Raw genomic sequence first — 55337 nt, 5'->3', positions numbered from 1 at the left:
GCCGCGGGTCGCCGATCCGTTCGCCGAGGAGAAAGCCCGATGATTCCGGATCTGCACTTCGACGCTCAGGACATCCTCGCGACCCTGCAGCCCTGGGTCCTGTGCGAGAGTCCCACCCACGACGCGGCGGCGGTCAATCGGATGATGAGCGTCGCCGCCCGCGATCTCGCGCTCCTCGGGGCGACCGTCGAGACGATCCCGGGCCGCATGGGCCTGAGCGACTGCGTCCGCGCGCGGTTCCCGCACCGGGACCGCGACCGGCCCGGCATTCTGGTGCTCGGCCATCTCGACACGGTGCATCCGGTCGGCACCCTCGGAAGCCTGCCCTGGCGGATCGACGGCGATCGCGCCTACGGCCCGGGCATCCTCGACATGAAGGGCGGCAACATCATCGCCCTGGCGGCAATCCGCGCCCTGGCTGCGGCCGGGATCGAGACGCCGCTGCCGGTGACCGTCCTGTTCACCGGCGACGAGGAGGTCGGCAGCCCCTCGACCCGCGACCTGATCGAGGCTGAGGCGGCCCGCCACGCCGTCGTGCTGGTGCCCGAACCCGGCCAGCCCGACAACGGCGTGGTCACCGGGCGCTACGCCATCGCCCGCTTCGACCTTGAGGCCCTGGGCCGTCCGAGCCATGCCGGCGCCTCGCCCCACGAGGGGCGCTCGGCGATCCGCGCGATGGCGCGCAAGATCCTCGCGATCGATGGGCTCTCGGACGCCGACTGCACCGTCTCCACCGGGATCGTGTCGGGCGGGCAGTGGGTGAACTGCGTCCCGACCGTCTGCCGCGGGCAGGCGCTCAGCATGGCCAAGCGCCAGGCCGACCTCGACCGCGGCGTCGAGCGGATGCTGGCGCTGTCGGGGGAGGAGGACGGCGTCCGCTTCACCGTGACCCGGGGCGTGACCCGGCCGGTCTGGGAGCCGGATGCGGGCTGCATGGCGCTCTACGAGCAGGCGCGTGCCCTGAGCGAGGCGCTCGGCCAGCCCCTGCCCCATCGCAGTGCCGGCGGCGGCTCGGACGGCAACTTCACCGGCGCCAACGGTATCCCGACCCTCGACGGGCTCGGGCCGCTGGGCCAAGGCTACCACACCCTGGAGGAGCACGTGCTGATCGAGACCCTGCCGCAGCGGGCGCGGCTGTTCGCGGCCCTGCTGGCAAACCTCGGAGCCGCAGGCCGGGCCTGAGCCCGGCCGGCGTGATGTCAGGCGCGGACCCGGCCGAGTGCCGCGATCGCGACGGCACCCCCGGCAGGCCCCCCGCCGTGCCGCCGCGGACGAAGCCCGCCAGGGCGAGGAGCGGACCTGACGGCGCGGTCGGCAGACCGGTCAGGGGCTTCACACGCACCCGCCTGTGGCGATCCGCGACCCGTCGCGACTCCTGCAGCCGATCGTCGGACCGGCAGGCCTGCCACTTTTCGGGTCCGGACAGGGGCGGCCCGGCGTCAGACCGGGTCGACCGGCATCTCCGGCACGCCTCCGGCCTCGATCGCCGCGCCGGCCGCGAGGCATAGGTCTTCCCGGAAGCGGGCGGCGACCAGTTGCACCCCGACAGGGGTCCGTCCGACGAGGCCGGTCGTCACGGTGAGCGCCGGGACCCCGATCGGTGCCAGTCCCACCTGCAGCAGGTTCGCCTCGAAGGCCCGGGCGACGCCGGCATCCCCGGTGCGGTCGAGCCCGTCGGGGAAGGGCAGCTCGCCCGAGACCGGGACCAGAAGCACAGGGTTCTCGGCAAGGAACAGCGACCATTCCCGTGCCAGCGTCGCGCGCCGGGTGAGCGCCCGGGCGATGGCGTCGGGCGCCATCGCCTCGGCCCGCGACCGGAAGCTCTCCAGGAGCCCGATGGCCGCCGGATCCCCTTCCCGCTCCGCCGCAGCCCGGACCGCCGCGTAGCCGTCACCGAGCCAGAGCTGGAGCTGGAGTTCGCTGGCTTCCCGGATCGGCGGGGTGTCGGCGATCTCCGTGACCGTCCATCCGGCCTCGGCCAGGCGGCGCGCGGCCTCGCGCAGGGCGGCTTCGACCTCCGGGGCAGTGGCGAGGCCCCCAGGCCGCACGCACAGGGCGACCTGGCGTGGCACGGACGGCCCTTCCAGCGGCGCCGGCACCCACCATGGATCGCGCGGATCCGGGGCCGCCATGACTTCGAGGCCGAGGCGAAGATCCGCGATGCTGCGGGCGAGCGGCCCCGAGACCGCCATGAGTTGGGGACCGATCCCGCGCTCGGGCGAGGACGGATTCCAGGCGGGGATCCGGCCCAGGCTCGGACGCAGCCCGTGCACGCCGCAGGCATAGGCTGGATAGCGCACCGATCCGGCAATGTCGGTGCCGTGGGCGATCGCGCCGATCCCGGCCGCCACAGCCGCGCCCGCGCCTCCGGACGAGCCGCCGGGCGTCAGAGCCGGATCGCGCGGATTCTTGGTGTCGCCGTGGAGCTGGTTGGTGGTGAACCAGCGCAGCGAGAAGGCGGGCGTGTTGGTCCGACCGAGCAGCACCGCGCCGGCCCGGCGAAAATTGGCGACCACGGGATTGTCGTCCGTCGCCACGAGGTCGCGCTGGAGACGCAGCCCGTTCGTCGTCGCGAAGCCCTGCTGGTCGGCGTTGACCTTGATGGTGACCGGGACACCCGCGAGCGGGCCGGGCGCCTCACCCCGAGCCCGGGCGGCGTCCACCGTGTCGGCCTGCGCCAGCACATCCTCCGGGCGGTGCTCGACCACGGCGTTGATCCGCCCATTGACCGTCTCGAGCCGGTCGAGGGCGTCCCGCGCGACCTCCCGGGCCGAAACTTGGCCGGTGCGGATCAGGGCCGCGAGGTCGGTCGCCGTCAGACGCCAGAGCTGCATGGGGGTTCCTTTCGCGCGCCCGGACGGGCGGGGTCCATCCTACGATTCGCACCGCCCGAGCGGCTCCCGGCCGGCCCGCGGAGCATATTCAATATGCAAGCCGACGGCCGCTTTTTTCCGCTTCCGTGGATCGCCAACGCCGGCAAGGCTTTGCCGCAATGCAGCAGAAAAGACCTAAGCATTCCGACGTAGGCGGCTCTTGCTACCTTTGGAACGACTGATAACCTCCCCCCGTTCGCGCGTTCGACCGGCCAATTCAGCGAGAAGGAACGACTTTCTTAGACGAGGGCAGGCAACCTCCAGCAGAAGGCAGGCTTCCATGGCAGAGGTGATTCGCGTCAGGCCGACACACGACGGCACCTACACTGTGTATCGCGGGACACTCGCGTTGATCTGCGGTCTTACCCGCCTCCAGGCCGAGCGCTACGAAGCGAGCCTCAGCCGACAGCAGCGCACCGACTTGGCAGTCGTCGGCATCTGACCCGCATCCCGATCCCGGGCCGGCGCCCCCCTCACGGGCCGGCCGGCCCGGCTCGTCAGGCGAGGTTTGACGCGTCGAGGTCCGACCCGTCGAGGTCCAGGGCGCCGAGATCGCTGATGGCGCCTGACGCATCGAGGCCCCGTCGCCGGGCCGTGACCGAGACTCTCTGGTCCGACCGGTCGATCTCGAACAGCAGGTAGGAGGCCCGGCGCGACGCCATCGCCCCGTGTCCGTGCGGGCGCGCCGATGCGGAGGGGGCACCCACCACCGGGACGGCCCGGCCGTCCGGCCCCGGGATCCGGGCGGCGCTGGTGACGTGATTGTGACCGTGCAGGATCAGGTCCGCCCCGGCCCGTGCGATCATCGCGGTGAACGCTGCGGCATCCTTCAGCTCGCGGCCGGGCGAGGCGCCCCCGGGCTGCGGCGGATGGTGGATCATCACCACGCGGAACGGGCGCCCCGGCTCCGTGGCCAGGGCGCGGAGCAGAGCTTCGGCCGCGGCCAGCTGCGGCGCACCGAGGCGGCCCGTCGCCACGAAGGGTTTGGTCGGAATCGCGCTGGACAGGCCGACCAGCGCCAGGGGCCCACGCCGCCGCAGGTAGGGAAAGCGGCCCCACGAGCCGGAATCGTCGCCCGTGTAACGGCCGCAGGCGGCGAGCAGGCCTTCGAGGGAGCCGCGGACATAGGCATCGTGGTTGCCCGGCACGAAGCTGACCGCTTCGGGCGAGCCCAGTGCCTCCAGGAAGGTGCGGGCCGTCTCCCATTCGCTCGGCAGGCCGATGTTGCACAGGTCGCCCGTACAGGCGATGTGTCCGGCGCCCTGCGCCTTCAGATCGGTGACCAGCGCCTCCAGCACGGTCATGTCGTGGCTGCGCGAGCGCCCGCGCCGCCAATTGGCGTAGCCGGTGGCGCGCTTGCCGATGAGCTGGTGGAGACGCACCCGGCCGAGGGGGCCGACATGCGGATCGCTGAGATGGGCGAGGCGGAAGGTCAACGCCGGTGGTCACCCTCGACACGGGGACGGAAGGCGCCCCGCATCGCGGGCGCGGCGCCTCGCGTCAAGCGCTTCCGATCAGCATCCCGACCACCAGCACCAGCGCCCCGCCGAGCATGACCTGCAGGGCCGCGCGCCAGAAGGGCGTCGCCATGAAGCGCGTGCGGATCGCCGCGATGACCGCGAGTTCCACCACCACGACCAAGACGGCGAGGCTCGTGGCGAGCACGAACGGGTTCGGCCAGCCGGGCGGGAGCGTGTCGGGAATCGCGTAGGGCAGCGTGTGGCCGAGGCCGCCCAGCGTGGTCATGGCGCCGCACACCAGGCCGCGCAGCCAGGGGTCGCCGCGGCCCGTGACCTGGCCGTCGTCCGAGAGCGCCTCGGTGAAGCCCATGCTGATGCCGGCCCCGACCGACGCCGCGAGCCCCACCAGGAAGGTCGCGCCGTTCTGCCCCGTGGCGAAAGCCGCCGCGAAGATCGGCGCGAGGGTCGAGACCGAGCCGTCGATCAGGCCCGCAAGGCCGGGCTGCACGTAGCGCAAGACGAAGGCGCGGCGCGCTTCCGCGTCCAATGCGACGGCACTTTCGAGGGCGGCGGCCATGCGAATCTCCTTGTTTGGATCAATTCCAATCTACAGTCTGGAATCAATCCAAACAAGGGTGCTTGCCGTGTTTTCGCCGCTCCGCGGGAGCATCCGCGACGCTGGCAGGCCGGTCGACACCGGTGGCTCAAACGTGTGGTTGTGGGCGGGGCCGATTGTCTCGTCTCGGGGGCGGGGGCTAGACCATGCCCGGTCGAATTCGATCCGGAACTGATCGGGCGGCCGTCCAGCCGCCCCACGCGTGACATGAACCTCGGCAAGCGTCTTATCCGCCATCCGTCCGTGCAGGGCCTCCTCGGCCGTTTCGCGGCCGGCTATCTGCGGCTCGTGCGACTCACCAACCGCTTCGAGATCCATGCGGGCGATGCGTCCCCTGGGGCCGCGGACGGCTGGATCGACGCGCGCAAGCCGCTGATCATCGGCATGTGGCACGGCCAGCACATCATGATGCCGCTCATGCGTCGCCCGGGCGACCGCGTGGCCACGATCATCTCGCGGAATCCGGATGGGAACATCAACGCCATCGCGCTGGAACGCTTCGGCGTCCGTGTGATGCGGGCCTCCGGCGCCCGCGGCCGCAGCCGCGCCACCGATCTGCGCGCCAAGGGCGGAGCCGAAGGATTGCGGGCCATGCTGCGGGCCCTGAAGGGCGGCGAATCGGTAGCCTTCAGCGCCGACGTTCCCAAGGTCTCGCGCCGGTGCGATGCCGGGATCCTGACCCTGGCGCGCTTCTCCGGGCGGCCGATCGTCCCGGCGGCCGTGGTGACGAGCCGGCATCTGCGCTTCAACTCGTGGGACCGGGCCTGCCTGGGCCTGCCCTTCGGCCGCGGCGCGATCGTGCTGGGCGACCCGATCTATGTTCCGCGGGACAGCGACGGCGAGGCGTTCGAGACGCTGCGCCGCTTCGTCGAGGCCGAGATGAATCGGGTGCATGCCCGCGCCTACGCGCTCGTCGGGCGCGCCGACCGGGCGGCGCTCTACCGCGACCCGCTTCCCGAGCTCCGAGACGCGCCGGTGGGAGACCTCGCGTGAGGCGTCCCTCCGTCACCCTGCCGCTGCAGGCCTACCGGGCCGGCCTGCGCATCGGCGAGCCGGCGCTGACCGGCCTGCTCGCGTGGCGTGCGCAGCGCGGCAAGGAGGATCCGCGTCGGCTTCCGGAGCGCCGCGGTCTGCCGGGGCGGGCCCGGCCGGTCGGGCCGCTGGCCTGGATGCACGGCGCGAGCGTCGGCGAAGCCCTGTCGCTGATCGGGCTCGTCGAGGGCATGATCGCCCGCGGCTTCTCGGTGCTCGTGACCACGGGCACACGCGCGGCGGCCGAACTCGTCGGCGTGCGGCTGCCGCCCGGCGCGGTGCATCAGTACATGCCGCTCGACGCGCCCCGCTGGATCGGACGGTTCCTGGAGCATTGGCAGCCGGACCTCGCGGTCATCGCCGAATCGGAGATCTGGCCGAACACGATCCTGGCGCTGGACGAGCGCGAGATCCCGCTGATCCTGGTCAACGGCCGCATGTCGGAGCGCTCGTTCCGGGGCTGGGAGCGCTGCCCGCGCACCGCCAAGGCTCTGCTGACGCGGATCGCGATCTGCCTCGCGCAGACCCAGGAGGACGGCGAGCGCTTCGCCAAGCTCGGGGCGCCGCGGGTGAGCATCGCGGGGAATCTGAAGTTCGACGCGTCGGTGCCTCCGGCCGACGCGCAGCAGCTTGCCTATCTGGGGGCCATGATGGCCGGCCGGCCGGTTTGGGTCGCCGCGAGCACGCATGCCGGCGAGGAGACCATGGTCGCCTACGCGCACGCGGTGCTGAAGGTGCAGTTCCCCCAGCTCCTGACCATCATCGCCCCGCGCCATCCGGCCCGGGGGGGCGAGGTGGTGGCGTGCGCCGACGCCGTCGGCCTGCGCAGCGCCCGGCGCTCCACCGGCGGGCGGCCTCACCCGTCCATCGAGGTCTACGTCGCGGATACGATCGGTGAGCTGGGCCTGTTCTACCGCCTGAGTCCCCTGGTGTTTCTCGGCGGTTCCCTGGTGCCGCGGGGCGGACAGAACCCGATCGAGCCGCTGCGCCTCGGCTCTGCGGTGCTGCACGGGCCCCATATCGAGAATTTCAGCGTGGTCTATCAGGCCCTCGACCGGGCCGGGGGCGCCCTGCCCGTGCGCGACGGCGTCGAACTGGCGGCGATCGCCGCGGAGCTCCTCGGCGATCGGAGCCGGCTCGCCGACATGGCCCGTGAGGGACAGCGTGCCCTGGAGCCCTTCGAGGGGGCGGTGGCGCGCACGCTCGCCGTGCTCGATCCCTTCGTGGCGCAGATGAAGCTCCAGCGCCTCGACCGGGGTAGCCGCGCGCGACCGCTCGTGCGGGCCTGATGCGGCCCCCGGCCTTCTGGGCGGCGGGGCCGGATCACCCGGCCGCGCGCGGCCTCGCCCCCTTCGCGGCGCTCTACGGGGCATTGGTGGCCCGGCGCATGGATCGTCCCGGCGCCCCGGCCGGCTGCCCGGTCCTGTGCCTGGGCAATTTCACCCTCGGCGGTGCCGGCAAGACGCCGGCCGCCCTGGCGGTCGCGGCCCTCCTCGCCGAGCTCGGCCGCAGGCCGGCCTTCCTGTCCCGCGGCTACGGGGGCCGGAACGCGGGCCCGGTGCAGGTCGATCCCGACCGCCACGCCGCCGCGGAGGTCGGCGACGAGCCGCTGCTCCTCGCCCGCAAGGCGACCGCGATCGTCTCCCGCGACCGGCCGGCGGGCGCCGCCCTCTGCCGGCAGCTTGGCGCCGACGTCATCGTCATGGATGACGGCCTGCAGAATCCGAGCCTCGTCAAGGATCTCAGCTTCGCGGTGGTCGACGGTCCCGCCGGCCTCGGCAACGGATTGCCGTTCCCGGCGGGGCCGCTGCGCGCGCCCCTCGCCCGGCAATGGCCGCATGTCGGTGGGCTGATCGTGATCGGTGATGGCGCCGGCGGCGACACGGTCGCCCGGGCGGCCGAGCGGCGCGGCCTGCCCGTCCACCGGGCGCGACTCGTGCGGGAGGCGGATGATCTGGCGGGCCGGCGCTGCCTCGCCTTCGCGGGCATCGGCCGACCCGAAAAATTCTTCGCGACCCTGGCGACGGCGGGCGCGGTGATCGCCGGGACGCGTCCGTTCCCGGATCATCATCCCTACCGGCCGGGAGAACTGGCTGCCCTGGCCGAGTCGGCCCGGCGCCTCGGTGCAGACCTCGTCACCACCGAGAAGGACGCCGTGCGCCTGCCGCCGGCCTTCTCGGCAGACGTGCGCGTCCTGCGCGTCCGCCTCGTGCTCGACGACGTGGACGCCCTGCGCCGGCAGATCCGCGACGCGCTCCGCGCGCCGTGAGCCTCAGGGACGGCCGGTTTCCTTGAGCCGCTGCAGAATCGCCTCGGGGGAGGCGTAGGCCTCCTGGCGGGCGGCGCTCCAGTAGCGCAGCCCGTCGAGCGGGATCGGCTCGCCGGTCACCGCGCAGCGCACGAAGCTGCCGGGCTTGACCACCCGCATGGTGCCGTCGCCGTACTCGACGACCGCTTCGCCGTTGTTCGCGCGCTCGTAACGACCCAGCACGTCCGCCTCCTGCTCGATGGCGCCTTCTACACGATCTGCACGCCCCGCGATGCCCGCGAGGTTCAGGTCAGCATCGACGGGGTTTCATCGCGCGCCAGCAGGGCCCGCGCCATCGCCGCATCGACATGCATGCGTTCGACCAGCGCGTCGGCGCTGGCGAACCGCTCCTCGCCGCGAATGTGTCCGACGAACTCCACGGCGATGTCCTGCCCGTAGAGATCGTCGGAGAAATCGAAGAGATAAGTCTCCAGCAGCGGCGCGCCGTCATCGAAGGTCGGACGGCGCCCGTAGCTCGCCACGCCGTCGCGGAAGTCCCCCGACGCCAGGCGGACCCGCACCGCGTAGATGCCGTGTGCCAGCCCGCAATCGGGCAGCATCATGTTGGCGGTGGGAAAGCCGAGCTGCCGCCCGCGCTTGTCGCCGTGGCGCACCGCGCCGAGGACGAACCAGCGATAGCCGAGAAGCGCGTTGGCGCGGACGATGTCGCCGGCCGCGAGGGCGGCGCGGATCGCGCTCGACGAGACCGGCTCGGTCTCGCCGCCGAGGGCGACCGGCGCCACGATCCGGCAGCGCATCCCGGCTTCACGGCAGAGTTCGGCGAGGATCGCGGGGGTACCCTCGCGGCCGCGGCCGAAATGGAAATCGTGCCCGACGACAACGCCGGACAGGCCGAGCGCCCCCTTCAGGAAGTCGAGCACGAAGGCACGGGCGCCCGTGGCAGCCAGAGCCCCGTCGAAGCGGCGCACGATCAGGCCGTCGAGGCCCAGATGCGCGAACACGATCTCCTTGGCGGCGAGGCCGGTCAGCCGGAACATCGGCGCGTCGGGCGTGAAATAGGCCCGCGGGTGCGGCTCGAAGGTCAGGATCACGGCCGGTCGGCCCGCCGCACGGGCCTCGGCGCGCACGCCCTCGACGAGCACCCGATGACCGAGATGGACGCCGTCGAAATTGCCGATCGCCGCCACGGCCCCGGCCAGGGCGGGTGGGACGGGCGCATCGGCGCGGCAGATCGTGAAGGGCCGCGCGGCCGTGTCGTCGCCTGGGGCCATCGGTTCGGGGTCGAATGCTCGGAAGGGTCGGATGGGATCGCCTGACATGTCCGCGAGGGGCCCGACGCGGCCGGACCCTGCCCAAAGGCGCCCGGAGGGTCAAGCGAGGCATTCCGAGGGCGCCGGGCTGCCCTCGGGGCGCGCGGCCTCGCCTCGGCCGTCCCGATTAACCGCTTCGCAATGCGCGTGCCCTATTTTCAATGCTGTGCAGCGCAGCTAAAACGCAGCGTTAGCGAAGCGTTAATCTATCCGGGAGCCGCCGCGGCTTCCCGCCGGGCAATACGGAGCAGTTGTTCGATGGCTCTCGACCTGAGCATGCCGATCCTCGTTGTCGACGATTACCAGACGATGGTCCGCATTATTCGCAATCTACTGAAGCAGCTCGGCTTCGAAGAGGTTGATGACGCGTCCGATGGGACCGAGGCGCTGGCGCGACTGAAGGGCCGCAAGTACGGGCTCGTCATCTCCGATTGGAACATGGAGCCGATGACGGGCTACGAGCTGCTGCGGCACGTGCGCGCCGACGAAAATCTTCGGACGACGCCGTTCATCATGGTGACGGCCGAATCGAAGACCGAGAACGTGATCGCGGCCAAGAAGGCCGGCGTGAACAATTACATCGTCAAGCCCTTCAACGCGGCCACGCTGAAGTCGAAGATCGAGGCGGTCTGCGGAAGCTGACCGGCTCCCCTTCTTCGTCCCCTCGCCGTCCGGGCTGTTCGCTCCTGCGCCGCCGGGCGCCGAGACGTGGCGTGGCCGGTCAGGACGGCCACAGATCCGAGGAGAAGAGCATGTCGTCAGCCGCCTCACGGCAGGCCGATCTGCGGTTTCGTGAACCGCAGACCGTGATCGCCGAGCTGATCGAGATCGCGGATTACATCGCCCATCTCCGTGAGGAGATCGGGGCGCTGCGCGCGAACGAGATGAGCCGTGACCGCATCCCAATGGCGCACGAGGAACTCGGCAGCGTTGTCGCGGCGACGGCAGGCGCCACCAACACGATCATGGAGGCCGCCGAGGCGATGCTCGGCCTGCCCGACGGACCGGGTTACCGCGAGGCCGTCGAGGAGCGCATCAACACGATCTTCGAAGCCTGCGCGTTCCAGGACATCACCGGCCAGCGGATCGCCAAAGTGGTCGAATCGCTGCGCTTGTTCGAGCAGCGCCTGGCGCGGTTCGTGGGGGCCGTGAAGGCCCGCGACGCGTCCTCCATGGATCCCGCCGAGCGCGCCCGGCGGGCCCGGGCGGAGGATCTCCTGCTGAACGGTCCGCAGGCTGTGGACGCCACGCCCTCCCAGGACGACATCGACGCGCTGTTCGCCTGAGGCGAACCTTGCCGGCGAGGCGTCGACCGCCGACCCGATAGTCGACTCGGCGGCGGCCTGCCGGTTAGATCGCCTCCCGAACCCGCCGCCGCCTGGCGGCGCCGGAAGGAGGCCTCGGCAGGAATGACGGCGCGGTTCTGGTCCGAATTGACCACCGAAGACTTGGCGCGTCGCGATATGAAGCGGGCGATCGCGGTGCTGCCGGTGGCCGCCATCGAGCAACACGGCCCGCACCTGCCGCTCGCCACCGACACCCTCATCGCCGAGGGCTACCTCGCCCGGGTGCGCGACCACGCGCCGCCCGATCTCGACGTGCTGCTGCTGCCAGTCCAGCCGGTGGGGAAGTCGGACGAGCACGATTCCTTCCCGGGTACGCTCTCCCTGGACACCGGGACGGCGCTCGCCGCCTGGACGGGAATCGGCGCGGCCGTCCACCGCGCCGGCTGCCGAAAGCTGGTGCTCGTCACGAGTCACGGCGGCAACAGCGGGCTCATCGATCTCGTGGCGGGCGAGTTGCGCGCTCGGTTCCGCATGGTGGCGGTCACGACGTCCTGGGCGCGACTCGGCTATCCCGAGGGCCTGTTCCCCGCCGACGAGATCGCCCACGGCATCCATGCCGGCGGGATCGAGACGGCGCTGATGCTGGCCCTGCGGCCTGACCTCGTCCGGGCCGACCGGATCGCCGACTTCCCGCCGCGGACGCGGGCGATGGTCCGCGACTTCACTCACCTGCGTGCCGGCCGCCCCGCCGCCTTCGCGTGGAAGGCCGGCGACCTCCATCCTTCGGGCGCCATGGGCGATGCGCGTCTCGGAACAGCCGAGGCGGGTCGTGCGGCACTGGACTACGGTGCCCGGGCCTTCCTCGCCCTCCTGCGCGACGTCGACGCCTTCGAACTCGACCCGGACGTGTAACCGCCGCCGCGGCAGCGCCGAAGGAGCCGGTACGCCGGGTCCGAACCGCCGGCGTGCGGGAGTTCCGGCCATGCGCCCTGCCCTCTTGATCGCCGCCGTCCTGTCGTGTGCCGTCCTCCCTTCGGCCGAGGCGGCGGCGCGCCCCGTCGTCGTCGAATTGTTCACCTCGCAGAGCTGCTCCTCCTGCCCGCCCGCGGAGGCGCTGATCGGCCGCCTCGCCCATGAGCCGGCGGGTGCGCAGGGCGACGTCCTGCCGCTCGCGTTCCACGTCACCTATTGGAACCACCTGAACTGGCGCGACCCCTACGCCCTGCCGGCCGCCACCGCCCGCCAGGAATCCTACGCGACCCGCCTCGGCGGACCCGCCTATACGCCGCAGGCCGTGATCGACGGGCAGACCGGGCTGGTCGGCTCCGACGAGGTCGGGCTGCGCGCTGCCATCGCCCGCGCCCGGGAGGCCGGCCCCGGCATCCCGGCGACCCTGGCCCGCGACGGCGGGCGCGTCGTCGCGCAGATCGGGCCCGCGCCCGACGCCGGAGGGGCCTCCGGCCGCGTCCTGCTGATCGGATACGATCCGAGCCACACCACGCGGGTGCTGCGCGGCGAGAATGCCGGGCGGACCCTCGAGCAGGCCAACGTCGTCCGCTCGCTGCAGGATCTCGGGCGCTGGTCCGGTACCGCCGCGACCTTCACGGCGACCCGCCCCGAGGGCGAGACGGCGGCCCTGCTGCTTCAGGCCGATGACGGGCGCATCCTCGGCGCGGCGCGACTCGCCGCGTCCCCCGCCGGGACGGAACGGGAGGCCGTACGATGATGCTCGCCGTTTCGGGCGGGATGCCCGCGCGCGCTTGGGCGCTGGCGTCGGGATCCCACCGCGGGGTAGACACGACGCGGGCCGGGGGGCGGAACGACGGCGGAGCCCGGATGGCGCTCGAAGAGGAACTGGCGACCCTGATGGCGGCGGCGCAGGGCGGCGACGCGGCCGCCTACCGCTCGCTGCTCAAGGCGTGTCTGCCCGTGGTCTCGGCGATCGCCCGGGCACAGGGCGTGCGCGGCGAGGCGGTGGACGATGTCGTGCAGGACGCGCTGATGACCGTCCACCGGGCCCGGGCGAGCTACGATCCGGCCCGTCCCTTCCTGCCCTGGCTGCGCGCCATCACCCAGCGGCGGGCGATCGACCGGCTGCGCCGCGCCGGGCGGCGCCCGCGGGAGGTCAACGACCCCCTGGCCTACGAGGCCGAGGTCGATCCGGGCCCGATCCCCGGCCATGGGCTGGAGGCGCGGGATCGGGCGGCCGCCCTGGCCAGGGCGGTGGCCGCCCTGCCCGACGGCCAGCGGCAGGCCGTGGAGCACCTGGGCCTGCGCGAGCTGTCGCTCGACGAGACCGCGGCCCTCACCGGTCGCAGCAAGGGAGCCCTCAAGGTGAACCTGCACCGGGCGCTGAAGGCGCTCCGGGCCAGTCTGACGCAGGAGCGGGAGTGATGCCCGGAGAGGGGAGCAACCGGGCCGGCGGGGACCTGTCCCGTTACGACCGACTCGTCGAGGAACTCGCAGGGGGCCTCGAACCCGTGCGGCCGCTGCCGACCCCGGAGGCCCGCGCGGCGCTCTGGCTCGGCGTGACGCTGGTGGTCGGCGTCGTCCTCGCGGCCTGGATCGGAACCGGCGGCTTCATGCTGCGCATGCATGTGCCGGATCTGGCCCTCGCGGCGGTCGGCGCCGTGCTGACGGCGATCACGGCCGCCTTCGCGGCCTTCGCCACGAGCGTGCCGGGACGGTCCAGCCGCTGGGCGCTTTTGCCGCTTCCGCCCCTGGCCCTCTGGGTCGGCGCGAGCGGGCTGGGCTGCCTGCGCGACTGGATCGCGCCGGGGGCCGACGTGCCCGGCGAGCACACGATCGCGGGCTGCTTCAGCTTCCTGATCTGCGTCTCGGTGCCCTTGTCGGTGCTGATCGTCGTGATGCTGCGGCGCGCCTGCCCGCTGCGGCCGAACCTCACCGCCGCCCTCGGGGGGCTGGCGGTGGCGGCGGCGGCGGCGGCGCTGCTCATGCCCGTCCACCCCCACGACGCCACCGCCACGGATCTCCTGTTCCACGCGGCGGCGGTGACCATCGTCATCGCGGCGAACGGCCTGGCGGGCGGCCGGCTGCTCGGCCGGCACTCCGGGACCGGCTAGGGCGTACCGGTCGAGGCGCCGGGCCGCGACCACGCGGCGTGAGCCGGTCTGCGGGCCCCGGCGTCCGGCGCGCTCGCCTCAGGCGGCGCTGGGATCGAGGCCCGGCCAGTCCACGATCCGATCCGGCAGCTCGTCCTCGGAGAATTCCTCCTCGTTGCCGGCGAGCCGGCCGCGGACCGAGATGCCCGCCTCGTGCACGCTCGCGGCCCGGCCGGAGATCAGGGGATGCCACGGGTAGAGCGGCTGCCCGTCGCGCACGAGCCGGTACGCGCAGGTCGGCGGCAGCCAGGCGATCGACCGCACCGCTTCCGGCGTCAGGCGCACGCAGTCGGGCACCCGCTTCTGGCGCCGCGCGTAGTCGCGGCACCGGCAGGTGAGGCCGTCGAGCAACGTGCAGCCGATATCGGTGTGATGGACCTCGCCGGTATCCTCGTCCTCGAGCTTCATCAGGCAGCACCGGCCGCAGCCGTCGCACAGGCTCTCCCACTCGGACGGGGTCATGGCTTCGAGCGTCTTGGTCCGCCAGAACGGCTCGACCGCCCCGCGGCGCGGCGCCTCGGGCTTGGGCATCGGGAAAGTCTCTCGGATGGGAAGCCGCCTCTCTGCCCGAGCCCGGGCACCGCTGCAAGCGTGGCCGCCGACGACCTCCATGCGACCGGATCGCACCGTCGTGCGTTACGCCCAAGCTCGTCCGCGGCGATTCGCGAGACTGCGCAGAGCCTCGCCGACGGTTCCGGATCCTGCTATGGACCTCGGATGCCGTGCGGTGGCGCAGGCGCAGGGTTCGTGTCCGCGGCGCGGGCCCTCGACCATCCGCCGCCAGGATCCGCCGCAGAGGCGCTCGACAAGCCGGGTTCGACATCGTGCGCCTGCCGACGCTCACCGAGATCAAGGTCCGCCTCGAACGCGCCGCGCTCGCCTTCGACGCCTGGGTCAATGCCAGCCTGTACGATGGCGGCCAGTCCACGGGCGAAGCCTACGAGCGCTTCCAGCGCGTCATGAGCCGGTTCGCCGTGCGCGGCTGGAAGCGCGTCGCCCTCGACCTGACGAGCGAGGGCGTCACCATCGGGACCGGGGGCGCTGTCCTGATGCTCGCCCTGGCTCAGCCCGCCTTCCAGCTGACGAGCGAGAACTGGCTCAAGCAGCAGGACCTCGCCGTCACCTTCCTCGACCGCTACGGCACCGAGGTCGGCCGCCGCGGCATCAAGCATGACGATTCGCTCAAGCTCGATGACTTTCCCGACATCATGATCAAGGCGCTGGTCTCCACGGAGGACCGGCGCTTCTACGAGCATTGGGGCATCGACCCGATCGGCACCCTCCGGGCGCTGGTCAACAACTCGCGCGGCGGCGGCGGCACGCAGGGCGGCTCCTCGATCACCCAGCAGCTCGCCAAGAACCTGTTCCTGACGAACGAGCGCTCCCTGGAGCGCAAGATCAACGAGGCGTTCCTGGCCCTGTGGCTGGAGAGCCACCTCACCAAGAACGAGATCCTGAAGCTCTACCTCGATCGCGCCTATATGGGCGGCGGCACCTTCGGCGCCGTGGCGGCGGCGGACTATTATTTCGGCAAGCCGCTCAAGGACATCAGCCTCGCCGAGGCCGCCATGCTGGCGGGCCTGTTCAAGGCGCCCACCAAGTACGCCCCGCACGTCAACCTGCCGGCGGCGCGCGCCCGGGCGGCGGACGTGCTGCACAATATGGTGGAGGCGGGCTTCGTCACCGAGGGCCAGATCCAGACGGCGCTTCGCAACCCGGCGACCCCGGTGACCCGCACCCGCGACATCACCGCCGACTATTACCTCGATTGGGCCTTCGGCGAGATCAAGGCCATGGCCGACGCGGGCAAGCTGCGCAGCGACCGTGTGCTGACCGTGAAGACGCCCCTCGACCTCGCCATCCAGAAGCGGGCCGACGAGGTCGTGGCCGACATCCTGCGCAAGTCCGGCGACGCCTACGACGTCGACGAGGCCGCGATGGTGATCCTCGACCCGGACGGGGCGCTGCGCGCCATGGTGGGGGGCGCCGATTACGGCGAGAGCCAGTTCAACCGCGCCACCGACGCCCTGCGCCAGCCCGGCTCGTCGTTCAAGCCCTACGTCTATTCGGCCGCGCTCGCCTCCGGCCTGTTCAAGCCCGACACGACGGTGGTCGACAGTCCCGTCTGCATCGGCAACTGGTGCCCGCAGAATTACGGCCGCTCCTATGCCGGCCGGGTGCCGATGTGGCTCGCGGTGGCGAAGTCGATCAACACGATCCCGATCAAGATCTCGATTTCCCTCGGCAAGGCCATGGGCATCAGTCACGAGGCCCGGGCCGCCAAGGCGGGCCGCGCAAAGATCACCGAACTTGCCCACAAGATGGGCATCACCTCGAACCTGATCGACACGGTGTCGATGCCGATCGGCTCGGACGAGGTGACGGTGATCGACCAGGCGGCGGGCTATGCGGTCTTCGCCAACGGCGGCTTCCGCGCCAAGCCCTACGCGGCCATCGAGGTGAAGAACTCGTCCGGCGAGGTGATCTACCGCCACGCCGACGAGGCGCCCGAGCGGGTGCTCTCGCCGCAGGTCGTGGCCGACATGAACTTCATGCTGAACAAGGTGGTCGAGGAGGGCACAGGCAAACGGGCGCAGCTCGAGGGCGTGAAGGTGGCCGGCAAGTCGGGCACCACGAACGCCTACCGGGACGCGTGGTTCGTCGGCTACACGGGCAATTACGTGGGCGCCGTCTGGTTCGGGAACGACGATCACACCTCCACCAACAAGCTGACCGGCGGCTCGCTCCCTGCCCAGACCTGGCACGACATCATGGAGCCGGCCCATCAGGGCATCGAGATCAAGGGTCTGCCCGGCCTGAAGGACAGCCCGCGCGCCGCCCAGCAGCAGGCTTCCGGGGGCCCGACCACCCCAATCGACCCCAATGCCAGCGCCTACGGCAAGCTCTCGCGCCGCTCCTTCGAGGTGATCAGCGGCCTGAACGGCCTGTTCCGCACGGTCGAGCGCGCCCCCGCAGAACCGGCTCCGGACGCACCCTCCGGAACCGGAGACGCGCGGAAGACCGGCAGGAAGCCCGGCGACCGGGCCGCGGTGCCGCCGTCCGGCCAGCTGCGCGAACTTGCCGAGGGCAGCCGCCCGGTCGGCGGCTTCACCGAGGTTCGGTGAGCGCATGAAGCTCACGATTCCCGACGCGTTCGGCCGCGTCTCCATGTCCGCCGGCGCCCCGCGCAGCCGCGCGGTCCGGTTCGTCCGACGGCTGTGGCGCAAGACTTCGATCGCCGGCCTTGCCGTCTACGCCCTGGCGCTGGGCGCCCTCCTGGGCCTCGCCAGCGCCGACTGGGCGACGAGCGGCGGCTATCCGTTCGGGGGCGTTCAGGTCGGTGCCTGGACCGCTTGGCCGCGGGCCGGCGCGGCGAATGCGGATCCTTACACCCGCGCCGTCAATGCCCGCCGGGGAGAGATCCCTCTGGCGGTCGGTGAGGGCCTGCTCCTGACGGCGGCGGTCGACGATGCCGGGCAGGCGCTCGACGCCACCTGCACCTACCGGATCGGCGGCGCGACGCCGCCCGCCCGCGCCTGGACGATCACGGTGGCCGGCCGCGGCCCGCGCGATCCCGGCCGTGCGCCCCTGCGCGAGGGCTTCACCTCCACCGAGGTGCTGCGCGCGCCCGACGGGTGGTTCTCGATCGTGCTCGCGCCGGATGTGCAGCCCGGGAACTGGCTCCCGAGCCCGCGGGCGACCGGTCCGGTCCGGCTGGCGCTGCGCCTCTACGATACGCCGGTGGCCGCCAGCGTCGGGTCCCTCGACCGGAGTTCCGTGCCGGCCGTCACTCGCCTCGGATGCGCCTCGTGAGCCTGCGCTTCGTCTACGCCACGCTGATCGGCCTCGTGCTCGCCGGGATCGTCCACATCGCGGCGGTCCTGGCGATCCCTGCCCTCTCGGAAGCCGACGCCGTCTCGCGCGCCCGCACCAGCGAGAACCTGGACCATCCGCAGTCGATCTACACGGTTGCCACCGGTGACGACCCCTCCCCGCCCGAGGCATGGCTGCCGATCCCGGATCCGGCGGTGGCGGTGGGCGTCTGCGCCTACAACCTCGCGGACGGGCCCATGCGCGTCTCCGCCCGCACCGGTCCCCTGTCCCTGTCGCTCGCCGCGCATGCCCGCCGCGGGGCCTTCTACGCGGTGACCGACCAGGCCGCGGTCCGTGGCGCCCTCGACCTCGTCATCCTGACCCGCGCCCAGTACGACGAGGCGCTTGCGGACGACGACGAGAACGATCCGAGCCGCGACGTGCGCATCGTCGCGCCCGACACGCGCGGCTTCGTGGTGGTGCGGGTGATCGCCGGTCTCCCGAGTCAGCGTCCCGCCGCGAATGCCGCGGTCCAGGCCGTCTCCTGCACCACCGACACGTCGACGGACGATGCGCCGACGGGCAAGGACGCGCCAGGCAAGGACGCGCCAGGCAAGGACGCGCCCGGCAAGGATGGGCCCGGCAAGGGGACGGGGCGCTAGCGGGGCCGTCGAACGGGCTGGCTGCGTCGATCGACGTGCGGCGGGCCTCAGCCACCTTCGTCCGTTCGGGGATCCGCGGATCGTCCGCGTCTCCAGCACTAGGCGATCGGCCGGATGGACCTGCCCCTCTCCCTGACCCACGATCCGGACACGCGCGGGCCTGCACGTCGGCCACGCGGCCGATGTCGCGGCGGCACGGGCGCTGTCGTCGTCAGGATGGGGCGCGACCGCAGTCTCGGTCGTTCAATACTTGACCACCAGCGGCTCCGCCTGCGCGACCGGCACCGGGGGCGGCAGCGGAGCCGGTCCGAGGCCGCAGCGGGCCGCGGCATCCGGCGGGAGGAGCGGGTCGAGCAGGTTGCGGCGGGCGGCCAGCATCATGATGGACCGCTCGGCCGAGACCGATTCCGGTGCCGGCGCCGCGGCGAACAGGTGTTCCAGGGCGAAGCGGTAGCGCGCGAGCCGCAGGCCGGCCTCGAAGCGCACCCAGGCGATCAGGCAGCGATTCTCGGCGACCCGCTGGGCGGCCTCCAGCACGTCGGCGTTGTCGAGGGTCTTGGCGAAGGGCAGGCTGCGCAGACGGGCGGCATCGGCGTCGATAACGCGGGCGGCCAGCGCCACGAAGATCGGGATCAGCCGGGCATCGGCCGTGGCGTCGTCGCCGAGCTTCCGGTAGCGGGAGACCGGGGAGCGGGACGGCTCCGCCGTCAGGGCCTCGTAATAGGAACCGACTTCCTCGTAGCGCCAGGTCGGCGGGAGCACGTGGGCGCTGGCGAGGCCCAGCACCGCGTCCTGAAAGGCGGTGAAGCTGCTGGCGGGCTGGACGAATCGCCAAGCGCGGTCGCGCAGGGCCTGCTCGTCGTCGGTGAGGCCGGATTCGAGCAGCAGGCGCCCGCGGTCTCGGGTGCTGAAGCTGCCTGTCGTATCGATGAGCCCGTTCCAGACCCCCGTACGCGGTCGGCCAAAATCGCCGCTCTGGGTGCAGGCTGCGAGCACGGCCAGTGCAGCGCCGACGGGGCCGAGGCGCATCGCTCGGCGTGCGCGGTCGAACGGCCGGCGATCCGGGGCTGACATGGGAGAACCGTCGGTGGCGGCGCGCGGCCGATGTGACATGGACCGCGACGTCCTCAGGACGCGAGGCGCTCGTAGCGCACGCCGAGGAACAGGAGGATCTCGCCGCGCCGCTCGCCGGAGCGCGGAATGCGGGAACTCCGACGCGCCTCGGCGCCCGGAAAGGGAATCAGGTCCGCGGACGCGGCCGGCGCAACTCTGCGGGACAGATCGGCGGCCGACTTCGACGAGCGGATTTCGCCGGTCTCCTGCGGCTTGAAAAGGGTCATGGTCTCCGGCTCCTGTCGGCGGTCCGAGCATCTGGCCCGGGCCCTTCGGAGGGCGTCGGCAAGGGCTACCGAAACAATCCAGCACGACGTGGTTAACGGAGTCTTTCCAGGCATCGGCGCCCGAAGAGCGCTCTGATGGGAGTTGGCGCGCGACTTGCCTGGCCTTCCGTGCCCATGGCGGGCGTTTCCTCCCTTCGACTTGAGGCCCCGTCCGATCCCGGACGGGGCCTTCTTATGTGGACCGTCGTGTCTTGTCGGACGCCGCCGCCGTGCGACCCGCGAGCCACACCGCGGCGAAGCGTGGTCGCGACGTTCCTGCGCGGAACCCCTCGGGACCTCCAACGCTTGCCTACCGCCCGGCCCGACCGATATGCCGGACGCGGGCGATTGCGGGACCGCCGCGTCGGTTCTCCGCCCGAGCGAGATTGAGGACACCGCTGAATGCGACTGGTTCCGGAACGATCCCTGCGCGCCGCCCGCCGCCGCGGGTTGGCTACTGCGGCGCTGGCGCTGTTCGCGCTGACGGCTGGCCCCGCCTATGCCCAGCGCGAGGACCAAGGCCTGCAGCTTGGCTGCGCCAACGACTATTTCCGCCTCTGCGCGGGCGTCGACCCGAACAGCCAGGACGCGGATCGCTGCATGATGCGCAACCGCAAGCGCCTGTCTCCCGAATGCCGGTCGGCGATCGGCGACTACGACAAGCGCACGGGCAGCAAGTCTCTGTCCGACGATTGAGATTGCCGCATCCGGTTGTGATGCCCGCCGTGGGCGAGGGGCGTTTGGTATGAGCCTGACCGTCGCGGTTCAGATGGACCCGATCCAGAATATCCGGATCGCGGGTGACACGACCTTTGCCCTGCTGCTGGAGGCCCAGCGGCGGGGGCATACGCTCGTCTACTACACGCCGGACCGGCTCTCGATGCAGGGCCGGCGCGTGACCGCGCGGGTCGAACGCCTGAGCGTGCAGGACGTCGAAGGCGCGCATTACACCCTGGCGCCACCGGAGCGGCTCGACCTGGCCGAGGCGGACGTGGTGCTGATGCGGCAGGATCCGCCCTTCGACATGGCCTACATCACGGCCACCCACATGCTCGAGCGGATCCATCCGGAGACCCTCGTGGTCAACGATCCATTCGAGGTGCGCAACGCGCCCGAGAAGCTGTTCGTCCTCGATTTTCCCGAGTTGATGCCGCCGACCCTGATCAGCCGCGACAAGGCGGAGATCGAGGCCTTCCGGCTGGAGCACGGGACGGTGGCGATGAAGCCGCTGCACGGGCATGGCGGCGCGGCCGTGTTCAAGGTCACCGAGAAGGACCCGAATTTCGGCTCGATGTTCGACCTGTTCGCCACGACCTTCCGGGAGGCCTGGGTCGTGCAGCGTTACCTCGACCGGGTCACGGAGGGTGACAAGCGCATCATCCTGGTCGACGGCGTCCCCATGGGCGCGGTCAACCGCGTCCCGGCGGCGAACGACATCCGCTCCAACATGGTCCGCGGCGGGGCCGCCTCCGCCTCCGAGCTGACCGACCGCGAACGTGAGATCTGCGCCACGATCGGGCCCGAGCTGGCGCGGCGGGGCCTGATCCTGGTGGGGATCGACGTGATCGACGGGCACCTCACCGAGATCAACGTCACCTCGCCCACCGGCATCCGGGCGATACAGCGGCTCGGGGGCCCCGACCTGTCCATCGCCGTCTGGGATGCGATCGAGGCCCGGATCGCGGCACGCAAGGGCGTGTGACGGCGCGCGGTCTCAGGTCTCCGCGCGCGGCGTCGCGCTGAGTTCGGCCCAGTCGAACTCCTCCTCCAGCAGGAAATAGGCGTCGTCGCCGATCCGGCCCTGGCGGCGCAGGGCGAGCACCGCGTCGCGGGCGGCCTCGACGGCTTGGCGCCGGGCGGCGTCCGCCGGCAGGCTCTCCGGCGCCAGGCCCTCGTCGTGCGCCTCCGCCTCCGCGAGGGCTGCGCGGAACTCGGCGCGCAGCGCGTCGGTCGCCGGCGCGTCCTCCGCATCCGCGAGGCTGTCGAGGGCGGCCTTGTAGGCCGCCGCCCGGGCCCGGCCCGTCTCACGCCCCACGGGGTCGTCGTCCTCGAGCCGCAGATGGGCGAGCAGCGGCCGCAGGGTCAGGCCCTGAACGATCAGGGTTCCGAGCACCGTGACGAAGGCGGCGACGACCACGAGATCCCGGTGCGGGAACTGGGCAGGCAGCGCCAGGGCGGCCGCCACGGTGACGATCCCGCGCATGCCCGCCCAGGACAGGGCGATGCCCGGCCCCAGCCGCGCCGGAACTCCGGCCTGGCGGAGGCCGAATTCGCGGATCCCGGTGGTCGGCAGGACCCAGGCGAGGCGGGTCACCACCACGGTGGCGAAGGTCGCGCCCGCGAGGATCAGGGCCTGCCACGCATCCGCGCCGCTCAGCCGCTCCCGGATCGGGTCGATCTGGATGCCGATCAGCACGAAGGCCAGGACGTTGAGCACGAACACCGCCGTGTCCCAGACGGCGTAGGAGATCACCCGGGCCCGGGGCGCGGTGACGCCGGGGGCCCGGCGGGCGACCGTCACCGCGAAGGTCACGATGGTCAGGACCCCCGACAGCTCGAGCCGCTCCGCGGCGAGCCAGATCCCGAAGGCGGCGACGAACTGCATCACGATCGCGCTCGCCGGGTCGGTCACGCGCCGGGTCACGGCCACGAACAGCAGGCCGAGGCAGGGGCCGACGACGAGGCTCGCGACGACGCCCAGGAGGAACGCCGGCGCCACCTCCGCCGGGTGGAAGGTGCCGGCCATCGCGGCCGTCACGCCGAGCCGGTAGATCAGCAGCGAGGCCGCGTCGTTGAGCAGGCTCTCGCCACGCAGGATCGTGGCGAGCCGGTGCGGCATCGGCGCGTGCTTGAGCACCGCCAGTGCCGCCACGGCGTCGGGCGGCGCGACCACGGCACCGAGCACGATGCAGGCGGAGAGCGGCATGTCCGGGACGACGAGCCGCGCCACGACCGCGACGGCGAGCGTGGTCACCGCCACCGCCCCGACCGCGAGCCCGGCCACCGCGCGCCAGTTCTCCTTCAGATCCCGCACGGAGGCGTCGAAGCCGGCATCGAGCAGGACCGGAGCCAGGAACAGCGCGAGCGCCAGTTCGGGATCGAGCCGCAGGTTCGGGACGCCGGGGACGAAGGCGAGGCCGACACCGCCCAGCGCCAGGAAGGCCGGATATGGCGCCCCGAGCCGACGTGCGACACCGGCCAGGAGGACGGCGCCGAACAGGACGCCGACGACCCACTCGAAGACTAACATGCTGCTGAAAGAGGCGGAGCCCCGGGACCGTTCCGGGGCCCACGGTCGCAGGCCGGCTCAGTACTGCACGGTGGCGCGTACCCCAAGCACCGCCGCGTTGCGCAGCCGGCGGCCGTCCGGACCGGCGATGCCGGCGCCCGGCCGGATGACGTATTGCGCGTCGGGCTGAACCGTGAAGCCCGGCACGACCACGGCCTGATAGGTCGCCTCGATCACCGCCTCGGCGCGGCGGCGGGGCATCGGCATGCCCGAGTAGAGGATCGTGTCCCGGTCGGCCCGCTGGGCCTCGTCGCTGATGCGTGCGTAGGCGACGCTGAGGCCGATCGTGTCGTCGTCGCGCCCGTCGAACAGGCCCTTGTAGGCCAGCCCGGTATCCAGGTAGGCGTCGATCAGGCTGGAGCGGGTGGGCGACCACGCGGCACGCACGAAGAAGCCGAGGCCCTCGTCGTCCTTGCCGGATTCCCGGTAGAGGGTCTGGTCGTAGATCGCGTAGAGGCCGGCATTGCCGCGCACCGGCCGGCCGATCCCGGTGGCGTTCGGGTCGGCGAGCGGCACGCCGGTGATGTCGAAGCGCAGGCTGTCGAACCGGCCGAAATGTTGCCAGCCGCCCAGGGTGATGTCGCCGGGCAGGCCCCGGGAACCGGGCGCGATGTTGTACGCGTAGGTGGCCTCGGCGATGATCAGGGCCGGATCGCGCAGGCGGAAATTGGTGCCCGTCCGGTCGAGGCGCTGCGCCTCCGGATCGTCACCCGGACGGTTCGCACCGGCCGGATCACCGTCGTAGAGCCCGACCTGCAGGGAAAAGCCGTTGCCCGGCACGTATTTGGCCCGGATCGCCGGGGCTGCGAGCGGGTAGGCCGGCCCGCCGCTCGGCAGGTCGAGCCCGGTGATGACCGGCCAGCCGAAGGTCGAGTTCACGAACAGCGTCGCGGTCTGGCTGACGAAGAACTCGGTGTCGGCAGCCTGCTGCCCGATCCGGATCCCGAGCTGGCCGTCCATCAGGCTCTGGTCGAACCAGAGCACGTAGAGCCGCGTGGACGGCAGCGCCTCGATGACGCTCGTGGTCAGCAGGTTGCCGACATAGTAGCGCGACAGGCCGGTGCCGTGGATGAAGTAGGCGTTGGCATGGACCGTGGCGCCTTGCCAGCCCGCCAGCCGGTCGAGGTCGAGGTTGAGGCGCAGGTTGAGGCGATCCTCGACGATCGCACCCTGTCGAAGGCCGCCGACCGGATTGCCGAGCACGTCGGCGATGTAGGTCAGGCTGTACGCGATGCCCCGTTCCTTCAGGACCGGGCGGATCCCGAGCGGGTCGCCGAGCGGGCCGAGAGAGGGCTCCACCGAGCGGACATAGCCGCCGGAGGCCTGGCTGGTGGTCTCCGGCTGCGAGACCGAGATGCGCGGATCGGCGCCCGCGCCCTCGTACACGGTCCGCGTCTGGGCCGCAGCGGGAAGGGTCGACAGGCCGAGGGCCAGCCAGGAAATGAGTTTGCAGGACATCGGCCGCTTCTGGGCGACAGCACACGCGCAGCATAGCATGGCCCGCCGCCCGTATGCGCTTGGTCTTTGCAGGAGGCGTCGCCTCGCCTAACCCTGCGGCCGGTACACCACAGGACCGTCGATGCCCGAGACCCCCGTCTTCACGTCCGCCGCCGTCGCCGCACCCCACAGCCTCGCCGCCCAGGCCGGCCAGACCGTCCTCGCCCAGGGGGGCAACGCCATCGAGGCGATGGTGGCGATGGCCGCCTCTATCGCGGTGGTCTATCCGCACATGAACGGCATCGGCGGCGACGGGTTCTGGCTGGTGCGCGAGCGGGGCGGCCGGGTGCGGGGCATCGAGGCCTGTGGCCCGGCCGGGCGTCTCGCCACGATCCCCCGCTACCGCGAGAAGGGCTACGACGCGATCCCCGCGCGGGGACCCGACGCCATGGTCACGGTGGCGGGCGCGGTGGGCGGCTGGCGCCTCGCCCTGGAGCTGGCGCGGGCGCTCGGCGGCCGCCTGCCCCTGGAGACGCTCTTCGCCGACGCGATCGGTCAGGCCCGAGCCGGCGTCGCGGTCTCGCCCTCGGAGGCACGCTACGTGCCCCAGGAACTCGACACGCTCCACGACACGCCAAACTTTGCGGCCACCTTCTTGAAGGACGGCAAGCCCTATCCCGCCGGAGAGACCCGCGCGCTGCCCCGCCTCGCCGATACCCTGGAGCAGCTCGCTCATGCGGGGCTCGGCGACTTCTATCGCGGCGATATCGGCCGGGAGATCGCCGCCGACCTGGAGCGCCTCGGTGCGCCGGTCACCCGGGCGGATCTGGAGGCCTTCGCGGCGGTGGAGCGGGCGCCCCTGTCGATCCGGCGCCGCGACGCGACGCTCTACAACTTCCCGCCGCCGACCCAGGGGCTCGCCGCCCTGCTGATCCTCGGGATCTTCGACCGGCTGAACGTCTCCGAGCCCGAACGCACGGCCCATTATCACGGGCTGATCGAGGCGACGAAGCGGGCCTTCGCGATCCGCGACCGGGTGGTCACCGATTTCGCCCGCCTGCGGCACGACCCCGCCGCCTTCCTGACCCCGGAACGGCTGGCCCGCGAGGCCGCGCTGATCGACATGGGTCGCGCAGCCCGGGTACCCCTGCCCGATCCGGGTCACGGCGACACGGTCTGGATGGGCGCGATCGACAAGGACGGGCTTGCCGTCTCCTACATCCAGTCGGTCTACTGGGAGTACGGCTCCGGCACGGTGCTGCCCGCCACCGGCATCTGCTGGCAGAACCGGGGCATGTCGTTCTCCCTCGACCCGAAGGCCGTGAATCCCCTGGAGCCGGGGCGGCGCCCCTTCCACACGCTGATCCCGGCGCTCGCCGCCTTCGACGACGGCCGTGTGATGAGCTACGGCAGCATGGGCGGCGACGGGCAGCCGCAATTCCAGGCCCAGATCTTCACCCGCTACGCCGATTACGGGATGTCGGTGGCCGATGCCGTCGACGCGCCGCGCCTGCTCTACGGGCGCACCTGGGGGGCGCCCTCGCTCAGCGTGAAGGTGGAGGACCGGTTCGATTCGGCCTGCATCGCGGCCCTCGGCCGACTCGGCCACGAGATCGAGGAACTGGGCGGACCCTACATCGACTCGCTCGGGCACGCGGGCATGCTGGTCCGCCATCCCCGGAACGGTCGGATCGAGGCGACCCACGACCCGCGCTCGGACGGCGGCGCCCTGGGACTCTGAGAGAACGCGCCGCCCGCCCGGCGGCGCGGGATGCCGGCTCAGCCCGCCTGAACGAGCCAGCAGGCGGCGCGCAGGCGCACGGCGCCACCCGCCGCGTGCCGCGCGAGGGCCGCCGCCACGGCCGCCTCGGCCCGCGCCCGGAGATCCGGTGCGGCCTCGCGGACGAGGTGGGAGCTGGGGCCGAGGTTCAGGGAGACGTGGGTGGCCGCCGCGGTCGCCGCCGCGTCGGTCTCGCCCTGACCGACGACGATGTCCCGGTCGAGCGCGTCGCAGGTCACGCCGGCGAACCCGGCGGCGCGCAGGAGCGCGACCAGCGGGTCGGGGTCGGCGAAGCGGAAGGGCCCCGGCGTGTCGGGCTGCGGCGGAGGCGGGGGCTCCGGCAGGAGCGGAAGCACCGCGTCGCGCGGCACGATCACCCAGTGATTCTCGGGCAAGGTCCGCCAGCACAGGAAGGTCAGCCGGCCGCCCGGCTTGAGCATCCGGCGAATGTTGGCGAAAGCGCCGGCGGAATCCGGGAAGAACATCACGCCGAAGCGCGACAGGATCCCGTCGAAAGGACCGAGATCGGCCGTCCCGACATCCGCCTCCACGAACCGGATCGGGGCGGTGCGTGCAACCTCCGCGGCGGCGCAGTCCCGCGCCACGGCGAGCAGCGGCGCCGAGATGTCGGCCCCCGTGACGCCGCCGCCGGGCCCGACCCTGCGGGCGGCCTCCAGGGTCGTGGCCCCCGCGCCGCAGCCGATATCGAGCACCGTGTCGCCGGGAGCGAGGGGCGTGCGGGCGAACAGCGCCTCCGTCAGCGGGAGGAACATCGCGTCGAGGACGACCTGATTGCGCGCCCAGCGCGTGCCGACCTCGCCGTTCCAGTATTCGGTCTGGGTGATGCCGCCCGCCATGCTCCCTCCGTCAGACCGTGGTCGTGGCCACGGACAGCTCGGGCTTGTGGTTCAGGGTCTGGAACACCACGCAGTAGCGCTCGGTCAGCTTCAGGAGCTGCGCCAGCTTGTCCTCCGGCGCGTCGGTATCGAGTTCGAAGAACAGGCGGATGCTGCGGAAGCCCACCGGCGCCTCCTTGTCGACCCCGAGGGTGCCGCGGAAATCGAGGTCGCCCTCGGCGCTGACCGTGCCGGCGCGCAGCGGGATCTCCAGGGCTGTGGCCACGGCCTTGAGCGTCACCCCCGCGCAGGCGACCAGCGCCTCCAGCAGCATGTCGCCCGAGCACAGCTCCGCCCCCGAACCGCCCGTCGCCGGATGGAGCCCGGCCTCCGCGATGGCGCGGCCCGTCTCGACCTTGCAGGCGATCTTGGTGTCGTCCAGCGTGCCCCTGGCCTTCAGGGTGATGAACGCCGCGTCCGGTGCGGTGCGGTACTTGTCCTTGATCGGAGCCTGGAGGGCTCGCAGCGTGGTGGCGTCCATGGCGTCGTCCTCTCGATTCCGGATCTGACCCGCTTCTCGGCGGCGGGCCGGCCGGAGCGTTCCGGCTCCGTCAGGCGCCCGGTATAGGTGCGCGCCACGCGGACGGGAAGCGGTTCTCAGGCGCGCCCGGTGAGGACGGCCACCGCTTCCGCGAGGGCGTCGACCTGGGCCTCGTCGTGGGCGGCCGAGAAGGCCACCCGCAGCCGCGCGGTCCCGGCCGGCACGGTCGGCGGGCGGATCGCCACCACCAGGAATCCCGAGGCCTCCAGCGCGGCCGAGATGTCGAGCGCCGCCTGCGCCTCGCCGACCAGGACCGGCACGACGGCGCTCTCGGCCTCCGGCAGGCCCAGACGGGCGGTGAAGCGCCGGGCGAGGGTCAGCGGTCGGGCACGCCGGTCGGGTTCCGCCTCCAGGATCGTCAGCGCCTCCAGGGCGGCGGCGGCCGAGGCCGGAGGCAGGCCGGTGGTGTAGACGAAGCTGCGGGCGCGGCTCGTCATCAGGTCGATGACCGGGCGCGAGGCGCAGAGATAGCCGCCATACGAGCCGAGCGCCTTCGACAGGGTGCCCATTTCCAGCGGCGCCCGCGGCCCGTCCTCGACCACGCCGATGCCGTGGGCGTCGTCCACCAGCGTCCAGGCGTCGAAGGTCTCCGCGATGCCCAGGATGTCGCCGAGCGGCGCCCGGTCGCCATCCATGCTGAAGACCCGCTCGGTGAGCACCAGGGCGCGCCCGTAATGGGGGCGGTGCTCCGCGAGCTGGGCCGCGAGGTCGCCGGGATCGTTGTGGCGGAAGGTCAGGACCCGCGCGCCCGACAGCCGCGCGCCGGCCCACATGCAGGCATGGGACAGCGCGTCCAGCAGGACGAGGTCGCCCCGCCCGGCCAGCGCCGGGGTGATGCCGAGATTGGCGAGATAGCCGCTGCCGAAGACCAGGGCGGCCTCCGTGCCCTTGTGGCGCGCGAGGCCGTCCTCCAGCGCGCCGAGATACGGATGGTCGCCGGTCACGAGCCGCGATCCGCCCGACCCCGCGCCGTGGCTCGCGACGGCCGCCTGAGCCGCCGCGATCACCCGCGGGTGATGCGAGAGGCCGAGGTAATCGTTGCAGGAAAAGGAGACGAGCGTCCGGCCCCGTCGTGCCGCCGCGGCGCCGGAGCCGCGCTCCGTCGGCACCAGCGTGCGGCGCAGGCGACCGGCCTCGAGGGCTTCGAGTTTCCCGGTGGCGAAGGCGTCGAGGCTGTCCATGGGGATGGGGATGGGCGATGCCGCGGCGGCAAAGTCAAGCGGCGGGTGCCGGACTCTTGACCCCCGTCCGAGGGGCTTCCATGCCGGACGCATGACCCTCGAAACGCCCGCAGGCCATCTCTGGCGGCCCTACACGCAGATGCGCCTCGCCCCGCCGCCGCTGGAGGCGGTCGCGACGCATGGCACCCGCATCCGCCTCGCCGACGGCCGCGAACTCGTGGACGGCATCGCCTCCTGGTGGACCGCGGTGCACGGCTACAATCACCCGCACATAGCGGGCGCTGTCGCCGACCAGCTCGCGCGCATGCCCCACGTGATGTTCGGCGGCCTCACCCATGCGCCGGCGGAGACGCTGGCGCGCCGGCTCGCCGCCCTGCTGCCGGGCGATCTCGACCACGTCTTCCTGAGCGATTCGGGCTCGGTCGCCGTGGAGGTCGCGCTCAAGATGGCGGCGCAGATGTGGATCAACCGCGGGGTGGGCGGCCGGACGAAGGTCCTGGCGTTCCGGGGCGGCTATCACGGCGACACGATGGGGGCGATGTCGGTTTGCGACCCCGAGGAGGGCATGCATCGCCGCTTCGGTGCCTACCTGCCGAGCCAGATCTTCTGCGACCTGCCGCGAAGCGCGGCCGAGACCGCGGCGCTCGACGCGGCCCTCGCGTCTCATCGCGACACCCTGGCGGCGGTGATTGTCGAGCCGCTGGTCCAGGGTGCGGGCGGGATGCGGACGCACCCGCCTGAGGTGGTCGCGACGATCGCCGGGCTGGCGCGCCGGCACGGACTGCCGCTCATCGCCGACGAGATCTTCACCGGCTTCGGGCGCACCGGCAGCCTGTTCGCCTGCGAGCAGGCGGGAATCGTGCCCGACATCGTCTGCCTGTCGAAGGCCCTTACGGGCGGAACGATGGCGCTCGCCGCCACGGTCGCCCGCACGGAGGTGTTCGCGGCGTTCTGGTCCGAAGACCCCGCGGCCGCGCTGATGCACGGCCCGACCTTCATGGCCAATCCCCTGGCCTGCGCAGCGGCCAATGCCAGCCTCGATCTGTTTGAGGCGGAGCCACGGCTGATCCAGGCCCGCGCCATCGCGGCCCGTCTTGCCGAGGGGCTGGAACCCCTGCGGCGGGTGCGGGGCGTGGCGGATGTCCGGGTACTCGGTGCCATCGGAGCGGTGCAGTTCGCCCGTGCGCCCGACTTGGCCGTCCTCAAGGCGCGATTGCTCGCCCGCGGCGTCTGGGTCCGGCCGTTCGGCGACATCGTCTATCTCACCCCCGCCCTCACGATCGATGCAGCGGATCTCGACCGGCTGATCGAGGCGGTCGCCGCCGTGGTGACCGAGCTGGCGCCCGGATCGGCATGACGACCGGGCGTTCCACATTCCCGTGATCCGTCTCCGCGGGCGCCTGCAACCCGTGACCGTTTCTGCCGTTGGGCCTACGGCTGGAGATGCGTGCGGCGGCCCGCGCGGCCGGACGCTGCCAAAGGGAGTACACAGTGGCGAGCGAGCAGACGGGTTCGAGCGGCGATCGGCCGGTAATCCTCCTCGTCGAGGACGAGGCGCTGACGATCATGGACCTCGGGGACGTGCTGGAGGAAGGCGGCTACGACACCGTTCAGTGCGCCTCGGCCGAGCGCGCGCTGAGCATCCTGCAGGCGCGCCCGGACATCTGCGGCCTGGTCACGGACGTGCAGCTGTCGGGAAAGACCGACGGGTTCGATCTGGCGAGTTCCGTGGCCGAGGCGCGGCCGCAACTGCCGATCCTGATCGTCTCCGGGCGCGCGGCCCCGGATCCGGCCCGCATGCCCGAGCATGCCGAGTTCATCGCCCGGCCCTGCACCGGCGAGGATATCCTGGACCGTCTTCAGCGCCTCATGCACTGCTGATCCGACCTTCACGTCGGCCCCGTCATCGCACCGTCACCGGCCAGCGCCACACGGACCGGAGCGGCCGCGTGACGGGGGTGGACGGTGCAGTTTCAGGATCGTCCGGCGGCCGCCGGCATTAATTCGGGCGCTCCGGTGGGCGACAAGCAGAAGCGCGATCATCAGGACGAAGCTGCGGCCGTGCTCGGCCACACGTCCAAGAAGATGCGGCCGCCCGGCGTCCGCAGCGTCGGTTGGGCGCTGGTGCAGGCGGCGCGCCTGCACCGCGCCCGCACCGGCGACCGGCTGGCCAAGCTGGGGCTTTTCGCCGGCCAGGAGCAGGTGGTGCAGGCGTTGGCTGCGGCCGGCACCATGACCATGGGTGATCTCGCGGCGCTGCTGCGGGTGCGGCCGCCCACCGCGTCCAAGACCGTGACGCGGCTCGCGGCCCTCGGCATCGTCGAGCGCCGGGCCGAGTCGGGCGATGGCCGCGTGGTCCGGGTTCAGCTCACGGAAGCCGGCATGGCCAAGGCCGAGGCGATCGAGCGGATCCAGGAAGAGGTCGAGGCCGAGTTGCTCGACCACCTCGACAAGACCGACCGCCGACGCCTGCGCAAGCTCCTGCGCAAGGCCGCCCGCGGCCTCGCCGAGGCAGCCGGTGCCTCCGGTCAGGTGGCGGAGGCCGATGCCGAGATCGAGGCCGAGGACGAGACGGAGGGCCTGCCGGCCTGACCGGCGGGGCTCAGGCCGCGGCCCGGCGCCAGGCCGGGAACGGATCCGGCAGTTCGCGGTAGGGCGCGGGATCGAAAGGTGCGCGATCCGGTCCGGTGTCCACGAGGCAGGCATCGAGCGCGGCGATGAGCGCGGCGCGGTCCATCCTGGATCCGATGAAGACCAGTTCCTGGCGCCGGTCGCCCCAGACCTCGCTCCAGACCGTATGCAGGCGCTCCCGGAACTCGGGCGCCTCCGGCCAGCGCCGCCGCGGCACCGCCGACCACCAGAACCCCATCGCGGAGACCCTGGCCACGGCCCCCGCCAGGGAGAACTCGCCGACCCAATCCGGTCGCGTCGCCAGCCAGAAATGGCCCTTCGCCCGGATCAGGCCCGGCCAGGTGGCGTTGACGAAGGCGTTGAAGCGCTCGGGGTCGAAGGGGCGCCGGGCCCGGTAGACGAAGGAGGCGATGCCGTATTCCTCGGTCTCCGGCACGTGCGCGTGGGCGCCGTAGAGTTCCTTGAACCAGAGCGGGTGCTGCTGCGCCTTCTCCTCGTCGAACAGGCCGGTGTCGAGGATTTCCGCGAGCGGCGCACGTCCGTGATCGGTCTCGAGGATGCGGGCGTCGGCGTTCAGGCCGCGCACAACCGAGCGGACCAGCGCGAGATGCTCGGGTGAGACGTCATGCGCCTTGTTGATCACCACCACGTCGGCGAACTCGATCTGCTCCACGAGCAGGTCCACGAGCGTGCGCGTATCCTCGGCGCCCGCGGTCTCCCCGCGCTCACGCAGGAACGCGGCCGAGCCGTAATCCTTCAGCAGGTTCACCGCGTCGACCACGGTCACCATCGTGTCGAGCCGGGCCAGATCCGACAGGGAGCGGCCCGCCTCGTCCCGGAACGAGAAGGTCGACGCGATCGGGAGCGGTTCGGCGATGCCGGTGCCCTCGATCAGCAGGTAATCGAACCGCCCGGTCTCCGACAGGCGGCGGACCTCGGCGAGCAGATCGTCGCGCAGGGTGCAGCAGATGCAGCCGTTGGTCATCTCGACGAGGGTCTCGTCCGTCCGGGACAGGTCGGCTCCGCCCGCGCGGACGAGGTCGGCATCGATGTTGACCTCGCTCATGTCGTTCACGATCACCGCCACCCGGCGGCCGTCGCGGTTGTTCAGAACATGATTGAGCAGCGTCGTTTTGCCGGCTCCGAGAAAGCCGGACAGAACGGTGACGGGCAGGCGGCGATCGGGCTGTGTCATGCCGCAATCAAAATGTTATAACATTTCAAAGTCAAGGCAGTGAAACGCGCCGCAGCGGCGGGACCCGGCGAAGCTGTTGCAACGATGTAACGTTTCTCAAGCGTGTCGGGGTGGCGCGGGATTACACCTTGCACCTGACCCGAGGTCCGCGACACTGAAACAGTATAACACTATGTGAGTCTCCATGTCCCGCCTGCGTCGCCTCCGCTTCCTTGCCGGCACAATGCTGTCCTCGACCGTCTGCACCGGCATGTTGGCTCCGTCGGTTGCCCGGGCCCAGCAGGCCGTCACCCTCGACGAGATCAGCGTCACCAGTCCGAGCCCGATCCAGGCCCCGCGCACCGCGCCGATCGCCGACGCGGCGGTCCCGATCGGCGTTCTGCCGGTGGCGACCAACACCTTCTCCCCCGTCACCGTGGTTACCCAGGAGCAGATCGCGCGCGATCAGCCCCGGACCTTGGGCGACGCCCTGTTCGACAGGCCTGGCATCTCCGGCACGTCCTACGCCCCGGGCGCGGCCTCACGGCCGATCATCCGCGGTCTCGACAACGCCCGGGTGCGCATCCAGGAGAATGGCATCGTCAACGGCGGCGTGTCCGACCTCGGCGAGGACCATGCCGTGCCGGTGAATCCGCTGGTGGCCGACCGGATCGAGGTGATCCGCGGCCCCGCGACCTTGCGCTACGGCTCCGGCGCCATCGGCGGCGTGGTCTCGGCGGACAACAACCGGGTGCCGACCTTCATTCCGGCGAACGGGGTGCAGGGGCAGGTGACCACCGGCTTCTCCAGCGTGGACAACGGCCGGCTCGGGGCCGCCACGGTGGATGCCGGCGGCGATGGCATCGCGGTCCACGCCGACGGCTTCAAGACGGCCAACGACAGCTACGCGATCCCCGGCGGGATCCAGCGCAACTCCTACAACGAGTCGCAGGGCGGCGCGGTCGGCATCTCGGCGATCGGCGACCGCGGCTTCGTCGGCATCTCCTTCAGCCACTACGACGCCATCTATGCGATCCCCGGCGGCGTGGCGGAGCAGGACCGGACCCGGCTGACCCCGAACCAGGATCGGGTGCTGTCGCGGGGCGAGTACCGGCCCCTCGACGGCCCCTTCGAGGTGATCCGCTACTGGGCGGGCTACTCGGTCTATCGCCACAACGAGGTCGGCATCGGCGAGGACGGGATCGAGGGCGTCCAGGCGATCTTCAAGAACCGGGAGGCCGAAGGGCGCCTGGAACTCCAGCACGTCCCGGTCTTCACGGATCTCGGCAAGCTCACCGGCGCGCTCGGCTTCCAGTCGGACCGGCGTGTGATCAACACGCAGCTCGAATCGTTCCTGCCCAAGACCGAGTCCCGTGCCAACGCGGTCTACCTGTTCGAGGAGCTGGAGCTGCGTCCGGGCACGCGTCTGCAGGCGGCCGGGCGCTACGAGGTCGATCGGCTGTCGAGTACGGCCGCACAGTTCCCCAGCGATTACGTGCCGGTCGACGGGCAGGAGCCGTTCCAGTACGCCCGGACCCGCCGCTTCGCGCCGAAGAGCGCCAGTATCGGCGCCCTGCAGGATCTGCCCTACGGCTTCGTGGCGAGCCTCACCGGCTCCTATGTCGAGCGCGGACCCACCGGTTACGAGCTGTTCTCGCAGGGGCCCCACGACGCCACCGCGACCTTCGAGATCGGCAACCCGAACCTCAAGAAGGAGCGCGCCCGGACCGTCGAGGCCAGCATCCGGCGGGCCGAGGGACCCTTCCGCCTCGACGCCACCGGCTACTTCACGCGCTATACCGGCTTCATCTACCGCAACTACACGGGGCTGACCTGCGACGACGACTTCGCCTCTTGCGGTGTCGGCACCGACAACCGGCAGATCGTCTATCAGCAGCAGAACGCGACCTTCTACGGCGCCGAGATCATCGGCCAGTACGACCTCCTGCCGGTGGGCAACGGCTTCGCCGGCATCGAGGGGCAGTTCGATTTCGTCCGCGCCCAGTTCGACAACGGCACCAACGTGCCGCGCATCCCGCCCTACCGGCTCGGCGGCGGCGTCTACCTGCGGGCCGACGGATGGTTCGCGCGGGTGAACCTCATCCACGCCTTCAGCCACGACGCCACGGCGGTCTACGAGACGCCCACGCCCGGCTACGACGACCTGCGGGCCGAGCTGAGCTACACCAAGGCGGTCGATCCCGCGGTCTACGGGGCGAGCGCGATCACCCTCGGCGTCCAGGGCCGCAACCTCCTGAACGACGACATCCGCAACTCGACCTCGTTCAAGAAGGACGAGATCCTGCTGCCGGGGCGGAACGTGCGGCTGTTCCTGACGGCGCGGTTCTGAACGTTCCGGCCGCCACGGCGCTGTCCCTGCGCGAGCGGCGAAGCCATCCAGGGCTGCGCCGGACGTCGCGTTGTCGGCGGGCACCGGGTCACTGCGCTTTCGGCGTGACGACCAAGCGGGCGTGATCGGCCGCGTCGGGCACCGGGAGCCTCGGCCGGCCTCCTAGGCCGACAGAACGCGGCGCAGGCGGCGCCAGCCCGCGACCAGACCGGTGACCGCGATCCCCGCCGCCAGGAGGTTCAGGACCCATTGGGCGGCATCGTGGAGCGAGCGGTTGCCGCTGAGCCCCGGCAGATCGAGGCGGTGCGCGGCGTCGAACAGCCAGCGGTTGATGCGGCCGGAGCGATCCAGGCGCTGGAGGATGGTCCCGTCCCGGGGATCGACGTGGAGCCACGTGGCGTCCGGATCAGCGAAGCGCAGGCGCAGCACCGGAAGCGGCCGTGGGTCGATCCCGTGCGGATACCAGTACAGGTCGTAGGCGGTCAGGGTCTCTGCCGTCCGTAATCCGCCGGGCAGGGCCGGACCGGCGGCCCGCGCGAGCGCGGCGGCATCGAGGAGCGTGCCGTCATCCGCCCTGCGGCTCCGGGCTCCCGCCGGTGTGTCGGCGACGATCCACCAGGACCCGCCGATGGCGGCGAAGCGCAGCGCGCGGGTTCCGGCCTCTGCGAAGCCCCGCAGGGCTCCGGCGTCGAGGCCGAGGGGGGCGGGCTGTCCGGCATAGGCGGCGCGGATCTCGGCGGGCGCAGCGTTCGACGAGAACCAGCGGTTCGGGTTCATCGAAATCCAGCCGCTGAGGATGAAGGTGCTGAGTCCGATTCCGCCCGCGAGGCCGAACAGGTGGTGCCAGCGTGCGAGACCGCGATAGGGCGTGACGGCCCCGCCCGCGTAGCGGCGGCGGAGGCGCAGGCGCCAGATCCCGATCGCGAGGCCGCTCAGCGCCCCGAGGGCGGCGAAGCCGGACAGCCACAGCAGGACCGTCCGCCACAGATCGGCCCGGGCGCGCAGCGGCGTCAGGTAGATCCAATGCGCCACGGCGCCGGCCCAGTTCCAGCCACGCTCGAAGCGGGTCGTGTCGAGGGCGACCTCGCCGGTGACCTGAGACACGTAGAGCTCGGTCCCGGCCGCATCGTCGAGGACGACCTTCAGGAACGGCCGGAGCGGGTCGTACCGGGCCGTGACGGTCCACTGGTCCCGCTCGACCGGATCGACATGTGCGCCCGGAATCCCCTCGGCCGCGAGACGCAACGCATCCTCGGGCCTCAGCGGGCCGAGCCGCTCCCCGGTCCGCGCCGAGACCGTGGCCCGGCGCCCCTCGCGGTCGGCGATCCGGTAGACCGGTTCCGCACCGCGCATCTCCAGGGCGAAGGCCGCCGGCACGCCGGCAAGACCGCCGGCCCGCAGAGCGTCGTCGGGCGCCACCGCGACGCGCTCCCAGGCGATCGGTGCGAGTCGGTCCAGGCGCTCGGCCCCGGTGAGCGCCGGGAACGGCACGTAGAGCATCACCAGTCCGGAGCCGATCCACAGGGCGAAGAACAGCCCCGCGGCGATCCCGGCCCAGCGGTGGAACAGCAGCAGCCAGCGCCGTCCCGCCTTGCCGAGCCGCCGCGGCAGGCTCACCACGTCACCGTGTAGGCGACCTCGACCGAGCGCGGCCGCCCGAGCAGCCAGTTGGTCCCGACCCCGTTCACGGCATTGCCGCTGATCGCGTAGACCTTGTCGAACAGGTTGTAGACCCGCAGCGACAGGCGCGACTCCGCCGTGACCTGATGGTCGAGGACCACGTTGACGAGGTTGTAGGCCGGGCGCCGCGCCGTATTGCCGAAGTCGCTGTAGACCTGCCCCACGTTCTGAAGCCCGACCCGCGCGGTCCAGTCGCGGTAGACGTCCCAGGTCAGCCAGAGGTTGGCCACCCGCTCCGGCACGTCGATGGGCTGATTGCCGGCATACGACACGGTGGCGCCGTTCACCGTCTGGTCGAACCGGTCGTACTGCGCGTGCAGCAGCGCGAGGTTGCCGTCCAGCCGCCAGCCCGGAGCGAAGCGCCAGCCCAAGGCCAGCTCGAATCCCTGCGAGGACTGGCTCCCCACCTGCGTGGACAGCGTCGGCTGGCCGGGAATTGCCGAGATCAGGTTGTCCTTGACGATCCGGTAGCCCGCGATGGTCCATTCCACGGCACCGTCGAAGGCAAGACCCTTGGCGCCGATCTCGACTTGATTGCCTGTGGCGAGCTTGAAGCCCGCCAGCGACTGGTTCAGCGTGATCAGGCTGTTCACCGGGTCGGTGGCGAAGCTGTACTGGGCGTAGAGCGCGCTGTCCGGCGTCGGGTTGTAGACGAGGCCGAACCGGTAGCCCAGCGCCCGGTAGGTCTTCTCGAACCGCGATCCCGTCTGCAGGTCCTCCCGATTCAGCGTCGGCACGTCGAGGCGCACGCCGGTGAGGAACGAGAGCTTGTCCGACAGGATCAGACGGTCCTCCGCGAAGACCGAGGCTTGGCTTGTCTGCGTGGCGTAGGCCGGACGGGCTCGCCCGTTCTGCGGGAAGAGGCCCGGATCGTAGCCGACGAGCGGCACGCTGGTGGTCTGGTCGAAGTAGAAGTTGTTGGTGTGCCGGAAGTCGATGTGGTTCACGTCGAACCCGGCCACGAACTGGTTGGGCAAGCCGAACAGGCTGCCCCGGAACGTCGCGTCGAGCCGGTCACCGACCTGCTCCTGGCTGTGGTAGATTTCCAGATAATCGCCCCGGTCCACCAGCCCGGTGCCGCGGTTGTAGGAATATTGCTCGACGTCGAGCCAGTGGCGCCGGCTGGTGAGCCGGTAGGCGGTGTTGCGGATCGTGATGTCGGCCGAGGGCGACCATTCGGTCTTGAGCTGGGTCCAGTTGTCGGCCCAGGTGATCTTCGCGTCCCGGACGTTGTAGTTGTTGAACCGGATGAGGTCCGGGATCCGTCCCTCGACGAGCGGCGTGCCCCAGTAGCGGGCGGGCTCCTGGTAGCCGAGATCGTGGCTCAGGGTGAACGCCAGATCGGCGCTCGGCCGGAACAGCAGGGCGGCCGAGACCGCGAGGTTGCGGAAATCGCCCTCCGGCCGGATCCAGCCGTCGGCGCGATTGCCGCTGACGTTGAGGCGATACGCGAAGGTGTCGCCGAACTCCGCTTGACCGATTCCACCGCCCGAATCGAACGCAAGGCGCGCAACGCCATCCGTGCCGACAACGGCGCGGGCGGCGTTGATCGGCACGAAGACCGGCTTCTTCGGCACCACGTTGATCACGCCGCCGATGGCGCCGTCGCCGTAGAGCACCGAAGACGGGCCGCGGAGCACCTCGATCCGCTCGACGTTCCACGTGTCGAACGGGAAGGTCACCGTGTTGGCGCCGACGTAGAAGCGCGTGCCGTCGTAGAGCTGCTGGATCGAGTTCGGGCCGGCGAAGCCCCGGGATGTGAAGGCGCCGTTGCCGTTGCCGGGTGCCGCGATGGTGGTGATGCCGGTGGCGTCCTGGGTCACGGCTTCGGTGATCGTATCCTGGCCGCGCAGCCGCGCGGTCTCACCCGACACGATGTCGAGGCTGGCCGGCGTCTCCAGCGGCGTCAGACCGAGGCGGCTCGCGGTCCGGTCGGGGGTGCGCAAATTGAGGCCGTTCGGTGCAGCGCGGTTCGGGTCTCCGCCCGCGCCAGCCACGGAGAGTTCATCCAGGGTGACGGCCTCCTGGGCGGCGGTCGGACTGGCGAGGAGCGCGAGGAGAACGCCGCAGAGGGGAGCCGGCCCGCCGGAGCGGGCGCGATGGATCGAGAGAAGCATGGGGGAAGCGGTCCGTGCACGGCGCGCGCCGGCCCCTTCGTCCTATAAGCATTGTAATAACATTACAATGCCTCGACCATCTGGAAACCTGAGCCTGAACGGGTGCGCGGAGGCCTCCCGGAACAGGAATCGCAGGTCGCGAAACGGTGGAGACGGACATGGGAACGGCGTCGCGGGCGCGCTTGCTGTGGCACGTCACCGCGAACGAGGCCTCGGCGGCCGCCTCCCCTCGGGATTGACGGCGCCTCGACACCCGCCAGGACACCCCGCCCGGCGCGTTTCGCGTGTGACCACGGCTGACGGCAGGTCTCCTGGCTCGCGGGTCGCCGCCCTCGCACCGTCTTCCCGGGGTGACCCAGTGACGTGGTGGTGAAGGGCTCGCCGCTTACAGTTGCGGGGGCAGCCGCGGCTTCGGGGCGGGCCCCTCATCGCGTTCCCTTTTGATCCCCGAGGGGAACCGTCGAGGAACAGCTTGGCCGTCGTGCGTCCGGGCGTCAACCGCACGTCCGGGAGTTGTCGTGGATCGACGCGGCGGCCCGCCGGTTCGTTGCGGCGCCGTCGGGAACGATCTAGCCGGTTCGGCATGACGGTCTGGCGTCCCCCTGCGGAGATCCGCGTGAAGGCCTTGGGGCTCCCCCGGCGCGGCGATAGCCTGCTGGTGGCGGAGATCCATGCGGATGACGGGCGGCTGACAGGTGTCCGGCCCCTCGGTGGCAGCGTTGCGTTCGGTGAGAGGGCCGAGGACGCGCTGATCCGGGAGTTCGAAGAGGAGCTCGGCATCACCGTCACGGTGCTCGGCGGCCCGCGCGTCGTGGAGAACATCTTCCTGCACGAGGGGCAGGTCGGGCACGAGGTGCTGTTCCTGTTCCCGGTCGCCCTGCCGCCCGGCCGGTTCGACGGACAGGAGCGCTTCGTCTTTCACGAGGATTGCGGCACCGCCTGCGTGGCGCGGTGGTGCGATCTCGACGGGCTCGACGTCCCGGGCGGGCCGGAACTCTTCCCGACCGGCCTGAAGGCCTGGCTCCGCGCGGCGTGGGACGCGGAGCCCTGACGGGCGCGATCGCGCTGCCGCCTTTGCCGCTGCGCGCGGGCGATGCTACAGCCGTGCAATCCCATCGGTCCGGACGTCCGCGACGCCGCGGCCCATGCGCCCGGACGCTCCGTCCGAAGCGGAGACGGGTGCCGGCGGAAGCATGACGACACGACCTCCCAAAAGCGGCGGGCCGAAGGGGCGCAAGCCTCAGGCCGGCAAGTTCGATGCGGGCAAGTTCAAGCCCGGCAAGTTCCAGGCCGACGGCCGTGCCCGCACGGGCCCGCGCACCAGCGCCCGCGACGCTGCAGAGCGCGCGGCCCGCAATCGCGGCGACGATGCGGGTGCGCGCGATCCCTGGGGTACGCAGGGCGCCGCAGCCGCAGTCCCGGCCCGGCCCGCGAAGCCGCGGCGCGACACAGCCGCGCCGCGCGGTCCGCTGGCGGCGAAGCCCGGCAGCCGGCCCGTTTCCAAGCGCTCGGAGGCCCCTGCGCCTGCCCCGGCCCCTTCCCCCGCGCCGACACCCGGTCCGACCCGCCGCGAGCAGCGCGCGGCCGCCTCCGCGACCCTCGCCTCCGGGGTGCAGACCCTGATGGTCGAGCCGGACGAGGCCGGCATGCGGATCGACCGCTTCCTCACCGCGCGTTTCCCGCTCCTGCCCTTCACCCGCGTGCAGACCATCGTCCGCAAGGGCGAACTGCGCGTCGACGGCAAGCGCGCCAAGCCGAACGACCGGCTGGAGCCGGGCATGAGCGTGCGCGTGCCGCCGCTGCGCCTCGACCAGCCCTCCGAGCGCCCGCGCAACGCCGCCCGCGAGCAGGACGATGCCGAATTCATCCGGTCGCTCATCCTCTACGAGGATGCCGACATGATGATCCTCAACAAGCCCTTCGGCCTCGCGGTCCAGGGTGGTTCGGGGACGGTCCGGCACGTGGACGGCCTGCTCGCCGCCCTCACCGGCCCGGATGGCCAGAAGCCGCGCCTCGTCCACCGGCTCGACAAGGATACGGCCGGCTGCCTGATCGTCGCCAAGACCCGGCTCGCCGCCGCGACGCTCGCCAAGAGCTTCCGCTCCCGGGCCGCGCGGAAGATCTACTGGGCGCTGACCGCGGGCGTGCCGCGGGTCCGGCAGGGGCGTGTCTCGACCTACCTGGCCAAGGAGGAGCTGACCGACGCCGACGCGCGGATGCGCGTCGCCAAGCACGGCGACGAGGGGGCGAGCCACGCGCTGACCTACTACGCGATGGTCGATCAGGCCGCCCAGAAGCTGTCCTGGCTGTCGTTCAAGCCGGTGACCGGACGGACGCACCAGCTGCGCGCCCACGCGGCCCATATCGGCCACCCGATCGTCGGCGACCCGAAATACTTCTCCGTGGAGAATTGGGAGCTGCCGGGGGGCATCCAGAACCGCCTGCACCTGCTCGCCCGCCGGATCGTCATCCCGCATCCGCGCACCGGCAAGCCCGTGGACGTGAGCGCGCCGCTACCGCCCCACATGGCGCAGAGCTGGAACCTGCTGGGCTTCGACGCCACCCGCTACGACCCGATCGTCGAGGCCCCGGAAGCCTGAGTGGGCAGCCAGGGCACGGCCGGGTTCGTCAGAGTGTACGGGACTTCCGGCCGCCGCCTGTGGCGCGACCCGCCGATCGCCGTCGGGGCCGCGCCCGGTATGCCGTCGCGACGGTCCCGCGCCTGGTCGAGTCCGCGCCGGACCTCCTGGGCTGCGGCCACGACCCGGGTCGGGCAGGAGAACCGCTTCGCCCTGCCCGTCGCCCTTCGGCCGAATGCGCGTCCCGAGAGCGGTATCCTCGACCCGGCCCGGATGCATCGGCGGGACGATCGCCCGTCCGGTCGAGGCTCCTGCAAGCTTCGCTGGTGGATAGGGGTGATAGCTCCGGAGGTCCGTCGCGCCTGCGCCGCCGTGCCGGCACGCAAGGGGCAACGAAGATAGGCGCCTGCGCTCGGTTCAAACGATCGCCCAGGTGCCACTGCGGCGACGCGACGCGCCGGATGGCGGGATCCCCGCTCAGAGGACCGCGCCGTGAGGCGGTCTCGGTCTCCGGTGAGAGGTCGGTTTCGCGCATCAAAGCGGGCAGCCGCAGGAGCCTGATTGCCGGATCCCCCCTCCATCCCCCAAATCATTGTCGCGGGAGATGTGCGCTGCGGTATCCCCGGTGAAAGTGACCCGTCATCGGGGCGGGCCGTGCCGCGCATGCCTTGGCAATCGGCCGTGCCGCCTCATATGCTGCCCGCGCCCCGCCGATCCGCCGCGGGGCCAGTTTCCGGCGGTTCGAGATCCTGACATATGAAGCTCGCGATGCTGGCCTGCCTCGCCGCCCTGTGCCTCACCGGGCCGATCGCGCACGCCGCACCGGGCGAGGCAGCCAAGGCGGCGCCGACCGCGAACGGCGCCCATCCGGCCGAGGCGGCGTCGCCGCATCCGCCCGCCGCTCCCGCCGCGAATGCGGCGCCCACGCAGGCCGCGCAGCGCCCGGCCGCGAGTTCCCGCGCGGAGCGCCGCCGGCGTTCCTATGCGGCCTGCAATCGCGCCTCGCACCAGCGCGGCCTGCGCGGCGGCAAGCGCCGGCGTTTCCTGATCCGCTGCCGGCTCGGCTACGAGCGGACCCGGGTTCCCGGCGGTCAGCCCGCCGCGGCCGCGCCGGCACAGCCGGGCCGGAAGCCGTGACCGAGTCCGACATCCGCCCATCCGCGCCGTCGGGGCCGCCTTTGGCGCGTCGTCGGCGATGAGGCTCGTCGTCTTCGACGTCGACGGCACCCTCGTCGACAGCCAGCACCTGATCGTGGCGGCCCAGGAGGTGGCCTTCGCGGAGAATGGCCTGCCGGCCCCGGGGCGGCGCGAGGCGTTGTCCGTGGTGGGCCTGTCACTGCCGCAGGCCTTCCGGCGTCTGGTCGGCGAGGACGGCCCCGTTGCGGAACTCTCGGAGAGCTACAAGCAGGCCTACAACCGCCTGCGGCTCGATCCGGCCCATGAGGAACCACTGTTCCCCGGGATGGCCGACCTGCTGACCCGGCTCCATGACCGTGGGGACGTGCTGATCGGCCTCGCGACGGGGAAGTCGCGGCGCGGCGTCGACCGGCTGATCGCGCATCACGGCTGGACGGAGTGGTTCGCCACGACCCAGAGCGCCGACGACGCGCCGTCCAAGCCGGACCCGACCATGCTGCGGCAGGCGATCAGCGAGGCCGGTTGCGCGCCGGAGGCGACCGTGATGGTGGGCGACACGACCTTCGACATCGCCATGGGCGTGGCGGCCGGTGCCACGGCCATCGGGGTCGCCTGGGGGTATCATCCTCCGGACGCGCTCTACGGGGCCGGGGCCGTGACGGTCGTCCCGACGGCCGCTGCGCTGGAGGTGCTGCTTCTCGAGGGCCTCGCGACGGGCGGCTGATGGCGAAAGGCTCGCGCGCCGGGCCGGAAACGCCTATCTCGCGTCCATGAGCGATCAGACGACAGACTGGCTCGGCGAACCGGGCGACGGCGCGCGGCCCGACCCGATCCGTGCGGCCCGGGGCCATTCCAAGCCCGCCCTGCCCCGGCGGTTCTACACGGAGGCCGGCTTCTCCGAGGAGGCCGAGGGCTTCCGGCTGACCCTGGACGGACGTCCGGCCAACACGCCGGCCCGCAACCCGCTGCGGCTCCCGAGCCGCGCCCTGGCCGAGCGGGTCGCGGCGGAATGGGCGGCCCAGGACACTGCGATCGACCCGGCACAGATGCCGCTGACGCGGCTCGCCAACACGGCGATCGACGGCGTCAGGCCCCGCTTGGGTGCGGTGGCAGCCGATCTCTGCGCCTATGCCGGTACCGATCTCGTGGCCTACCGCGCTGGTGATCCGGAGCGCCTCGTGGCGGCGCAGGCGGCGGCCTGGGACCCGATCCTCGCCTGGGCGCGGGACGAGTTCGGTGCGCGGGTGATCCTGAGCGAGGGCGTCATGCATGTCGAGCAGCCCGCCGACACGATCCAGACCCTCTCCACGGCGGTGAATGCGGTGACGGATCCGTTTCGGTTGGCCGGATTGCACACCCTGACCACCCTGACCGGCTCCCTTCTGATCGCGCTGGCGGTGCTGCGTGGCCGCCTGGCCCCGGCGGAAGCCTGGGACGCCGCTCACGTCGACGAGACCTACCAGGCTGCCGTCTGGGGGCGCGACGCGGATGCGGAAGCACGCCTCGCGGCGCGCCGGATCGAGTTCGAGGCGGCGGCCGCGTTCGTCGGCGTCGAAGGCTGAGCCGAGACCCGAAGTGTGATCCGTCGCGCAGATGCAATTGGGCAACAATCCGCCATTCGCGGCGCCCGGTCGGCTTCAGCGGCTGACAAGCCGCGAACACTGTTTTACGGTCGGCGCACATTGTGTTCGAGACGACAATGCGTTCCAATCAGCCTGTCCGATGCAGATTTGAAGGCGAACTGGCGACGCTGATTGCCTCGAAGCAATCGTCCCGGGATCTGCCCGCGCGATACGCGCTCTTCGACGCTCTTTCGGACCTCGAACGCAGGGCAAAGAGCGCCGGTGCCCCCGACCTGACCTTGCGCAAGATCGCCGAGATCCGCTTCCTGACGGGCATCCTGCGCGAGTCGGTGCGCCCCTTCCCGGTCGCGTCCCTGCGGACGGTGCTGCGGGCTCGCGAGCGGGTCGACCGACGCCGCGTTCCCGCCTCCGAGGCGGCGGATCTCGACGCGGTCTGACGCCAAGGTCACGCCGACGCGGCTCAGGCTGGCGCGGCCAGGGCCGCCTGGATCTTCGCCTCCAGGGCCGCGGGCTTCGTCCCGGGCGCGAAACGGGCGATGACCCGGCCGTCACGACCCACCAGAAACTTGGTGAAGTTCCACTTGACCACCCGCGTGCCGAACAGCCCCGGTCGGGCCTGGGTAAGATGGGCGTAGAGCGGATCGGCATCCGGCCCGTTCACCGCGATCTTGGCGAGCACCGGGAAACTCACATCGTAGCGCAGCGAGCAGAACTGCGCGATTTCGGTGGCGTCGCCCGGCTCCTGGGCGCCGAACTGGTTGCAGGGGAAGCCCAGGATCGTCAGACCTTCCTCCCGGTATCGGCGCCACAGCCCCTCCAGGCCCTCATATTGCGGGGTGAAGCCGCAGCGGGAGGCCGTGTTGACGATGAGCAGCACCTGTCCGCGATGCTGCGCGAGCGGGTAAGGCGTGCCGTCGGCCGCGGACACGCTGAGATCGTGAACTGTCGTCATGCCCGATCACTTGAGCAAACCGGCCGGTTCCGCAAGACGCGCGCATCATCTCATCGCGACCGCGCCGCGGCGGCGCCGGCGGCGCGTGGAGCCCGCCTCCCCTCCGCGCCCGACCGGGATGTGGGGATGCCGCGCTGTCGCTTCCTCGTCCGGGGCGCATCCACGGTGCCGGAGGCGCCGGGCACCGGATTGCGGGACAGGCAATCCGCCCGGCTGACGGGCGTCCGACCCGGAGTGCTGAAACGGAGCGGTTACGTGTTCATGAGCCCCTGAGAGTGGGCTCCTCCGGTCCGGGCCGATGGGCTCAGGCCGGGACTTTCCGGACGTCGAAGCTCGGGCCCTGCGGGGTCATGCGGTCGGTGGTGACGATGCGTTCGTCGGCGCCGACCACTCCGAGACTGACATCGCGGTCCGGCAGGACGACGGTGGTGCTCTTGTTGACGTGGACCAGCACGTGCCGCCGCAGCGGCACCGAGGCGACGGCCCAGCGTTTGAGCTGCCCGTAATAGGGTTCGCGCCGCCACGCGCCCGCTTGGCCGGGATCGACCTGGACGTTCATGTTGCGGGTGAGCGGGTCGAGGCTCAGCACCATCTTGGCGCGATCCGGCTTCCATTCCGGTCCGAGCCAGCCTTCCGTCATCCAGAGGCAGTGGAATGCCCGGCAATGGTCGGGCCGGGTGGCGTGAATGGCGCAGCCCTGGCCGGCCCTGGTGTGCCGGCACCATTGTCCGGCCACGCTCTCCACCGCGGGCACGTCGTAGACCTTGCAGCAGAGCGTGCAGGCGCCGCAGGCGCGGCCGGGGGCGGGTTGTGCGACGAACGTTTCCGGATTGAGCATCGGTCGGGCGTCAACAGAGGCGGTCGCGGGCGGCATGCGTCCGGTAACGGCCGGCCGCGGGTCCTTCGGGCTACCTGCCGGGGCATCGGGTCGGTAGTGTGGCGGCGGTGACCCTCGCACGAGGACCTTGCGAACCATGCTCTCGAATCTCGCGACCCGCGACGTCGAAACCGTTCTCCACCCCTACACCAACCTGTCGACGCACCGACAGATCGGTCCGCTGGTTCTGGAGCGCGGCGAGGGTGTGCACGTCTACGACACCGAGGGGCGTCCCTATATCGAGGGCATGTCCGGCCTGTGGTGCACGGCCTTGGGCTATTCCAACGCCGAGCTGGTGGAGGCGGCCCGGGCGCAGATGGCGCGCCTGCCCTTCACGCACCTGTTCTCCGGCCGCAGCCACGATCCGGGTATCGAACTCGCCGAGACGCTCAAGGAGCTGATGCCGGTTCCGACCTCGAAGATCTTTTTCACGTCTTCGGGATCCGAGGCCAACGACACGCAGGTCAAGCTCACGTGGTATTACAACAACGCCCTCGGGCGCCGGAATAAAAAGAAGATCATCGCCCGCCAGAAGGGCTACCATGGCGTGACGGTCGCCAGTGCGTCGATGACCGGGCTCGCCGCGAATCACGCCGACTGGGACCTGCCGCTTCCGGGCTTCCTGCACGTCTCCGCCGCCCACCATTACCGGGGCGCCGAGCCGGGCGAGAGCGAGGAGGCCTATTCCGCGCGCCTCGCCGCCGAACTGGAGGAGACCATCCTGCGGGAGGGGCCGGACACGGTGGCGGCCTTCATCGCCGAGCCGGTCATGGGCGCGGGCGGCGCGATCGTGCCGCCGCGGGGCTATTTTTCCGCGATCCAGGCGGTGCTGGCGAAATACGAGGTCCGCTTCATCGCCGATGAGGTGATCTGCGGCTTCGGACGGCTCGGCACGTGGTTCGGCAGCGAGGCGCTGGGTGCCCGGCCCGATTCGATCTCCTTCGCCAAGGCCCTGACCTCGGCCTACATGCCGCTCGGCGGCGTGAGCATCGACGAACCGCTCTACGAAGCCCTTGTCGGCCAGAGCGAGAAGATCGGCACCTTCGGCCACGGCACCACCTATTCCGGACACCCGGTGGCTGCGGCCGTGGCGCTGAAGGCCATCGAGATCTATCGCCGCGACCGCATCATCGAGGGGGCGGCCGAGAAGGCACCCCAGTTCCAGCGTCGCCTCTCGGCGCTGGCCGGGCACGACCTCGTGGGCGAGGCCGGGGGCATCGGGCTGATCGGCGGCCTGGAGATCGTCGCCGACAAGGCCACCAAGCGGCAATACGACCCCAAGACCGGCGTCGCTGCGCGCTGCGTCGCCTTCGCGCAGGGCGAAGGGCTGATCGTGCGGGCGCTTGCCGGCGACCGCGTCGCGGTCTGCCCGCCGCTGATCATCGCGCCGGATGAGATCGATGCCCTGTTCGACCGGCTCGGCCGGGCGCTCGACCGCACCCGGGACTGGATCCGCGCCGAGGGGCTGGAGGCGATGCCGGGCTGAGGCGCGCGGCCGGTCGCGGATGGACCTCAGACGGACGGCGGGAAAACCGTCGTCCGGACCCGGTGCCGCACCCGCATTCCGGTCGAAGACGCGCGCCCCGTCATTTTGCGTGGCGCGACGTGACCCGGCATGCCGCGAGGTCCATCAGCATCGCGCCTCCAAAAGGCGGCGCTGTGCGCGCGGACGCGGCGACGTCGAAGCCGCCGCCCGGACGCGGCATCACACCGCGTCGCGCTGCGCGTCCGGCTGAGCGGTGGCCTGGAGCCCGGTCGCCGTCAGCGGCGTGATGCGCAGCGTGGTGATCCGGTTCTTGGCCTTCCGCAGCACCTGGAAGCGGAAGCCGTGGAAGTTGAAGGCCGTCCCCTGATCCGGGATGGTCCGGGCCTCGTGGATGACGAGGCCCGCGATCGTGGTCGCCTCCTCGTCGGGGAGTTTCCAGTCCATCGCGCGATTCAGGTCGCGGATCGGCACGCCGCCATCGACGTTCACCGACCCGTCCCCCTGCGGGCGCACCCCCGAGACCGTGACGTCGTGCTCGTCGGCGATGTCGCCGACGATCTCCTCCAGGATGTCTTCCAGAGTCACGAGGCCCATCACCTCGCCGTACTCGTCGACCACCAGGGCGAAGTGGGTCTTCTTGGTGAGGAAGGCCTTGAGCTGGGCGCGCAGGGACGTGGTGCCCGGCACGAACCACGTCTCCAGGGCGAGCGCCTCGACCTTGAGGCCCGAGGCGTCGCCCCCCGCCGCGTCGAGCGCCCGCAGAAGGTCCTTGGCGTGGAGCACGCCGACGATGTTCTCCGGCGTGCCGCGCCACAGGGGCATGCGCGTATAGGGCGAGGACAGGACGGCGCGGACGATGTCCTCGGAGGGCTGGTCGGCGTCGATCGCCCGCATCTTGGTGCGGTGGACCATGACGTCGGAGACCGACAGGTCCGAGAGGTCGAGGAGGCCGCCCAGCATGTCGCGCTCGGCCTTTGCGACGCCCCCCTCCCGGTGCATCAGCGCCACCTGCCCGCGCAGCTCCTCGGCGGCGGTGAGGATCGACTGGTGCTCGCCGATGGTGACGCCGAACGGCTTCAGCATCAGCCGCACGAGATGCTCGATGGCGATGGCCAGCGGGCCCATCAGCGCCACCGCGAAGGCCACCGGCCGGGCGGTGAGCAGCGCCGCCTTGTCGGGCTTGGAGATGGCGAGGGTCTTCGGCAGCACCTCGGCGAACACGATGACCAGCACCGACATGCCGACCGTGGCGTAGATCACGCCGCTCTTGCCGAACAGCGCGGTGAGCACGCTGGTGGTGAAGGCCGAGGCGCCGATCGCCACGATGTTGTAGCCGATCAGCATGGCGCCGATGAAGCGCTCGCGGATCGCCAGGATGCGGTTGACGATCGCGGCCCGCGGATCGCCCGCCTGTTCGAGGGCGTGCATCCGCGCCCGCGACGCGGCCGTGAAGGCCGTCTCCGCGCCCGCGAAGAAAGCCGAGAGGAGCAACGAGATCGCCACGATGCTCGCGGCGAACCACAGGTCGATATGGGTTTCCATCGGGTCCGTCAGGCACGCCGCGCGCGGCTTGTCGGCCGCCCATATAGCGCCTCCCGCGACTTATTGCGCGCCGATCTGGCGCACCGTCCACGTCGCCCAGTAGACGGGCCTTCCGTAGAGGCTCGACGTGTCGCGGCCGGAGGCGGTCGGAGCGAGCCGGTCGAGCCAAGTCAGGAACCCGGCCTTGTTCGGATAGATCGCCGGCGTGTCGAGGTTGCCTTCCGCGTCCGTCATCCAGAAATGCGCGCTCCGATCGTACCGGCCGCTGCCGTCGCCCCCCGAGCGCAGTCCGAGATAGGCCGGCGAGCGGCCGGCTTCGACCGGATCGGCGTAGAGCTTGAGGGCGCCGATGCCATCGAGGTTCATGTCGGCGGTGTACTGGAGGCAGATGTCCGCCACGGGGCCGCCCGGCGCGTTGGCGGGCCGCTGGCACGTGTAGGAGACCGCCCAGCGCTGCAAGCCCTTGGCCCGGGCCACCCGCACGAGGGACCCGGGCGGCAGCGGCCCGGCGAGCTTGCGGGCCGTCGACCAGACCTTCGCACCGGACAGGTCCTGCGCGGTGCGCAGGAAGAGCCCGGTGCGGCGCTTCTCGGGGGCGAGGCCGCAATCCTCGGGCAGCACGTCGGTATAGACGTAGTGATAGGTGCGATCCACGACGCTGATCGAACCGGCGAGCCCGTGGGTCTCGAAGGCCGGGGCCGTGCAGGCCGAGGTCACCGGCTTGCCCGCCTCGTCGATCACCGCGGCGGGGGCGGGCGGGTCGCTGCGCCGCCCGCGGCCCGCGCCGGCCTCGAACGGCGTCCAGGCCAGGCCGTACCCGTCCGCGGTGCGGGTGCGGATCTCGAAGGTCTGGAAATCGAGGGTCCGGGCCTCGATCTGCACGCGGCGGCGGACATCGGCCGGGCCGGACGCCGGCGCGTCCTGCTCCGCTCGCCGGCGCCGACGGCGGCCCCGGCGCTCGGTCTCAGCATCGTCCCCGCCGGTGACGCCCACGCGCTCCTGGCCGAGCAGGAAGACGTAGCTGTAGGCCTCCCCGGCCCAGGTGCGGCCCGTCACCGCGATCGGGTCGCGCGGGCCGATCCCCTCGGCCGTCGGTGTCGGTTCGGACCAGCCGCGCGCCCGCGTGCTCTGCTCTGGCAGGTCGACCCAGAACCGGTCGGCCGCGGGCGGCAGCGTCGTGACCAAGGCCTCGAAGGTCCGACCGGTGCGCAGGGCGCCGCCATCCCGGCTGTCCGTGGCGCGGCGCTCCGGGCAGGGCTCGTCCCGTCGGGATGCCACAGGGGTCTGCCCCTGGAACAGGGCCTGGATCGGGCCCGGTGCCTCGGAACGGGCAAGCCGCAGGAGCTGAACGCCGCGTACGAACGCGCAGGGCGCCGGCGCGATCAGGACGCCCTCGGCCTCCGAGCCATCCCGGCAGATCTCGAGGGCGCCGCCGCCCGTGAGGAAGCAGCTCGGCGCGCTACCCTCGTAGCTCGCGGGCCTGGCCTCGGCGGGGTCCGGTCCAAGCAGCACGGATCCGGCCACTCCCCAGAGCCCCGCGAGGGCGCCGACGTGCCAGCGGCGCCCGGCCGAGCGCCGAGACCTTGAGTCGCGTACGCAGGAGACGGTGGTATCGGCGAAGGATGTTCCAGCAGACTCTATAGAAACCACGTCTATCGCCGATGTTGACCCGGTTATCGAAATAGTCTCGCAGGCTCTATCCTACGGTGGTCGAACCGGGAAGTGGCGCCGACCACGCACCGCGCCTTCGATGGGGATGGGGCGAACCCCGGGCCCGCTCGTCCGTTGTCGCGGCTTGAGGGCCCCGCTTGGCCGCTCCTGTCAGCGTTCGGAGATCAGCGCATGGATATCGCCGTCGAAACCGTCACCGACATCGTCATGCGGCTGCGCGCCATCGAGGTGAAGGAGGGCAACACCGATCCGGATTCGGGCTCGAACCCGATCGACGACGGGTCCACCGACGTCCTGACCTCCGGCACCGACGACGCCACGGAATCCGAGGTCCGGGGCCTGATCGCCGGGCTCGACGACGATTCCCGGGCCGAGCTGCTCGCCCTTCTCTATATCGGACGCGGCGACATGGAGCCCGAGGAGTGGAGCGAGGCCGTGCGCTTCGCCCGCGAGCGCGAGGCCGCTGGCGAGGGCGCCGTGCGGGAGCTGCTGGGCTCGCCCGACGCCGGGGATCTGCTGGAGGAGGGCCTCGACGCGATGGGGCTCAGCCCCGAACTGCCGCAGGCCTGAGCGCCCAGGAGCGGCCGGTCCATGGCCTCACGCGTGCGCAGGGGCGCCACCAAGGCGCTGCGGGTCCTCACCCGGCCGGTCCGCCGGGCGCAGGGCCGGGGCGGCAAGGGACCGGGTGGCCTCGTGGTCGAGCCGTACCGCGGCTACGGCTCACGCGATGAGGTATTCCTGATCGGTCGCGTCTTCCGGCAATCGCCCGGGATCCCCGGCGAGGATCCCGATTCCCTGCGGGCGCAATGGCGCGACCTGCGGCGCCGCATCGCCCGGCGGGCGATTGCCGGAGCCGCCGTGACCGCCCGGTTCGGCGACGACGCCGTCCGGGTCGAGACCGACCGCGACGGTTATTTCCGTCTGCACCTGCACCCGCGCACGCTACCGGCTGCGCCGGGGGAGTGGCACGCGGTCGATCTCCTTCTCGACGCCGACCCGCCGATCCCCGCCGAGGGCGCGGTGTTCATCCCGCCCGACCAGTGCCGTGTCGTCGTCGTCAGTGACATCGACGACACGGTCATGCGCACCGGTGTCGCCAACAAGCTGACGATGCTCTGGCGCCTGTTCGTGGAGGATGCCGAGAGCCGGGTCGCCTTCCCGGGTGTGGCCGCCCTCTACCGGGCCCTGCATGCGGGCGCCGGCGGCGGCGAGGGCAACCCGATGCTCTACGTCTCCCGGGCCCCCTGGGGCCTCTACGAAATGCTGTCGGAATTCTTCCAGCGCCACGGCATTCCGGCGGGGCCGGTGCTGTTCCTGAGGGAATGGGGCCTGTCCTGGACGCATCCGCTGCCGCGCCGGGCCACCGACCACAAGCAGGCGCTGATCCGCCACATGCTCGCCCTCTACCGGGATCTGCCCTTCGTGCTGATCGGCGACAGCGGCCAGCACGATCCGGAGGTCTACGCGCAGATCGTCGAGGAGAATCCCGGGCGGGTGCTGGCAGTCTACATCCGCAACGTGTCCCGCGACTCGGCCCGGGTCGAGGAGATCGTCCGCCTCGCCGGCGCCGTCGCCCGGGCCGGATCGAGCCTGGTGCTGGCCGGCGACAGCGTCGCCATGGCCGAGCATGCGGCGGCCATCGGGTTGATCGCCCCCGAGGCGGTGGCCGGCGTCGCCGACGAGCACGCCGCGGCGGAGACCGATACACGGCGGGAGACCGCCCGGATCACGCCGGATCTCGCCGGTTCTGCCGCCGAGGACCCGATCGCCCCAGAGGCGATCGCCGAGGCGCTGGCCGGTGACGGCGCCGTGCCGGCGACCCTGGTGGTCGAGCCGGCCACCCCGGCTGCACTGCCGCGCCTCGAAGCGTGAACGCACAGCCGTGATCGTAACCGGGGCCGCTGTCGCGGTCCGCCCCGTCCGATACTTCATGGATCCACGCAGCCGGCCCCCGCCGAGACGGGTCCGCAGACCGGGCTGCCCAGGAGGAACCGAGATGCGCCTGAGCCTGTCCGCGCTGCTGATGATCGCCTGCGGAACCCACGCCGCCCTCGGGCAGGCCGCCCCCGCCGAGAGGCCAGTTCCCCGTTTCGAGCAGCTCGAGGCCGAGATCGGAGCGGCCAATGCCGCGCCGGGGCCACGGACGGTACCGGCCAAGGTCGTGCCGGTGCCCGCCGACACGACGAGTCCGCAATTCCGCACGGCTGTGGCGGCGCCCTACCGCGTGCCGGCCTGGAACGCGAACCCGCCGGACGCCGCGGCCTGGAAGGCCCTGGTCGACCGACTGGCCGCCGCCGGCGCCGCCGCCCTCCCCGCCCTGCGTGAGAAGCTCGGCGTCACCAGCGAGGCCGCCGTGATCGGTGGCGTGAAGGCCTTCGTGATCCAGCCCCGGCAGATGCCCGAAGCCAACCGCAACCGCCTGCTCCTGCACATCCACGGGGGCGGCTACGTCTACAATCCCGGCGAGTCCGGCACGCTGGAGGCGATCCTGATGGCCGGCCTCGGCGGCTACAAGGTCATCGCGGTGGATTACCGCATGCCGCCGGATGCCCCCTACCCCGCCGCCATGGACGACGCGACCGCCGTGTGGCGCGCCATGCTGACCATGCAGAAGCCTCAGAACATGGCGGTGTTCGGCACCTCCACGGGCGGCGGCATGACCCTGGCTCTGATGCTCCGCGCCAAGGCCGAGGGACTGGCGTTGCCGGCGGCGATCGGCCTCGGCACGCCCTGGTCCGACATGACCGAGACCGGCGACAGCTACCGGACCAACGAGTGGCTGGACAACGTCCTCGTCAGCTATTCCGGCTACCTGACGCCGGCCGCCAAGCTCTACGCCGCCGGTCGGGACCTGAAGGACCCTCAGCTCTCGCCGATCTATGGCGATTTCGCCGGCCTGCCGCCCGCGATCCTGATCACCGGCACCCGCGACCTGTTCCTGTCGAACACCGTGCGCACCCATCGGAAGCTGCGCGCCGCCGGGATCGAGGCGTCCCTCCAGGTGTTCGAGGGCATGTCCCACGCCCAGTACCTCTTCACCCCGGACGCCCCGGAGACCAAGGAGGTGTTCGGCGAGATGGCGCGGTTCTTCGATAGCCATCTGGGGCGGTGAGACGCGGCGCGGCGGGCTTGCGCGGGGCTTGTCCTCACGAAATGGTGCAATGCAGCAATTCGGTGGGAAGCCTTCACATCCCGGTGGCGATGCCTAGGTTTGGGCGCTCCCGTGCCGGTCCACGCTCTTCGAGCCTGTTGGAGCCCATCCGTGCAAACCTACACCCTCGCCATCGCCGACGGCGTCCTGTTCGCCTGCCTGCCCGACGAGGCCGACATCACGGCCGCGATCACCGACGCGACCGCCACCAATTACGGGTTCGGCCTCAGCCTCGACATCGTCCGTGGGGCGACCCTGACCAACGCGGCGGGGCCCGAGGACGAGGTCGTCTGGCAGGAAGGTCCCGACAGCGAGCTGCTCGATGCGCAAGGGCGGCGCTACCGCTACGCCGTCCGTCGCCCCTGCTGACCTGACTTCGGGAGGCCTGCCGGACTACGTTCCGCCCATGCAGAAGCGGGCGCCAGGGGCGGAACGACGTGGCGGGCTCCCCCGGTTCCTCGTCCTGTATGCGGCGCTCTACGGTGCCTATGGCGTTCTGTCGCCGATCCTGCCGGGCTTCCTGGCGGCCCGTGGCCTGACGCCGGCTGAGATCGGCCTTCTTCTCGCTGCCGCGGGTGCGCTGCGCCTCGGGATCGGGCCGCTGGCCGGCGCCTTCGCCGACCGCCATCGCGCCGGCAGATCCATTCTTGCGGCGAGTCTCGCGCTGGCGGGGCTCAGCACCCTGGCGCATCTGCCGGGCGTCGGCTTTGCGCAGTTGATCGCCCCGGCTCTGCTCTACGCGGTGGGCACCGCGGCCCCGGCGCCGCTCGCCGACGCGCTGGCCCTGGCCGCCGCGCGGGGCGGGGCGGCGTTCCAGTACGGCTGGATCCGTGGCGCAGGCTCGGCCGCTTTCATCGCGGGCACCGCCGCCGCGGGCTGGTCGATCGGGATCTTCGGCCTCGCCGCCGCCCTCGTCGCGAGCGGCGGCCTGTTCCTCGCCGCCGGTGCGTCGGCCCTGGCGCTGCCGGCGGATCGGGCCCGAGCGACCCGGGCCGGGGCGCCGTGGCACGGTTTCGCTGCCCTGATCGCGCTGCCGCGTTTCCGCCGCACGGTGCTGGTCGCCGCCCTGGTGATCGGTGCCCACGCGATGCACGACGGCTTCGCCATGATCCTGTGGCGCTCCGCCGGGATCGCGCCGGCCACCGCGGGCCTCCTCTGGTCGGTGTCGGTGGCCGCCGAGGTTCTGGTCTTCCTGCTGGTCGGGCCGCCCCTGCTGGCGCGGATCGGCCCTGCGGCAGGCGTCGCGGCCGCGGCCTGCGCGGGGGCCGTCCGCTGGGCGGTGCTGGGCTCCACGACCGCGATCCCGTGGCTCGCCGCCGTCGAGGCCCTGCACGGGGTGAGCTTCGCCCTCCTCCACCTCGCCTGCCTCGGGCTCATCGAAGCCACCACGCCGGCCGACCTCCGGACGACCGCGCTGGCCCTGTACGGCACCCTGGGCCTCGGCCTGTCCGGCGTCGCCGC

At 71.6% G+C, this 55337-nt stretch carries 52 protein-coding genes, 1 pseudogene and 1 riboswitch (2 of these 54 cut by a window edge); of the genes and pseudogenes, 33 read left to right on the top strand and 20 right to left on the bottom strand.

The features are described from left to right. Positions 1–43, top strand: partial view of a M81 family metallopeptidase gene (locus tag ABIC70_RS17260; RefSeq protein ID WP_354440297.1) — the end only. The gene continues 1430 nt to the left of window position 1, outside the view; the window shows 43 of its 1473 coding nt (coding positions 1431–1473); its start codon lies off the left edge, out of view; its stop codon occupies positions 41–43. Continuing rightward, a complete protein-coding gene (locus tag ABIC70_RS17255) occupies positions 40–1182 on the top strand; it encodes a M20/M25/M40 family metallo-hydrolase (protein WP_354440295.1) in 1143 nt (380 codons plus the stop codon). Before ABIC70_RS17260 ends, ABIC70_RS17255 begins: the two co-directional genes overlap by 4 nt. 257 nt (positions 1183–1439) lie before the next feature. Here the strand turns inward: ABIC70_RS17255 and ABIC70_RS17250 are convergent, their stop codons facing one another. From ABIC70_RS17250 to ABIC70_RS17240, 3 genes and pseudogenes are all read right to left on the bottom strand, one after another. Further along, positions 1440–2834 carry an amidase family protein gene (locus ABIC70_RS17250; RefSeq protein ID WP_043756004.1) on the bottom strand — a complete coding sequence of 465 codons (1395 nt, stop codon included), beginning with the start codon at positions 2832–2834 and terminating at the stop codon, positions 1440–1442. 536 nt (positions 2835–3370) lie between these two features. Continuing rightward, positions 3371–4309: a metallophosphoesterase family protein gene (locus ABIC70_RS17245; RefSeq protein ID WP_043388809.1), complete on the bottom strand. Its 939-nt coding sequence runs from the start codon at positions 4307–4309 to the stop codon at positions 3371–3373. 64 nt (positions 4310–4373) lie between these two features. Then, positions 4374–4877, bottom strand: a pseudogene (locus ABIC70_RS17240) (VIT1/CCC1 transporter family protein); the annotation flags it as partial. Between the two features lie 279 nt (positions 4878–5156). On the opposite strand from ABIC70_RS17240, the gene ABIC70_RS17235 reads away from it, so the two are divergent. The 3 genes from ABIC70_RS17235 to lpxK are packed head-to-tail and all read left to right on the top strand — an operon-like array spanning position 5157 to position 8250. Then, positions 5157–5942 carry a lysophospholipid acyltransferase family protein gene (locus ABIC70_RS17235; protein ID WP_354440292.1) on the top strand — a complete coding sequence of 262 codons (786 nt, stop codon included), beginning with the start codon at positions 5157–5159 and terminating at the stop codon, positions 5940–5942. Further along, on the top strand, positions 5939–7270 hold the full coding sequence (locus tag ABIC70_RS17230) for a 3-deoxy-D-manno-octulosonic acid transferase (RefSeq protein WP_354440290.1): 1332 nt from the start codon (positions 5939–5941) through the stop codon (positions 7268–7270). The genes ABIC70_RS17235 and ABIC70_RS17230 overlap by 4 nt, the downstream gene beginning before the upstream one ends. Continuing rightward, complete coding sequence (gene lpxK, locus ABIC70_RS17225; RefSeq protein WP_354440288.1) at positions 7270–8250, top strand: tetraacyldisaccharide 4'-kinase; 981 nt, start codon at positions 7270–7272, stop codon at positions 8248–8250. The genes ABIC70_RS17230 and lpxK overlap by 1 nt, the downstream gene beginning before the upstream one ends. A 3-nt stretch (positions 8251–8253) precedes the next feature. On the opposite strand, the gene ABIC70_RS17220 is transcribed toward lpxK, so the two are convergent. Beyond that, positions 8254–8472, bottom strand: a complete 219-nt coding sequence (locus tag ABIC70_RS17220) for a DUF2093 domain-containing protein (protein ID WP_043349698.1) — start codon at positions 8470–8472, stop codon at positions 8254–8256. Between the two features lie 62 nt (positions 8473–8534). Then, positions 8535–9521: a bifunctional riboflavin kinase/FAD synthetase gene (locus ABIC70_RS17215; protein ID WP_043349701.1), complete on the bottom strand. Its 987-nt coding sequence runs from the start codon at positions 9519–9521 to the stop codon at positions 8535–8537. 297 nt (positions 9522–9818) lie between these two features. On the opposite strand from ABIC70_RS17215, the gene ABIC70_RS17210 reads away from it, so the two are divergent. From ABIC70_RS17210 to ABIC70_RS17185, 6 genes are all read left to right on the top strand, one after another. Beyond that, positions 9819–10202, top strand: a complete 384-nt coding sequence (locus ABIC70_RS17210; RefSeq protein WP_012317888.1) for a response regulator — start codon at positions 9819–9821, stop codon at positions 10200–10202. Between the two features lie 110 nt (positions 10203–10312). Beyond that, on the top strand, positions 10313–10846 hold the full coding sequence (locus ABIC70_RS17205) for a protein phosphatase CheZ (protein WP_051044744.1): 534 nt from the start codon (positions 10313–10315) through the stop codon (positions 10844–10846). 123 nt (positions 10847–10969) lie between these two features. After that, positions 10970–11758, top strand: a complete 789-nt coding sequence (locus ABIC70_RS17200) for a creatininase family protein (protein WP_279899632.1) — start codon at positions 10970–10972, stop codon at positions 11756–11758. 70 nt (positions 11759–11828) lie between these two features. Then, positions 11829–12572: a DUF1223 domain-containing protein gene (locus ABIC70_RS17195; RefSeq protein WP_354440285.1), complete on the top strand. Its 744-nt coding sequence runs from the start codon at positions 11829–11831 to the stop codon at positions 12570–12572. A 110-nt stretch (positions 12573–12682) separates the two neighbouring features. Continuing rightward, entirely contained in the window at positions 12683–13240 is a 558-nt protein-coding gene (locus ABIC70_RS17190) for a sigma-70 family RNA polymerase sigma factor (RefSeq protein WP_043349707.1), read from the top strand. Beyond that, positions 13240–13929, top strand: a complete 690-nt coding sequence (locus ABIC70_RS17185) for an NrsF family protein (RefSeq protein ID WP_051976350.1) — start codon at positions 13240–13242, stop codon at positions 13927–13929. The genes ABIC70_RS17190 and ABIC70_RS17185 overlap by 1 nt, the downstream gene beginning before the upstream one ends. Positions 13930–14007: 78 nt before the next feature. Here ABIC70_RS17185 and ABIC70_RS17180 read toward each other — a convergent pair whose 3' ends face one another. Beyond that, on the bottom strand, positions 14008–14499 hold the full coding sequence (locus ABIC70_RS17180) for a YcgN family cysteine cluster protein (RefSeq protein ID WP_043388797.1): 492 nt from the start codon (positions 14497–14499) through the stop codon (positions 14008–14010). A gap of 293 nt (positions 14500–14792) precedes the next feature. On the opposite strand from ABIC70_RS17180, the gene ABIC70_RS17175 reads away from it, so the two are divergent. Genes ABIC70_RS17175 through ABIC70_RS17165 form a run of 3 tightly spaced genes read left to right on the top strand, consistent with a single transcriptional unit; the run spans position 14793 to position 18443 of the window. Next, the gene (locus ABIC70_RS17175; RefSeq protein ID WP_354440282.1) at positions 14793–17093 is read left to right on the top strand and encodes a transglycosylase domain-containing protein; all 2301 of its coding nucleotides are present in this window, start codon (positions 14793–14795) and stop codon (positions 17091–17093) included. Between the two features lie 4 nt (positions 17094–17097). Continuing rightward, the gene (locus ABIC70_RS17170) at positions 17098–17781 is read left to right on the top strand and encodes a DUF1214 domain-containing protein (protein WP_043388792.1); all 684 of its coding nucleotides are present in this window, start codon (positions 17098–17100) and stop codon (positions 17779–17781) included. Then, a complete protein-coding gene (locus ABIC70_RS17165; protein WP_043349723.1) occupies positions 17769–18443 on the top strand; it encodes a DUF1254 domain-containing protein in 675 nt (224 codons plus the stop codon). The genes ABIC70_RS17170 and ABIC70_RS17165 overlap by 13 nt, the downstream gene beginning before the upstream one ends. A 243-nt stretch (positions 18444–18686) precedes the next feature. Here the strand turns inward: ABIC70_RS17165 and ABIC70_RS17160 are convergent, their stop codons facing one another. Further along, entirely contained in the window at positions 18687–19472 is a 786-nt protein-coding gene (locus tag ABIC70_RS17160; protein ID WP_043349725.1) for a hypothetical protein, read from the bottom strand. A 98-nt stretch (positions 19473–19570) separates the two neighbouring features. Beyond that, positions 19571–19783, bottom strand: coding sequence for a hypothetical protein (locus ABIC70_RS17155; protein ID WP_043349728.1), 213 nt, complete (start codon positions 19781–19783; stop codon positions 19571–19573). Positions 19784–20224: 441 nt separating this feature from the next. Between ABIC70_RS17155 and ABIC70_RS17150 the strand changes: the two genes are divergently transcribed. Continuing rightward, positions 20225–20518, top strand: a complete 294-nt coding sequence (locus ABIC70_RS17150) for a hypothetical protein (protein ID WP_043349730.1) — start codon at positions 20225–20227, stop codon at positions 20516–20518. A 49-nt stretch (positions 20519–20567) separates the two neighbouring features. After that, positions 20568–21524 carry a glutathione synthase gene (gshB, locus tag ABIC70_RS17145; RefSeq protein WP_354440279.1) on the top strand — a complete coding sequence of 319 codons (957 nt, stop codon included), beginning with the start codon at positions 20568–20570 and terminating at the stop codon, positions 21522–21524. A gap of 12 nt (positions 21525–21536) precedes the next feature. On the opposite strand, the gene ABIC70_RS17140 is transcribed toward gshB, so the two are convergent. After that, positions 21537–23072, bottom strand: a complete 1536-nt coding sequence (locus ABIC70_RS17140; RefSeq protein WP_043349735.1) for a cation:proton antiporter — start codon at positions 23070–23072, stop codon at positions 21537–21539. Between the two features lie 57 nt (positions 23073–23129). Further along, entirely contained in the window at positions 23130–24569 is a 1440-nt protein-coding gene (locus ABIC70_RS17135; protein WP_043388785.1) for a carbohydrate porin, read from the bottom strand. A 121-nt stretch (positions 24570–24690) separates the two neighbouring features. Between ABIC70_RS17135 and ABIC70_RS17130 the strand changes: the two genes are divergently transcribed. After that, positions 24691–26289, top strand: a complete 1599-nt coding sequence (locus ABIC70_RS17130) for a gamma-glutamyltransferase family protein (RefSeq protein ID WP_354440276.1) — start codon at positions 24691–24693, stop codon at positions 26287–26289. Between the two features lie 38 nt (positions 26290–26327). On the opposite strand, the gene ABIC70_RS17125 is transcribed toward ABIC70_RS17130, so the two are convergent. The 3 genes from ABIC70_RS17125 to ABIC70_RS17115 form a co-directional block, all read right to left on the bottom strand. Then, positions 26328–27185 (bottom strand): class I SAM-dependent methyltransferase, encoded by an 858-nt coding sequence (locus ABIC70_RS17125; protein WP_354440274.1) that lies wholly within the window; start codon positions 27183–27185, stop codon positions 26328–26330. Positions 27186–27195: 10 nt separating this feature from the next. Continuing rightward, the gene (locus tag ABIC70_RS17120) at positions 27196–27705 is read right to left on the bottom strand and encodes an OsmC family protein (RefSeq protein ID WP_179698329.1); all 510 of its coding nucleotides are present in this window, start codon (positions 27703–27705) and stop codon (positions 27196–27198) included. A gap of 116 nt (positions 27706–27821) precedes the next feature. Then, positions 27822–28946, bottom strand: coding sequence for an aminotransferase class I/II-fold pyridoxal phosphate-dependent enzyme (locus ABIC70_RS17115; RefSeq protein ID WP_287090516.1), 1125 nt, complete (start codon positions 28944–28946; stop codon positions 27822–27824). 91 nt (positions 28947–29037) lie between these two features. Between ABIC70_RS17115 and ABIC70_RS17110 the strand changes: the two genes are divergently transcribed. The 3 genes from ABIC70_RS17110 (at position 29038) to ABIC70_RS17100 (ending at position 31538) form a co-directional block, all read left to right on the top strand. Further along, on the top strand, positions 29038–30303 hold the full coding sequence (locus tag ABIC70_RS17110; protein ID WP_354440271.1) for an adenosylmethionine--8-amino-7-oxononanoate transaminase: 1266 nt from the start codon (positions 29038–29040) through the stop codon (positions 30301–30303). 134 nt (positions 30304–30437) lie between these two features. Further along, positions 30438–30827 carry a response regulator gene (locus ABIC70_RS17105; protein ID WP_020093672.1) on the top strand — a complete coding sequence of 130 codons (390 nt, stop codon included), beginning with the start codon at positions 30438–30440 and terminating at the stop codon, positions 30825–30827. A gap of 135 nt (positions 30828–30962) precedes the next feature. Next, positions 30963–31538 (top strand): MarR family winged helix-turn-helix transcriptional regulator, encoded by a 576-nt coding sequence (locus tag ABIC70_RS17100; RefSeq protein WP_051976358.1) that lies wholly within the window; start codon positions 30963–30965, stop codon positions 31536–31538. Between the two features lie 10 nt (positions 31539–31548). On the opposite strand, the gene zigA is transcribed toward ABIC70_RS17100, so the two are convergent. Beyond that, entirely contained in the window at positions 31549–32772 is a 1224-nt protein-coding gene (gene zigA / locus ABIC70_RS17095) for a zinc metallochaperone GTPase ZigA (RefSeq protein WP_354440269.1), read from the bottom strand. Between the two features lie 250 nt (positions 32773–33022). Here zigA and ABIC70_RS17090 point away from each other — a divergent pair, with 250 nt between their 5' ends. Beyond that, positions 33023–35101: a TonB-dependent receptor gene (locus ABIC70_RS17090; RefSeq protein ID WP_403091208.1), complete on the top strand. Its 2079-nt coding sequence runs from the start codon at positions 33023–33025 to the stop codon at positions 35099–35101. A 162-nt stretch (positions 35102–35263) separates the two neighbouring features. Here ABIC70_RS17090 and ABIC70_RS17085 read toward each other — a convergent pair whose 3' ends face one another. Both ABIC70_RS17085 and ABIC70_RS17080 read right to left on the bottom strand, forming a co-directional pair. Then, positions 35264–36721, bottom strand: coding sequence for a PepSY-associated transmembrane domain-containing protein (locus ABIC70_RS17085; protein WP_053610925.1), 1458 nt, complete (start codon positions 36719–36721; stop codon positions 35264–35266). Then, complete coding sequence (locus ABIC70_RS17080; RefSeq protein WP_354440267.1) at positions 36715–38898, bottom strand: TonB-dependent receptor; 2184 nt, start codon at positions 38896–38898, stop codon at positions 36715–36717. The genes ABIC70_RS17085 and ABIC70_RS17080 overlap by 7 nt, the downstream gene beginning before the upstream one ends. A gap of 284 nt (positions 38899–39182) precedes the next feature. Next, positions 39183–39375, bottom strand: a riboswitch (cobalamin riboswitch). A gap of 139 nt (positions 39376–39514) precedes the next feature. Between ABIC70_RS17080 and ABIC70_RS17075 the strand changes: the two genes are divergently transcribed. The 6 genes from ABIC70_RS17075 to ABIC70_RS17050 all read left to right on the top strand — a co-directional run bounded on the left by ABIC70_RS17075 (position 39515) and on the right by ABIC70_RS17050 (position 44634). Beyond that, positions 39515–39949 carry an NUDIX hydrolase gene (locus tag ABIC70_RS17075; RefSeq protein ID WP_427902289.1) on the top strand — a complete coding sequence of 145 codons (435 nt, stop codon included), beginning with the start codon at positions 39515–39517 and terminating at the stop codon, positions 39947–39949. Positions 39950–40091: 142 nt separating this feature from the next. Continuing rightward, positions 40092–41498, top strand: coding sequence for an RluA family pseudouridine synthase (locus tag ABIC70_RS17070; protein WP_354440264.1), 1407 nt, complete (start codon positions 40092–40094; stop codon positions 41496–41498). Between the two features lie 735 nt (positions 41499–42233). Further along, a complete protein-coding gene (locus tag ABIC70_RS17065) occupies positions 42234–42614 on the top strand; it encodes a hypothetical protein (RefSeq protein WP_043352069.1) in 381 nt (126 codons plus the stop codon). Positions 42615–42672: 58 nt separating this feature from the next. Then, complete coding sequence (locus ABIC70_RS17060; RefSeq protein ID WP_354440262.1) at positions 42673–43338, top strand: HAD-IA family hydrolase; 666 nt, start codon at positions 42673–42675, stop codon at positions 43336–43338. A 46-nt stretch (positions 43339–43384) separates the two neighbouring features. Then, a complete protein-coding gene (locus ABIC70_RS17055; protein WP_354440260.1) occupies positions 43385–44176 on the top strand; it encodes an ATP12 family chaperone protein in 792 nt (263 codons plus the stop codon). 299 nt (positions 44177–44475) lie between these two features. Beyond that, a complete protein-coding gene (locus ABIC70_RS17050; protein ID WP_162494518.1) occupies positions 44476–44634 on the top strand; it encodes a hypothetical protein in 159 nt (52 codons plus the stop codon). Between the two features lie 23 nt (positions 44635–44657). Here ABIC70_RS17050 and ABIC70_RS17045 read toward each other — a convergent pair whose 3' ends face one another. Both ABIC70_RS17045 and ABIC70_RS17040 read right to left on the bottom strand, forming a co-directional pair. Further along, positions 44658–45149 carry a glutathione peroxidase gene (locus ABIC70_RS17045; protein WP_354440258.1) on the bottom strand — a complete coding sequence of 164 codons (492 nt, stop codon included), beginning with the start codon at positions 45147–45149 and terminating at the stop codon, positions 44658–44660. Positions 45150–45453: 304 nt separating this feature from the next. Next, positions 45454–45987 (bottom strand): hypothetical protein, encoded by a 534-nt coding sequence (locus ABIC70_RS17040; protein ID WP_043352059.1) that lies wholly within the window; start codon positions 45985–45987, stop codon positions 45454–45456. Between the two features lie 136 nt (positions 45988–46123). Between ABIC70_RS17040 and ABIC70_RS17035 the strand changes: the two genes are divergently transcribed. Further along, positions 46124–47512, top strand: coding sequence for an aminotransferase (locus tag ABIC70_RS17035; protein WP_043755953.1), 1389 nt, complete (start codon positions 46124–46126; stop codon positions 47510–47512). Positions 47513–47731: 219 nt separating this feature from the next. Here ABIC70_RS17035 and ABIC70_RS17030 read toward each other — a convergent pair whose 3' ends face one another. Both ABIC70_RS17030 and ABIC70_RS17025 read right to left on the bottom strand, forming a co-directional pair. Next, positions 47732–49054 carry an HlyC/CorC family transporter gene (locus tag ABIC70_RS17030; RefSeq protein WP_043388750.1) on the bottom strand — a complete coding sequence of 441 codons (1323 nt, stop codon included), beginning with the start codon at positions 49052–49054 and terminating at the stop codon, positions 47732–47734. Positions 49055–49114: 60 nt separating this feature from the next. Continuing rightward, positions 49115–50566 (bottom strand): hypothetical protein, encoded by a 1452-nt coding sequence (locus ABIC70_RS17025; protein ID WP_244538863.1) that lies wholly within the window; start codon positions 50564–50566, stop codon positions 49115–49117. Between the two features lie 330 nt (positions 50567–50896). On the opposite strand from ABIC70_RS17025, the gene ABIC70_RS17020 reads away from it, so the two are divergent. From ABIC70_RS17020 to ABIC70_RS17000, 5 genes are all read left to right on the top strand, one after another. Continuing rightward, positions 50897–51295, top strand: a complete 399-nt coding sequence (locus ABIC70_RS17020) for a DUF3775 domain-containing protein (protein ID WP_043352051.1) — start codon at positions 50897–50899, stop codon at positions 51293–51295. Positions 51296–51316: 21 nt separating this feature from the next. Then, positions 51317–52597, top strand: a complete 1281-nt coding sequence (locus ABIC70_RS17015) for an App1 family protein phosphatidate phosphatase (protein ID WP_053610930.1) — start codon at positions 51317–51319, stop codon at positions 52595–52597. A gap of 124 nt (positions 52598–52721) precedes the next feature. Beyond that, on the top strand, positions 52722–53837 hold the full coding sequence (locus tag ABIC70_RS17010) for an alpha/beta hydrolase (RefSeq protein ID WP_043352045.1): 1116 nt from the start codon (positions 52722–52724) through the stop codon (positions 53835–53837). A gap of 150 nt (positions 53838–53987) precedes the next feature. After that, entirely contained in the window at positions 53988–54245 is a 258-nt protein-coding gene (locus ABIC70_RS17005) for a hypothetical protein (protein ID WP_043352044.1), read from the top strand. A 37-nt stretch (positions 54246–54282) separates the two neighbouring features. Next, a protein-coding gene (locus ABIC70_RS17000; protein WP_354440253.1) for an MFS transporter crosses the window boundary here: on the top strand, positions 54283–55337 show its 5' portion. It continues 112 nt past the right edge of the window; 1055 of the gene's 1167 nt are visible here — the first part of the coding sequence; it begins with the start codon at positions 54283–54285; the stop codon falls past the right edge of the window.

Source organism: Methylobacterium sp. 1973 (genome assembly GCF_040545035.1).
Lineage (GTDB): Bacteria > Pseudomonadota > Alphaproteobacteria > Rhizobiales > Beijerinckiaceae > Methylobacterium > Methylobacterium fujisawaense.
The sequence above is the reverse complement of the archived record's forward strand: the minus strand, read 5'-3'. Positions and strand labels throughout refer to the sequence as shown.

What these genes read in the sequence shown, in the direction of transcription:
- ABIC70_RS17255 (WP_354440295.1), top strand. Translation starts at nt 40, where the DNA reads ATGATTCCGGATCTGCACTTCGACGCTCAGGACATCCTCGCGACCCTG.
- ABIC70_RS17250 (WP_043756004.1), bottom strand. Translation starts at nt 2,834, where the DNA reads ATGCAGCTCTGGCGTCTGACGGCGACCGACCTCGCGGCCCTGATCCGC.
- ABIC70_RS17235 (WP_354440292.1), top strand. Translation starts at nt 5,157, where the DNA reads ATGAACCTCGGCAAGCGTCTTATCCGCCATCCGTCCGTGCAGGGCCTC.
- lpxK (WP_354440288.1), top strand. Translation starts at nt 7,270, where the DNA reads ATGCGGCCCCCGGCCTTCTGGGCGGCGGGGCCGGATCACCCGGCCGCG.
- ABIC70_RS17215 (WP_043349701.1), bottom strand. Translation starts at nt 9,521, where the DNA reads ATGGCCCCAGGCGACGACACGGCCGCGCGGCCCTTCACGATCTGCCGC.
- ABIC70_RS17210 (WP_012317888.1), top strand. Translation starts at nt 9,819, where the DNA reads ATGGCTCTCGACCTGAGCATGCCGATCCTCGTTGTCGACGATTACCAG.
- ABIC70_RS17205 (WP_051044744.1), top strand. Translation starts at nt 10,313, where the DNA reads ATGTCGTCAGCCGCCTCACGGCAGGCCGATCTGCGGTTTCGTGAACCG.
- ABIC70_RS17200 (WP_279899632.1), top strand. Translation starts at nt 10,970, where the DNA reads ATGACGGCGCGGTTCTGGTCCGAATTGACCACCGAAGACTTGGCGCGT.
- ABIC70_RS17195 (WP_354440285.1), top strand. Translation starts at nt 11,829, where the DNA reads ATGCGCCCTGCCCTCTTGATCGCCGCCGTCCTGTCGTGTGCCGTCCTC.
- ABIC70_RS17190 (WP_043349707.1), top strand. Translation starts at nt 12,683, where the DNA reads ATGGCGCTCGAAGAGGAACTGGCGACCCTGATGGCGGCGGCGCAGGGC.
- ABIC70_RS17185 (WP_051976350.1), top strand. Translation starts at nt 13,240, where the DNA reads ATGCCCGGAGAGGGGAGCAACCGGGCCGGCGGGGACCTGTCCCGTTAC.
- ABIC70_RS17180 (WP_043388797.1), bottom strand. Translation starts at nt 14,499, where the DNA reads ATGCCCAAGCCCGAGGCGCCGCGCCGCGGGGCGGTCGAGCCGTTCTGG.
- ABIC70_RS17170 (WP_043388792.1), top strand. Translation starts at nt 17,098, where the DNA reads ATGAAGCTCACGATTCCCGACGCGTTCGGCCGCGTCTCCATGTCCGCC.
- ABIC70_RS17165 (WP_043349723.1), top strand. Translation starts at nt 17,769, where the DNA reads ATGCGCCTCGTGAGCCTGCGCTTCGTCTACGCCACGCTGATCGGCCTC.
- ABIC70_RS17160 (WP_043349725.1), bottom strand. Translation starts at nt 19,472, where the DNA reads ATGCGCCTCGGCCCCGTCGGCGCTGCACTGGCCGTGCTCGCAGCCTGC.
- ABIC70_RS17155 (WP_043349728.1), bottom strand. Translation starts at nt 19,783, where the DNA reads ATGACCCTTTTCAAGCCGCAGGAGACCGGCGAAATCCGCTCGTCGAAG.
- ABIC70_RS17150 (WP_043349730.1), top strand. Translation starts at nt 20,225, where the DNA reads ATGCGACTGGTTCCGGAACGATCCCTGCGCGCCGCCCGCCGCCGCGGG.
- gshB (WP_354440279.1), top strand. Translation starts at nt 20,568, where the DNA reads ATGAGCCTGACCGTCGCGGTTCAGATGGACCCGATCCAGAATATCCGG.
- ABIC70_RS17140 (WP_043349735.1), bottom strand. Translation starts at nt 23,072, where the DNA reads ATGTTAGTCTTCGAGTGGGTCGTCGGCGTCCTGTTCGGCGCCGTCCTC.
- ABIC70_RS17135 (WP_043388785.1), bottom strand. Translation starts at nt 24,569, where the DNA reads ATGTCCTGCAAACTCATTTCCTGGCTGGCCCTCGGCCTGTCGACCCTT.
- ABIC70_RS17130 (WP_354440276.1), top strand. Translation starts at nt 24,691, where the DNA reads ATGCCCGAGACCCCCGTCTTCACGTCCGCCGCCGTCGCCGCACCCCAC.
- ABIC70_RS17125 (WP_354440274.1), bottom strand. Translation starts at nt 27,185, where the DNA reads ATGGCGGGCGGCATCACCCAGACCGAATACTGGAACGGCGAGGTCGGC.
- ABIC70_RS17120 (WP_179698329.1), bottom strand. Translation starts at nt 27,705, where the DNA reads ATGGACGCCACCACGCTGCGAGCCCTCCAGGCTCCGATCAAGGACAAG.
- ABIC70_RS17115 (WP_287090516.1), bottom strand. Translation starts at nt 28,946, where the DNA reads ATGGACAGCCTCGACGCCTTCGCCACCGGGAAACTCGAAGCCCTCGAG.
- ABIC70_RS17110 (WP_354440271.1), top strand. Translation starts at nt 29,038, where the DNA reads ATGACCCTCGAAACGCCCGCAGGCCATCTCTGGCGGCCCTACACGCAG.
- zigA (WP_354440269.1), bottom strand. Translation starts at nt 32,772, where the DNA reads ATGACACAGCCCGATCGCCGCCTGCCCGTCACCGTTCTGTCCGGCTTT.
- ABIC70_RS17090 (WP_403091208.1), top strand. Translation starts at nt 33,023, where the DNA reads ATGTTGGCTCCGTCGGTTGCCCGGGCCCAGCAGGCCGTCACCCTCGAC.
- ABIC70_RS17080 (WP_354440267.1), bottom strand. Translation starts at nt 38,898, where the DNA reads ATGCTTCTCTCGATCCATCGCGCCCGCTCCGGCGGGCCGGCTCCCCTC.
- ABIC70_RS17070 (WP_354440264.1), top strand. Translation starts at nt 40,092, where the DNA reads ATGACGACACGACCTCCCAAAAGCGGCGGGCCGAAGGGGCGCAAGCCT.
- ABIC70_RS17065 (WP_043352069.1), top strand. Translation starts at nt 42,234, where the DNA reads ATGAAGCTCGCGATGCTGGCCTGCCTCGCCGCCCTGTGCCTCACCGGG.
- ABIC70_RS17060 (WP_354440262.1), top strand. Translation starts at nt 42,673, where the DNA reads ATGAGGCTCGTCGTCTTCGACGTCGACGGCACCCTCGTCGACAGCCAG.
- ABIC70_RS17055 (WP_354440260.1), top strand. Translation starts at nt 43,385, where the DNA reads ATGAGCGATCAGACGACAGACTGGCTCGGCGAACCGGGCGACGGCGCG.
- ABIC70_RS17045 (WP_354440258.1), bottom strand. Translation starts at nt 45,149, where the DNA reads ATGACGACAGTTCACGATCTCAGCGTGTCCGCGGCCGACGGCACGCCT.
- ABIC70_RS17040 (WP_043352059.1), bottom strand. Translation starts at nt 45,987, where the DNA reads ATGCTCAATCCGGAAACGTTCGTCGCACAACCCGCCCCCGGCCGCGCC.
- ABIC70_RS17035 (WP_043755953.1), top strand. Translation starts at nt 46,124, where the DNA reads ATGCTCTCGAATCTCGCGACCCGCGACGTCGAAACCGTTCTCCACCCC.
- ABIC70_RS17030 (WP_043388750.1), bottom strand. Translation starts at nt 49,054, where the DNA reads ATGGAAACCCATATCGACCTGTGGTTCGCCGCGAGCATCGTGGCGATC.
- ABIC70_RS17020 (WP_043352051.1), top strand. Translation starts at nt 50,897, where the DNA reads ATGGATATCGCCGTCGAAACCGTCACCGACATCGTCATGCGGCTGCGC.
- ABIC70_RS17015 (WP_053610930.1), top strand. Translation starts at nt 51,317, where the DNA reads ATGGCCTCACGCGTGCGCAGGGGCGCCACCAAGGCGCTGCGGGTCCTC.
- ABIC70_RS17010 (WP_043352045.1), top strand. Translation starts at nt 52,722, where the DNA reads ATGCGCCTGAGCCTGTCCGCGCTGCTGATGATCGCCTGCGGAACCCAC.